A 57,671-nucleotide genomic window follows, 5' to 3' on the forward strand; every position below is an offset into this window, starting at 1 on the left:
GGGCCGATCCGGCCGGGGTGCTCGAAAGCCTGCGGCAGAAGCTGTCCCGCGCGATGGTGCCGATGGTGACCGTCGAGGCGGCCGGCCGCGCGGAGCTCACCGTTCGCGAGCGGCCGCGGAGCACCGATGACCTTTTCCGCCGTCAGGTGGCGGCCGGCGAGGCGTTTCCGGTGTTCCTCGGCTCGGCCGTGACCGGCGCCGGCGTGCCCGAGCTCGTGACCGCGATCGTGGACCTCCTGCCCACCGCGGTGCCGGGCGCCGGGCTCCGCGCGACCGTCTTCAAGATCGAACGCGGCCGCGGCGGCGACCGGATCGCCTACGCCCGCGTGCACGGCGGGACGCTGCGGGTGCGCGACCGGGTGGAGCTCTTCCGGCGGACCGGAGACGGCACGGTCGAGCGAAGCCGGCGCCGGATAACGGCGATGACCCTCGCCGGCGCCGAAGTCGCCCGTGCGGACGCGGGGGACCTGATCCGGCTGTCCGGCCTCGGCGACGTCCGGGTCGACGACCGGCTCGGTTCCCCGGACGGGGTGGCGGACGCCGGGTTGTTCCCGCCGCCCGGGCTCGTTTCGGTCGTCACCGCGCGGCCCGGCGAGGAAACCCGGCTGCACCGGGCGTTGCGGGAGCTGTGCGACCAGGACCCGCTGCTCGGCCTCCGGGTCGACCGCGGCGCCTTGTCGGTCCGGACCTACGGCGAAGTGCAGATCGAGGTGCTCCTCGAGCGGCTGCGCGAGGATTTCGGGCTGGTGGCCACCTTCGCGCCGCCGGCGCCGATCCACGTCGAAAAGCCCGTCGGGGTGGGCGAAGCGGTCCAGTTCCTGGACCGGCTCGGCCCGGCCGATCCGGTCGTCACGGTCGGGCTGCGGGTGGCTCCGGGCCGGACCGGCAGCGGCGTCCGGTACGAGCTGGGCGTCGAACGCGGCTCGCTCCCGCGGGCCTTCCACACCGCCATCGAGCAAACGGTGTACCGCGCGGCGGGGTGCGGCCCGCACGGGTGGGAGGTCACCGACTGCGTCGTCACCCTGACCCATTCGGGGTTCCAGCCGCCGCTCAGCACGGCCGGTGGTTTCCGCGAAGTCACCGCGCGGCTGCTCTCGCTGGCGTTCGCGCGGGCGCGGACCCGCGTCTACGAGCCGGTGGACCGGTTCGACCTCGAAGTGCCCGAGCACGTCGCCGGCGCGGCGGTGATCGCGCTGGCCAAGCTCGAGGCGGTGTGCGAGCCGCCGGTGGCCGAAGCCGGCGTCGCCCGGCTGCGCGGCTCGTTGCCGGCGGCCGCGACCGCGGCTTTCCGGCGCCGGTTGCCCGCCCTCGGCCAAGGGGAAGCCGTCTTCACGGCCGAACCCGGCGGCTACCGCCCGTGGCGGCCGTGGCGCCGGGGCACGGACTCCGGCCGGGGGAGGCGGCTGCGTGCGATGGGCGAACGCGCCGGACGCTGTTCGCCTGAATCGGCCGCTTTATCGACGGGGGAGATTGACAACCCGGGGCCGGGGAAGCAACGGTGTGACCGTGCTCTGGGAACGCTCCCAGAAGCTTCCGCCGCCAGTGTGCACAAGGGAGTGCCGATGTGGGGAAGAGCCGGAAAACGTCCTGCCGTGCTTGCGGTTGCCGGGCTCGCGGTCGCCGCCGGGGTGGTCGTGACGTCGACGACCGCGGTGTCGTCCGCGCGTGAGACGAGTGCCGCGTTCGCCTGCCGCGTCACCTACTCGGCCAACGACTGGGGAAGCGGTTTCAGCCTCACCGTCGGGATCGCCAACCTGGGCTCCGCGGCGGTCGACGGCTGGACGCTGACCTACTCCTACGCCGGGAACCAGACCCTCCAGCAGGGCTGGATGGGCACGTGGACGCAGTCCGGCAAGCGGGTCACCGTGACCAACGCGAGCTGGAACAGCGCCATCCCGGCCGGCGGTTCGGTCAACACCGGCGCGAACTTCTCCTACAGCGGCACCAACACCACGCCCACCGACTTCGCGGTCAACGGCGCCGCGTGCACCGGGACACCGCCGACCACGGCCACGACGCCCATTACGCTTCCGACGACGCCCACCACGACCACGACCACGACGCCACCGCCGGGCCCGGCGCCCGCGTTGCACGTTTCGGGCAACAAGCTGCTCACCGCCGCCGGCAAGACCTACCGGCTGCTCGGCGTCAACCGGTCCAGCGGCGAGTTCGCTTGCGTGCAGGGCAAGGGCATGTGGGACAGCGGCCCGGTCGACCAGGCGTCGGTCGACGCGATGAAGGCGTGGAACATCCACGCCGTGCGGATCCCGCTGAACGAGGACTGCTGGCTCGGCCTGTCCGGCTCGCCCAGCGGCGCCCCCTACCAGCAAGCCGTCAAGGACTACGCGAAACTGCTGGAGGCCAACGGGATCAACCCGATCCTGGACCTGCACTGGACGCACGGCCAGTACACCGGGAACTCCTCCGCCTGCACCGACGTCAACGCGACCTGCCAGAAGCCGATGCCCGACCGGCAGTACGCGCCGGCGTTCTGGACCCAGGTGGCCACCGCCTTCAAGGGCGACGACGCCGTGGTGTTCGACTTGTTCAACGAGCCCTACCCGGACGCGGCCGGCGGCTGGGCCGACGCGGCCGCCGAGTGGAAGTGCCTGCGTGACGGCGGCACCTGCACGGGGATCGGTTACCCGGTCGCCGGGATGCAGGAGCTGGTCGACGCGGTCCGCGCGACCGGCGCCAAGAACGTGGTGATGACCGCCGGCCTCACCTGGACCAACGACCTCACGCAGTGGCTGACCTACCGGCCCGCCGACCCGGCGGGCAACCTGATGGCGTCCTGGCACTCGTACAACTTCAACGCCTGCGTCACGGTGTCCTGCTGGGACAGCCAGATCGGGCCGGTCGCGGCCCAGGTCCCGGTGCAGGCCGGGGAAATCGGGCAGAACAGCTGCGGGCACGACTACGTCGACCAGGTGCTGGCCTGGCTGGACGCGCACAACCTCGGCTACACGGCCTGGACGTGGAACCCGTGGGGCTGCAGCGGTGGCAACGTGCTGATCGAGGACTACACCGGCACGCCGACCAAGACCTACGGCGAGGGCTTCCGGGCCCATCTCCTGACCGTCAACCCGTAGGGCCTACGCGCTGATCGGGGTCGGGGCCGCCGTGCCGGACAGCACGGCGGCCTCGACCGCTGCCGGGCGAGCCGAGCGGGGCGCGGGGCTCGCCGCGCCCCGTCGTCCGTGCGAGTCTTCGGGGCGGAACCACCCGCTCGCCTTCACCCGGGAGACTCCATGGGCAAGCTCCTGCTCGCCGCGCTGCTGGCGGTCTTCGCGCTGGCGCCGTCGCCGGCCGCCGGCAGGGGCGGTGGCGGTGGCCCGCGGGACGCCGACCCCTTCGGCCCGGACCTGCGGGCGCGGATCGCGCGGGCGCAGGCCTACGCCGACAGCCGGCCCGGGGTGACCGGGATCGTGCTCCGGGATCGCCGGACCGGCGCCGTCCACCGCAGCCCGGCCGCCGGCACGCTGATCTGGGCCTGCTCGACGCCGAAGCTGGCGATGGCCGTCGACCTGCTGCTGCGGGAGGACTCCGGCGCGATCAAGCTGACCGCCGGGGACCGCGACGCAATGCACCGGATGCTCCATTCCAGTGACGACGCCGCCGCCCACGCGCTGTGGACCCGTTTCGGCGGCGAAGCCGAGTTCGCGCGGCGATTTCCGGCATACGGAATGACCGAGATGCGGTTCAGTGATCGCCACCCGCACCACTGGGGCTGGATCCGCACCACGGCGGACGACCTGGACCGGCTGATCGAATACGTCCTGGCCCTGCCCCCGCGGCTCCGCGACCACCTCGTCGGGGAACTGCGCACCGTGGACGCCAACCAGCAGTGGGGCGTCTGGGGAGCCGGGCCCGCCGCCCGGCCCGGGAACAAGAACGGCTGGTCAGACGACAACGACGACGGTTCGTGGATCATGAACTCCGTCGGTTTCGCGGGGCCGGGCGAGCGGTACACCCTGGCTTTGATGAACGACACCCGGGTGATCTCCGGCGGCGACGAGGTCGGCCGGGAGACCACCACGAAGATCGCCGAAATCCTGTTCGGCGGGTATTTCGGCGCCTGAATTCGCGCCCCATTCAGGGGATTCTCGAAGTGAATGGTGTTTATGGGGGCACCGTGTGTAGCCCTCCGTGAGGTCTGTGTATGCTGCGATTCGCTTGACCGGGTGATCACTCACCCGAATCGGTGGCCGCCGTGGTCGGGGTTGGTGATCTCACGCGGCCCTAACGGCGTGGTTCGGGCTCGGATAGGAGATTTATGCAGGTCAGGTCAGCTTTCGCGCGTGGCGGGATCGCGGTGCTCACCGCGGCCGCCGCGGTCATGGTCAGCGCCCCCTCCGCCCTCGCGGACGACGGCGCCGCGCGCGGCCGGGTCGACGATGCCAAGAGCACGCAGGCCTACCAGGTCAACACCGACAAGGGGACTCCCTACGCCAAGCTGTTCGACTTCAAGCTGTCGGACGGCAAGTCGCTCAAGCTCTACTGCGTGGAGTTCGACACCCACGTCCGTTCCGACGTCGACATGCTCGAGACGCCCTGGAACAAGTACCCGAACGCCGGCTCGCCGTTCAACAAGAACAGCGCCAAGATCAACTGGGTGCTGCACCACGGCTACCCGGCTCTCGGGCTGGACGCGGTCGAAGCCGAGCTCGCCAAGCAGGGCGTCAAGGTCCACGACGGCCTCACCGAGTTCGAGGCGATCACCGGGACGCAGGCCGCGGCGTGGCACTTCAGCGATGGCGTGAACCTCAACCTGAAGCAGCCGCTGCTCCAGGACAACCCCGCCGAGGCCAACGCCGACGTCGCCGCGCTGTACAGCTACCTGATCGGCGACCAGAACACGGGCATCAGCGCCCAGCCGAAGCCGGCCCTGGACATCGCGGGGCCGAAGACCGAGGGCAAGGCCGGCACCAGGATCGGCCCGTTCCAGGTCGCCACGAACGGTGTCATCACGTCGCTGACCACCGAGCTGCCCGATGGCGTCAAGATCACCGACGCCGACGGCAAGGAGCTGAAGGCCGCCGACATCAAGGACGGCAGCAAGCTGTTCGTCGACGTTCCGGCCGGCGCCAAGCCGGGCAACGGCTCGTTCTCGCTCAAGTCCACCGGCGAGGTGGACACCGGCCGCCTGTTCGTCGCGGAGAACTACGCGAAGCACCCGGCGCAGTCGCTGATCGTCGCCGACTCGGAGAAGACCGAGGTGGCCGCGAAGGCGGCCGCGAGCTGGTCCGAGGCGCCCGCCGCCCCGGCCACCACCGTGCCGAGCACGCCCGGCGGGGCCCCCTCCGGTGGCGGCGAGCTGGCCAACACCGGTGTCGACGCCGCGGTTCCGTTCGGCATCGGCGGCCTGCTGCTCGGCGGCGGCGCGCTGATGCTGCTGCTCAACCGGCGCCGCAGCCGCGCGTGACGCGGTAACGCAGTACCACCGGGCGGGGCTGGTCCACTGTGGACCAGCCCCGTTCTGCTGTCCGGTACCCGACGATCGGATTGCGATCATCGGGGCAAAACCGGCGAATCGCGCGGGGACCGACTTAGACTTGCGGGCCATGCGCGGTACGACGGTTCCGCCCGGGACGCCCTGCCGGCCTCCGCGGCCGGGGGAGCTGCCGATGCACCGCCTCGAGGTCCCCGCCCCGCACACGCTCCCGTTCGCCGTCGGCACGTTCGACGCGATCGGGCCGCTGTCCCGCGCGGATTTCCCGCACCGGCACACGTTCCACGAGCTCGTCCACGTCACCGGCGGCACCGGCGCGCACGTCGTCGACACCGCGCGCTGGCCGCTGCGGCCACCGCACTTCGGCGTCATCGCGCCCGGGCAGGTGCACCAGTGGGCCGGCGTCCGCGGCCTCACCGGGCACGTCGTGGTGTTCACCGACGACTTCCTCCTCGACCACCCGGCCGATCGCGAACTCCTGCGGCGGCTGAGCGAACGGCCGTGGCTGCACCTGGACGAGCACGCCGACGCGCAGGTCACCCGGCTGGTCGCCGACCTCGAGGACGAGTACCGCCGCGGCGGTGCGGGCACGGAGTCGGTGCTGCGAGCGCTGGTCCACGTCCTGGTCGTGCGGGCGGGACGGCTACTGGGAACGCCGTCACCCGCACCCGCCGGCGCGGTGGCGGCGGAGTTCGTCCGGCTCGCCGGCCGCCCCGGACCGGGGCCGTGGTCGGTGCGCGCGCACGCCGAACGCCTCGGCGTCAGCCCCGGGCACCTCACCGAAGCGGTGAAGGCCGCGACCGGCCGCACCGCCGCGCAGCTGCTGCGGGAGGCCCGGACCCGGGAGGCGCAGCGGTTCCTGCTCCGGACGGACCTCACCGTCCGGCAGGTGGCGAGCCGCGTCGGGTTCGCCGACCCGGCCTACTTCTGCCGGTTCTTCCGCCGCGAGACCGGGTTGAGCCCCGGTGACTTCCGGCGCGGCGGGGAGAAGCACCACGACTGACCGATCCAGTCCATCGCCGCCCGCTCGTGCGCTGCCTACGTTCGAGGGATCCCCCGATCCCACGAGGAGCAGGCATGGACGAGGAGAACAAGCTCAGCCGCAAGACGGTGCTGAAGGCCGCGCTCGCCGCCGGTGTCGCCGCGCCGGTCGCGTTGCTCGGCGGCCCGGCGCTGGCCCGCGCGAACGCCGTCGGCGGCACGGCACCGGAGCTGACACCGGCGTGCCACGACGACGACGATCCGACGATCGAGCAGACCGAGGGGCCGTACTTCAAGCCGAATTCGCCGGAACGGACCAACCTCGTCACGCCCGGTACCCAGGGCACCCGGCTGACCGTGACCGGCTACGTCTTCGGCCGCGCCTGCTTGCCGGTCAACCGCGCGCTGCTGGACTTCTGGCAGGCCGACGTCAACGGCGCCTACGACAACACCGGCTACACCTTCCGCGGGCACCAGTACACCAACGCCCAGGGCGCGTTCACGCTGTCCACGATCGTGCCGGGCCTCTACCCGGGCCGGACCCGGCACATCCACGTGAAGGTGCAGGCACCCGGCCGGCCGGTCGTGACCACGCAGCTCTACTTCCCCGGCGAGCCGCGCAACAACACCGACACGATCTTCGACGCGCGGCTGCTGATGACCGTGCGCGACAACGGCTCCGCCAAGGAAGCGGCCTTCGACTTCGTGCTCGACGTCGCGCAGACACCGACGTCCACGCGGCCCACGCAGACGTCCTCCACGCCGACCACCTCCACCCCGCCCGGAGGCACCTCGTGGGCGGTGGGCACCGCGTACACGGCGGGCGCCCGGGTCACCTACGGCGGCCGCGGTTACGTCTGCCTGCAGGCGCACACCGCGCAGCCCGGCTGGGAACCCCCGGCCGTCCCGGCGCTGTGGCGGGCGGAGTGACGCTGCCCGGCTGATCGGGCACCCGGCAGGCTCCCGGCCGCATCCCGGGGGCCTGCCGCGCACGTCAGGGGTCGACGCCGGCCCGGCGGCCTGCCAGATTGGGGGCCATGACGATTTCCCTCGACGCCTCCGCGTGGGTCCGGCGCTTCCACCCGGCGCCGTCCGCGTCGGCGCGGCTCGTGTGCTTCCCGCACGCCGGAGGGGCGGCGAGCTACTTCCACCCCGTTTCGGCGGCGCTCGCGCCCGCGGTGGAGGTGCTGGCCGTGCAGTACCCCGGCCGGCAGGACCGGCACGCCGAAGCCCCGGTCGACGACCTGTTCGTGCTCGCCGACCGGCTGGCCGGCGTGCTCGCCCCGGAGACCACCGGGCCGGTGGCGTTCTTCGGCCACAGCATGGGCGCCAGCCTGGCCTTCGAAGTCGCGCGGCGGCTCGAAGCGCGGGGCACGAAGCTGCTCACCCTGTTCGTCTCCGGGCGGCGAGGGCCGTCGGCGCCCCGCGACGAGCGGATCCACGAGAAGGACGACGAAGCACTGCTGGCCGAGGTCAAGCGGCTCGGCGGCACCGACACGTCGGTGCTGGACGACGAAGACATCCGCAGCCTCGTGCTGCCCGCGCTGCGCAGCGACTACAAGGCCGCCGAGCTCTACCACTACCGGCCCGGCCCCGACGTCGGCTGCCCGATCGTGGCGCTGGTCGGCGCCCAGGACCCGAAGGTCACCGAGGCCGAAGCGCGGGAGTGGGCGGAGCGGACGTCGGCGGCCTTCGAGCTGAAGACGTACCCGGGCGGCCACTTCTACCTGAACGACCAAGCGGCGGCGGTCATCCGGCTGATCGCCGACCGGCTCGCCGGTTGAGCGGGCGGGCGGGGAGGTGGCCCCCGCCCGCCCGCCGGCTCAGCAGTACAGGTTGGCGCCGGGGTCGACGCCGAGGACCGACGCGATCTGGCGGTACTTCGAGACGCGGCTCTCGACCTGGGCGGGGTTGCCGCCGTTGCACTCGATGGAGCCGTTGATGCTGCGGATGGTTTCGCCGAAGCCGCGGCTGTTGACCATCGCGTTGTGCGGGGTCATGGAGCCGGGGCCGCTCTGGGTGTTCCAGTACCAGAGCCCGGTCTTCCAGGCGACGGCCGAGTTCTGCTCGACCTGCCAGGGGTTGCCCAGCAGGTCGATGCCGAGCGCATCACCGGCGGCCTTGTAGTTGAAGTTCCAGCTGAGCTGGATCGGGCCGCGGCCGTAGTAGGCGGACTGGCCGGCGGGGCAGCCGTAGGGCTGGTTCCAGTCGCAGTAGTGCGGGTAGTTGGCGGTGTTCTGCTCGACGATGTAGACGAGACCGCCGGTTTCGTGGTTGACGTTGGCGAGGAAGGCCGCGGCTTCCTGCTTCTTCACGGTGTCGCTGCCGGTGGTGGCGAAGCCGGGGTAGGCCGACAGCGCCGCGGTGAGGCCGCTGTAGCTGTAGAAGGAGTTCCGGCCCGGGAAGATCTGGTTGAACTGGGCTTCGCTCACGACGAAGGCGCCCGGGTTGCCGGGATCGGTGCCGCCGCCACAGCTGAACGGCTCCCAGTACCAGGTGCTGATGACGGGGTCGTAGCCCGGGTTGGCGTTCTTGGCGCGGTAGTAGCCGCCGTTGGTGTACCGCACGACGGCACCGACGTCGTACCACTGGCCCGCCACCCAGTTCGGCGCACTGCACGAGGCGGCGGCCGCCTGCGAAGCGTGCCCGGTGACGGCGGGCACGCCGAACACGAGCCCGGCAACGGCGGCAACAGCGGACAGGACCGCGACAAGGCGTCTTCTCAAGACTCACTCCTTCGGCCACGACGGAACCCGGGCGCGCAGGCGCCCGGTGTCGAGGGGTGGGGGTGCTCATCCGGCCGAGACGAACGTGACACCGTGACTAGAGCAGATTGGTCTAGTCCAGTCAAGGTTGCTCGGGTGCCGCGGGCAAGGGTTGTGCGCGAACGTCCCTGGTGACGTTTTGGAGAACGGGTGCGCCGCGGGGCGGGCGACGCGGCACCGAAGCCGCGTGGCCCGCCCGGCACGTCACCGCGCTTGGGGAATCCTCAGCTGCGCGACCGGGGCGACGTGCAGGATGCGCTGCAGTCTCGCCCGGCCCAGCCGGTGGAGCATCTCCCCGAGCTCCTCCGGCGCGATGCTCCCCTCGAGGTCGAGCCGCGTCGTCCGGACGACGCGGTCGATCTCCGATGCGGGGAGACGCCCCGCGAACTCCCCGGCCAGCCACACCCCGACCTCGTCCACGACGTCGTCCGCCCGGTGGCTCCGTACGGTCATCGCTCTCCTCTTTCGGATCGCCTTCTTGCCCAGGTCGAAGCCGGGAAATTCCGGTCCGACGCCAGTCCGACGAGCGAGCCGGGGACCCATGACGCCGAATCGGTGAAGTTGGGGGCACAAAAGCTTTCCGTGTTCGGACGGGTGAACTCCGTGACCATCGGTGTCACTCACATGGGCTGTTCGCCCCCTGAAGTTGTCGGCCGTTCGGGTAGAAAACCGGGGAACTTCGCCGATGGCGCGTCCCGCTCAGGACCCTGGAGACATCGGGACAGTGCGGGCGTTCTTCACAGGACGCGGAACGGAGACGCGATCCATGGGCCGGTACGACCGGACCGACCTCGGGGCGTACAGCCTGGGGCTGCTCGACGCCGCCGAGACGGCCCGGGTGGAGCGGCACCTTTCGGCGTGCCCGGACTGTCGCCAGGAGGTCCGGGAGTTCGAAGCCGTCCGCGGCATGCTGGACCACCTGGTCGACGTCAAGTCCACTTAGGACACCGCGGGGGCGCTGCCGGGGTGCCGTCTCCGGCGGAAACCATCCTGACCTGCGCCGAAGCACCATCGCCGGCGCCCCTCAGCGCGAGGCGGCCGCCTTGACGGTCCGCAGCACGGGCGCCGTCTCCAGGGTGCGGATGGCGTCCAGCGCCCCGAGCCGGTGCGTCAGGTAGTGGTGCAGCGCGGCCGCGTCCGGGCAAAGCGCCTGCGCGACCAGGTTCGCCGGGCCCGTCGTCGCGGCGACGAGCGCGAGCTCCGGGTGCGTCGCCAGCGTCCGGGCCACCCGGTCCAGCCGGGCCGGCGCCACCGCCATCCAGAGCAGCGCCTGCGTCGTCACGCCCAGCGGCTCCGGGGCGATCTCCAGGTCGAAGAACACCGTGCCGCCCGCCTGGAGGTCGGCCAGGCGGCGCGCGACGGTCGCCGCCGACCAGCCGGTCGCCGTGGCCAGCTCGGCCAGGCCCGCGCGGCCGTCGCGCTGCAGCGCCGCCATCAGGGCGTCGTCGTCGGCGGTCAGCGGCTTGCCGGGGCCCGCGTGCACCGGCGTGAGGGCCGCGATCTGGGCCGCGTCGAGGGCGTTCGCCCGCCCGAGCCACGCCGTCGGGCCACCGAAGTAGCGGTGCAGCAGCTGGTGCGCCGAGACCGCCGTGATGCTCGCGGTGCGCGGGATGTCGCGCAGCAGCAACGCGTGGTCGCTCGCGGCCGGCGTGTGCACGTTCACGCAGATCTCCGTGCCGCCCGACATCAGCTTGATCCACGCCGTGTCGGCGCGGCGGGCCAGCGCCTGGGCGAGGTCCTGCGCGGTGTGCGGGGTCGCCGTCAGCCGGACCATCCACTCGGCCTGCCCCGCCCGCTGCGGGTCCGGCAGGCCGACGACGCGCAGCGACGCCTCCGCGCGGAGACGCCGGTAGCGCCGCGCCACCGTCTGCGTCGAGACGCCGAGAACGTCGCCGATCTTCGTGAACGGCGCCCGGCCGTCGACGTGCAGCGCGTGGATCAGCGCGCGATCGACGGCATCCAGGGTGATCATATCCCTCATTGAACCGCATGAGACGGAAGAAATCTGCTAACTCAGGCCAGAAGATGGAACGTCGAGCGGCCGAGTTGTCAGGGTGGCGTCGAACGAAAGGAGCCACCCTTGCCCACCAACACGCGTGACCGGCGGCGCTGGGCCGCACTGGCCGTGCTGCTCGTCGCCGAGGCGATGAACCTGCTCGACGCCACGATCGTCCAGGTCGCCGGCCCGGCCATCCACGCCGACCTGGGCGGCCCGGCCGCCGGCATCCCCTGGTTCAGCGCGGCCTACACGCTGCCCTTCGCCGCCTTCCTCATCACCGGCGGCCGGCTCGGCGACATCTTCGGCCGGGCCCGGATCTTCCGCATCGGTGTGGCGGGCTTCGTGCTCGCGTCGCTGGCCTGCGCGGCCGCCCCGGCCGCCGGGCCGCTGATCGCGGCCCGCGGGGTGCAGGGCGCGGCGGCCGCGCTGATCATCCCGCAGACCATCGGCCTCATCCGGGCCCTCTTCGACGGCGGCGAACTCGCCAAGGCGCTGGGCACCATCGGGCCGGTCATGGGCCTGTCCGCGGTCACCGGGCCGCTGCTCGGGGGCCTGCTGACGCAGGCGGTGTCGTGGCGGGCGGTGTTCCTGGTGAACGTTCCGCTGGGGCTCGCGGTGCTCGTCGCCGCGCGGCTGCTGCGGGAGGACCGCGCCGCCACCCGGCCCCGGCTCGACGTCACCGGCACGCTGCTCGTCGTCGGCGGCGCCGGGCTGCTCGTCTACCCGCTGATCGATCCCGCGGGGACGGACTGGGGCCTGCTCGCGGCCGGAGCCGTGCTGCTGGTCGTGTTCGGCTTCCAGCAGCGCCGCGCGGCCGCGCCGCTGGTCGAGCCGAGCCTGTTCGCCCACCGCGGGTTCCCGGCGGCGCTCGCCGGGTCGCTGCTGTTCTTCGCGGTGATGACCGGCCTGATGCAGGTCGTGCCGATGCAGCTCCAGCTCGGGTCCGGCGCCGACGTCCGCACCGCGGGCCTGACGCTGCTGCCGCTCTCGGCGGGCCTCGCGGTGTCGTCGTACGTCGCCGGCGCCCGGCTGGTGCCGAAGTTCGGCTCGCGCGTGATGTTCGCCGGGCTGGCTCTGCTGGTCACGGGGGTCCTCGCCATGGAAGCCGGCGGCGTGGGCGCCTACCCGTGGGCGCTGGCGCTGTGCGGGCTCGGGATGGGGACGTTCACCGTGCCGTTCTTCACCGCGGCCCTGAGCCGGGTCCGGCCGCACGAGACCGGCTCGGCCGCCGGGCTGCTCAACGCGGTGCAGCAGCTCGGCGGCACCCTGGGCGTCGCCCTGCTCGGCGGCCTCTACCTCGGCACGGGCACGGCGGCCGCGGCGCTCGGCCTGGGTGCCGCGCTCGCCGTGGCCGCCGCGGTGGCGGTGGTTCCGCTCACCGCTCGCAAGGAGGGCAGCGCGCCGGAACTCAGTAGTCGTCGCGGCCGGTGAACTGCTGTTCCAGCAGTTCGGCCGCGCCGGCGACCAGCTCGAGCGGATCGGTGAACTCGTTGATGTCGAGGTTGATCAGCGGCAGCGAGTGCCGGAGCACGACGTGTTCGCCCATCACCGCGAGCCCGCCCACGACGATCGCCTCGCCGACCTCGGTCAGCACCTCCAGGAGGTCGACCTCGTCGTGGCGGGCGAACGGCGTGGCGATCTGCACCCAGTCCTCGCGCTGGTCGAGGATCTCGCGGGCGATCACCACGATCTGGGCGCGCTGTTCGGTGTCGGGATCGTCGCCGAAGACGAGGCGGATGCGCAGCTCGTCGGGCTCGTCGCGCACCACCCGGTACGACTCCCTGATGTAAGCGACCAGATCGCCCCACTCCGCCACGGCTTCTCCGTCCTCGTGCCTGTCCGAGCGCTCAGCGTAGCGATCAGGCGGCGCCGATCCGGTCCAGATCGGCGAGAACGTCGGCGGGCAGTTCGAGCTCGGCGGCGGCGAGGTTCTCCCGCAGGTGCCCGGGCGACGACGTCCCGGGGATCAGCAGCATCGACGGCGACCGCCGCAGCAGCCAGGCGAGCGCGACCTGCATCGGCGTGGCACCGACCCGCGCGGCGCAGTCGTCGAGCAGCCCGGACTGCAGCGGGCTGAACCCGCCGAGCGGGAAGTAGGGCACGAAGGCGATCCCCTCGGCGGCGCACTTGTCGACGAGGTCGTCGTTCTCGCGGTGGGCGAGGTTGTACTGGTTCTGCACGCAGACGACGGGCGCGATCGCCTTCGCTTCGTCGAGCTGCTCGGCGCTGACGTGGCTCACGCCGAGGTGCCGGATCAGCCCCTGCTCGCGCAGCTCGGCGAGCACCCCGAAGGGTTCGGCGAGCGACATCGGCACGGGGTAGTCGCCGGCGGCGTTGCTGAGCCTCAGGTTGACGACGTCGAGCGCGTCGACGCCGAGGTTGCGCAGGTTGTCGTGCACGGCCTCGGTGAGCTCCGCGGCCGACAGCGCGGGCGGCCAGCCCTTGTCCGCGCTCCGCCGCGCCCCCACCTTCGTCACGATGACGAGCGATTCGGGGTAGGGGTGCAGGGCTTCCTTGATCAGGGCGTTCACGGTGTGGGGGCCGTAGTAGTCACTGGTGTCGAGGTGGGTGACCCCGCGGTCGACGGCCTCCCGCAGCACGGCGACGGCGGTGTCGTGGTCCTTCGGCGGCCCCCACACGCCGGGCCCGGCCAGTTGCATGGCGCCGTAACCCATGCGGGTAACGGAAAGTTCGCCGCCGAGGGTGAAGGTGCCGCCGAGGTTCGCCATGCCGCTCCTTGCTCCGGGTGCCGTCGCGGGAAAGTCTAGCCGCGTCCGGCTTCCCGTTTTTGTCGGTGGCAACCGGTAGCGTTTAAATCGGGGGCTGCTCACGTCGCCACGCTGCGGTTTTCCTTGCGCCACAAGGGAAATCGCGACCGAAATCTCTTTCCGAGGTTCACCCGATTCAGCGGTGACGTTCGAACTCGTGTTCGGTAACGTCGTTGGTGTGACTACGACGATTCCTTCCACACAAACGAAAACGCCGGCCGAGAGCTCACCGCTCCGCCATCAGCCGGGCAAGACGATCCCAGGCCGGCGAAGACCCGCCGGGCAAGGACTCCGCGGCCAGCCGGGCCATGGCCGGATTGCCGGCCGCGGCGGGTTCCGGCCGCCCGGCGAACCAGTTCCGCGTGCGGTCCGCGAGCCCGGGCAAGCGGGGATCATCCGCCGCCCAGTCATAAGCGGCGTCGTGCTCGAGGAAAAGGGCCCGGAATTCGGCGTCCGCCAACAGATCCCGCTTCTCGGCGATCCACCGGGCGGCGTCTTCGGGCGAGGCCGTCCGCATGAGGATCCAGCCGTCGCGTTCCAGGCGCAGGTGGCGCTCGCTGACGCCGAGCTCGCGCAGGTCGTCCAGGTATTCGGCGACCTCCGGAGAAACGAAGAGCCGGTCGCCGCCGCGCAGCTGGGCGAGCTGGTCGCGGGTCCGCCGCAGTTGCGCGATGCGCTCCTCGAGGTCGTCGTCGATTTCGGCGATGGCGGTCGCGAGCGTGGCTTCGTCGGCGTCGAGGAGGTCCTTGATCCGGGCCAGCGGCACCCCCGCGGCGGCCAGCGTCCGGATCTTGACCAGGTCGATGGCGTGCTGCGCGGTGTAGCGCCGGTAGCCCGACGAGTCGCGGCCGGGCTCGGCGAGCAGGCCGCGCTCGTGGTAGTGCCGCACGGCTTTGACGGTCACCCCGGCGTAGTCCGCGAGCCGGCCGATCGTGATCATGCGCGCATCCTTCCAGGGCGCCGGTCAGGCTCGCCGGGTCAGGCGGCCGCCGCCGTTACGGAAGCGCGCCCGGCCGTCGCGCAGGTCGTGGTAGGAGACGAGCAGGAGGCGGAGGTAGCCGTCGAACGTCTCCGGCGGGTAGCCGGCGGGCGCGAAGAGCCCGGGGCGGATCGGCACGTAGTACCGCGGCGGCGCCGAGGTCGCCCCACCGGCGAACGCGGTGAAAATCCGCTCCTGCGCCTCGTCCGCCGGCTCGTACGTCATGCGCTCTTCAAGCCGGCCGTCCACGACGCTGACGTCGATGCGGAGCTGGTCGGAGCGGTAGGTGCCCGCGTAGGGCGCGAGGTCGACGTCCGGCTCGGGCTCGGTGAGCACGGCCGGCACCGGAACTCCGAGGTGCTCGCGCAGGAGCAGCTGCAGGATCCGGTCCTGGAGCACGATGGCGCCGGGAGTGTTGCCGAAGGCGGTGAAGACCAGGTCGTGCCCGGGCACCACGCACAGGATGGCCACGCCACCGGGCGAGGCACCCGACATGGCCAGCACGGTCGTGTCGCCGAAGGGGTACCGGACCCAGCCCAGGCCCATCGGCGGGACGTTCGGCGTGGCCATGTCGTGCGACACCCGCTGCATCAGCGCGACCGACTCGGCCGAGAGGAGGTGGGCGCCGGCGGGCGACACCCCGCCCGCGAGGTGGGTGCGCCCGAACGCGAGGAGGTCGGTGACGGTGCCGATCGGCGTGCCACCGGCCGGCCCCCAGGTGTCGGGCAGCATGAACATGTCCGTCGGCCGGGGCGTCATGGTGGCGGGATCCGGGAAGTGGCCGATCGCGGTCCCGCGCAGGATGGCCCGGGCGGCGGAGGCGCCGGAGTCCGTCATCCCGGCGGGGGCGTAGACGTCCCGCTCGAGCAGCTCCGGGAAGGGCAAGCCGGTGACCACCTCCAGCAGCCGGCCCGCGACGATCATGCCGCCGTTGGAGTAGCTGAGCTGATCACCGGGCTCGAAGAGGGTGCCGCAGCTACTCGCCAGGCCCGCCACGTACGCCTTCAGGGCGTCGCGGCCCGTTGCGTCGGGGAAGTAGAGGTCCGCGTCGATGCCGTTGGTGTGCGAGATGAGGTGCCGGACGAGGATCCGGTCCGCCGCGCCGGGCGTGCGCAGGGCGAATTCCGGGAGGTACTTCGTCACCGGTGCGTCCAGGTCCAGGAGCCCGCGTTCGACCTGCTGGAGGACCAGCGTGGTGGTCAGGACCTTGGTCACCGAGCCGAAGAGGAACCCGGTGTCCTCGCGCATCGGGGCCCCGGTGGCGGCGTTCGCGGTGCCGTGGGCCAAGACGATCTGTGCGCCCGCGTGGTGGATGCCGGCGACGAACCCGGGAATGCGGTCGGCCTCGCAGCGGGCGGCGATCTCTTCGCGGATCCGGGCTTCGATGGTGCGCAGTGCGTTCTCGGTCATGCGAACCATCGTCGAACCCTCCCCCTGGGGCGGGGTCAAGCCGGTCACCTGCACGAGAGCAGGCACTGTCTCGGGTTGATCATGTGATTGTCGAAGTCGCATGATCATGTGAGAGGTCCGTGGCTGCTGTTGTACGTTCCCCGATCGCTGCTGCGTTGGATCACGTAGGGCCGGTGAACCTTCAGCACAGTGCCGACCTGCGGGTCTGTTTCCAACGGGTCACCGACCCGCGTGATGCTCGGGGTGTGCGGCGTTCGCTGGGGTCGATGCTGGCCATGGCAGCGGTCTGGGAATGGGCCGCAGACGCCCCGCAATGGGCATTACGAGCGTTGGGTGCCCGGTGGGATCCCCGCCGCTATGGGCGTCGCGCCCAGGTGGAGGGACAGTTCATCGCGCTCCTCTGGACGGCAAATCCCTGCGTGGGACCTTCGCCCGCACCGGCGGCGCCGGGGTGCACCTGATGGCCGGGATCACCCATCACACGGGCATCGTGATCGGCCGGCGACCCGCGGACACCCTGCACACCACCCGCGACCACGGGCTACATCACCGGCCGCGGCGGACACTACGTGTTCTTTGCCAAGAAACAGCTACACCGCCTGCACGATCTGCTGCAGGGCCTGGACTAGACCGCGGCCGAGGCACACCAGCCACGACACCGGTTACGGCCGGACCGAGCACCGCACCCCGCACCATGGCCACCTTGCGCAACCTCGCCATCGGCGCCCTACGCCTGGCCGACACCACCAACATCGCCCAAGCCCTCCGCATCACAGCCCGCGACATCACCGGACCACTCACCCTGCTCGGAATCCCGACCCAACCAGCACCAACCCGACTTTGACGGAACCCTCCCCCCCCCGGGGGCGGGGTCAAGCCGGATGTCCCGGAACTTCAGCAGAGCCCCTTGCCCCGCAGCACCCGGGCGACCGACTCCTGCACCCGCGTCTTCGGCAGCTCGCCGGCTTGCACGGCCTTCTCCAGCCGGTCCAGCACCTCGTCCACCCGGCCCCCGGAGGACCACAAGGCCTCGTCCGCGCCGGCCTGCAGCGCCTTCAGCACCGCCTCCGGCAGCGAGTACTGCGCGGTGATCGCCTTCATCGCCCCGAGGTCGTCCGTCACGATCGGGCCGGTGAACGCGAACTCGCCACGCAGCAGCTGGTAGGCGGCCGGCGAGAGGGACGCCGGGAGGCCGTTGGTCAGGTCCGGCACGTCGAGGTGGCCGACCATCACGGCGACCGGGCCGTAGTCGGCCAGGCCCCGGTACGGCACCAGGTCGACCGCGCGCAGCTTGTCGAGCGGCGGCGTGACCACCGTGCCCTTGTGGGAGTCACCCGAGCCGTGGCCGTGGCCGGGGAAGTGCTTCAGCACCGGCTGGACACCCGCGTCGCGAAGGCCCTCCGCGAACGCTTTCGCGTACGTCTTCACCCGGGCCGGGTCCGGGCTGAACGACCGGTCGCCGATCACGTCGTCGTCCGGGGCGCCCGTGACGTCGGTGTCCGGGGCGAAGTCCACCGTCACCCCGCGGGTGCGCAGCTGGCGCCCCCGTTCGGCGGCCAGCGCGCGGACCTCGTCGGGCGACTTGGTCGCGGCCATCGTCCGGGCCGAGGGCAGCTCGCCGTCGAGGTCGTCGATGCGCTGGACGCGGCCGCCTTCCTCGTCGACCGACACCGCCACCGGCACCCGGGCCACGGCCTGGACCGCGGCCAGCGAGCGATCTTTCAACAACGCTGTTGCGTTACCCCCGACGAAGATCCCGCCCACCTGGTGGTCGCGCACCAGGGACACCGTGGCCGCCGGGTTGTCGCCGGAGACGCCCACGACGACCAGCTGCGCCACCTGGGCGCGGACGTCGAGCCCGCCGACCAGCGGCGCGCAGTCGTCCGGCCGCTCGAGACGTGAGGTGGGGGTGGATGGTGCGGGAGGAGGAGCCGCCGGCGGAGGAACCGGCCGATCGGAGGTCAGCGGCACCGCCAGCCCGGACACGATCCGCGGTTGCAGGCCCGAGACCAGCAGACACCCGGCCACGATGGAGAACGCCACCCCGAGGGCGGCAAGACTTCGGCGGTTCATCGGTCCCTTCACTCGTTGATGTGTCCCCTCGACCGTAGTCGACGACCAAACTTCACGGTGTGAAGAAGGGGCCCGCCGGCGTTAGAGAATTCGTGAAGGCGTCCTCAGCAGACTGGCCCGAGTCAGGTTTCGTCGTGGGCGGGGAGGGTTCGATGGACCAGGTGCGAGTGGCGGCGTGGGCGTCCGACCCGATCGCCCTGACCGGGCTGACCAACCACCTGAAGTCGCGCCCGGAGCTGCTGGTCCTGCCGCGCGCCCGCCGGGGTGAGGCGGCGGTGCTGGTGTTCGCTGTCGGGGAGGTCGACCGCGAGGCCGTCGCCGCGCTGCGGGCCGCGGCCGCCGAGTCGCCGGCCGCGATCGTGCTGGTCGCCGGGCACGTCGACCCCGAGCACGTCGGCGTGCTCGCCGACTGCCACGTCTCCGCCGTGCTGCCGCGGACCGCGCTCGACCGGCTGACCGCGAACGTGCTCGCCGCGGCGCGGGGCCGCTCGTCTTCGCTGCGCGAACAGGTGGAGGCCCTGGCCAACGAGGGCGGCGGGGCGGCACTCACGCCGCGCGAGGTGGATGTGCTTCGCCTGATGGCCGAAGGCTGGGACACTGCCGAGATCGCGGGCAAGCTCTGCTACTCGGAGCGGACCGTGAAGAACGTCATCTACGCCATGACCAACCGGCTCAACCTGCGCAACCGGCCGCACGCGGTCGCGTACGCCGTGCGGGCCGGTGTGATCTGAGGAAGCCTGTTGCGAACGATCGCCCGCCGGACCGCCATCGTGGTCGCCGCGTTGCTCCCGCTCGCCGCCTGCACTCCGGGTGACGCTGGTGACGCCGGGGGGAAGACGAAGCTGACCATCGCGACCTTCGGTGAGTTCGGCTACGCGCCCCTGATCGCCGAGTACGAGAAGCTGCACCCGGACATCACGGTGCAGAACCGCGTCACCGACTTCGACACCCACCACAAGGGGCTCGCCACGCAGCTCGCCACCGGGCGTGGCGCCGCCGACGTCGTCGCGATCGAAGAGCAGTACATGCCGCAGTACCGGAAGGCGAAGGACAAGTTCGCCGACCTCGCCGGCTTCGGCGCCCGCGAACTCGAAAAGCAGTGGGCGCCGTGGAAGTGGGCGCAGGGCACCGACGGCGCCTTCGTGCTGGGCCTCGGCACGGACATGGGCAGCCTCGCCCTCTGCTACCGGCGCGATCTGTTCCAGGCGGCCGGCCTGCCGGCCGATCGCGAAGAGGTCGCGAAGCTGATGCCCGACTGGGCCGCCTACGCCGCCACCGCCGAGCGGTTCACCGCCCAGACGCCGAACGTGAAGTTCGCCGACTCCGCCGGGACCGTCTACACGGCGATGCTCAACCAATCGCCGGAGAACTACTTCTCCCAGCGTGACGACTCCTTCATCGCCGACCGCAACCCGAGCGTGCGCACCGCCTTCTTCCTCTCCGGCGGCCTCGCCGCGAAGGGGCAGACAGCGGCGGCGACCACGTTCACCCAGGCGTGGAACGTGGCGATCAAACAGGGTTCCTTCGCCACCGTCGCCTGTCCGGCGTGGATGCTCAGCCAGATCAAGGAAGCCGGCGGGGACGCCAACCGCGGCAAGTGGGATGTCACCACCGTGCCCGGCAAGAGCGGCAACCAGGGCGGCTCGTTCCTCACCGTGCCGAAGCAGGGCGCACACCAGAAGGAGGCGTACGAGCTCGCCCGCTGGCTGACCGCTCCGGAGCAGCAGAAGAAGCTCTTCCTCTCCGACGGCATCCTGCCCAGCGAGCCCGCGGTGTACGAGGATCCGGAGGTCCTCGCGCACGCCGACCCGTACTTCGGCGATGCGCCGACCGGGCGGATCTTCGCCGCTTCGGCCGATCAGCTGCGCCCGAACTACCGTGGCCTGCGCGATGCCGACGTCCGGCCGGAGTTCGGCCGCGCCCTCGGGCGGATCGAGGAACGGACCGACACCGTCGACCAGGCCTGGACGAAAGCCGTCCAGCAAGCTCAAGCCGCCCTGAAGTAGCCGTTCGTGCAGCACCGGCTCGCCCGCTGGGACCGCAAGGTCACGCCGCTGCTGTTCGTCGCGCCCTTCTTCGTCCTGTTCGTCGTCTTCGGCGCCTTCCCGCTGCTGTACACGGCGTGGGTTTCGCTGCACGACTGGAACCTGCTCGAAGGCGACCGGGGCGCCTTCGGCGTCGCCAACTACGGCGACCTGCTCACCGATCCGCACTTCTACAACGCGCTCGCCAACACCGTCTCCATCTTCCTGCTGGCCGCGATCCCCGAGTTCCTGCTGGCCCTGGGCATCGCGGCGCTGCTCGACCGGCCGCTGCGGGCCGCGACCTGGTGGCGCACCGGGGTGCTGCTGCCGAACGTCGTGTCCGTCGTCGCCATCGGGCTGGTGTTCGGGCAGCTGTTCAGCCGCGATTACGGCGTCGTCAACGAGGTGCTCGGCTGGTTCGGTGTCGCGCCGGTCAACTGGCGGGCGACGACCTGGTCGTCGCACCTCGCCGTGGCGAGCATGGTGCTCTGGCGCTGGACCGGCTACAACGCCCTGATCTACCTGGCCGCGATGCAGGCCGTCCCCGGCGACCTGTACGAAGCCGCCGAGCTCGACGGCGCCTCGCGGTGGCGGACGTTCTGGTCGATCACCGTGCCGGGCATCCGGCCCGCGCTGGCCTTCACCGCCATCGCCGGCACGGTCAACGGCCTGCAGCTGTTCGCCGAGCCGCAGCTGTTCGACGCCGGCGGCTCGGCCGGGACCGGCGGCAACGACCGCCAGTTCCAGACGCTGGTCATGTACCTGTACGAAAAGGGCTTCACGCACCTCGACGCGGGCTACGCGGCCGCGCTGACCTGGGTGATGTTCGTGGTCTGCGCGGTGTTCGCGCTGGTCAACTACCGGCTGGTGCGCCGGTTCGTGAGGTCGGCGTGACCGCGCGGCGCCGGCCGGGCGGCTGGGTGTACGCCGCGCTGACGGGGGTGCTCGGGGCGTCGGTGTTCCCGCTGTACTGGTCGTTCGTCGTGGCCACGCGGGACAACGCGGCGATCGGGGAGACGTCGCCGCTGCTGCTGCCGGGCGGGAACCTGGCCGAGAACGTGCGCCGCGTCTTCGCCACCGTCGACTTCTGGGCGGCCATCGGGAACTCGCTGATCGTCTCGGGCACCGTCATGGTGGCCAACGTCGTGCTGGCGAGCCTCGCCGGGTTCGCGTTCGCGCGGCTCGAGTTCCGCGGCCGCAACACGCTGTTCCTGCTGGTCGTCGGTTCGGCGATGGTGCCGGCGCAGCTCGGCGTCATCCCGCTGTACCTCGTCGTCGGCGACCTCGGCTGGTACGGGCGGCTCGAAGCGGTGATCGTGCCCGCGCTGGTCAGCGCCTTCAGCGTGTTTTGGATGCGCCAGGCGTGCGAGAACGCGATCACCGCCGACCTCGTCGACGCCGCGACCGTCGACGGCTGCTCGATCCTGCGCACCTACTGGCACGTGGCCGTGCCCGCCCTGCGCGCGCCGGCCGCGGTGCTCGCGATGCTGACGTTCATGGCCACCTGGAACGACTACTTCTGGCCGCTGGTGGTCCTCGACCCCAACGAGACGCCGACCGTGCAGGTCGCGCTGTCGCAGCTGGCCAGCGGCTACTACACCGACTACGCGCTGATGCTCACCGGCGCGACCGTCGCCGTCGTGCCCGTCATCGCCTTGTTCCTGCTGCTGGGCCGCCACCTCGTGCGCGGCATCCTGAAAGGGGCACCGGTATGACCTTCCCGGCGGGTTTCCTGTGGGGCGCGGCGACCGCGTCCTACCAGGTCGAGGGCGCCGTCACCGAGGGCGGCCGCGGACCGTCCATCTGGGACACGTTCGCGGCGGCCGAAGGCAAGGTGGTCGGCGGCGCGACCGGCGCCGTCGCCTGCGACCACTACCACCGCTTCCCCGAGGACATCGGCCTGCTGGCCGACCTGGGGCTGAACGCCTACCGGTTCTCGGTCGCGTGGCCGCGGGTGATGCCGGACGGCCGGACGCCGTCGGCGGCCGGGCTCGCCTTCTACGACCGGCTGGTCGACGAACTGCTGCGCCGTGCCGTCGTGCCGGTGCTGACGCTCTACCACTGGGACCTGCCGCAGGCGCTCGAAGACGCGGGCGGCTGGCCGGAGCGGGACACGGCTTCGCGGTTCGCCGACTACGCCGCGGTCGTGCACACCGCGCTCGGCGACCGGGTGAACCAGTGGACGACGGTCAACGAGCCGTTCTGCGCGGCCTTCCTCGGCTACGGCAGCGGCGTGCACGCGCCCGGCGTCCAGGACTACGACACGGCGCTGGTCGCGGCCCACCACCTGCTGCTCGGACACGGCCTGGCGACGCGCGCCCTGACCGCGCAGGCCCGGCCGGGCCACGAGTTCTCGCTGGCGCTGAACTTCGCCCCGGCGATTCCGGACGGTTCCTCGCCGGCGCACGCCGAAGCGGCGCGGAAGTTCGACGGCATCCACAACCGGTTCTTCCTCGACCCGGTGCTGGGCCGGGGCTACCCGGAGGACGTCCTGGCCGACGTCGAGCACCACGGCGGCCGCTTCGCCGCGGCGGTCCGCGACGGCGACACCGACGTCATCGCCGCCCCGATCGACTGGCTGGGCGTGAACTACTACGCCCCGGCGCGCGTCACCCCGCTCGAAGACCCGCACGCGCCGAGCAACTGCCCGCTGCCCGCGTTGCGCGGCTTGGACGTCCTGCCCGCGCCGCCGCCGCTGACGGCGTTCGGCTGGGAACAGGCGCCGGCCGGCCTGACCGGCCTGCTGCGCTGGATCGACACCCGATCCGGCGGGCTCCCGCTGGTGGTGGCCGAGAACGGGGCGTCCTTTGTGGACCGGGTGGTCGACGGCCGGGTGTTCGACGCGGCGCGGGTCAACTACTTCATGGAGCACCTCGCCGCGGTCCACGACGCCCTCCGCGCCGGCGTCGACGTCCGCGGCTACTTCGCCTGGTCGCTGCTGGACAACTTCGAGTGGGCGATGGGCTACACGCAACGGTTCGGCCTGGTGCACGTCGACTTCGAGACGCAGCGGCGGACGGTCAAGGAATCGGGCCGCTTCCTCGGCCGGGTCGCGAAGGCCAACGGGCTAGGAACGCCGGCGGAAGGCGTCGGCGACCCCCGAGCGTGACGGCGTCTCCAGCTTGCCCAGCAGCCGCGCCACGTGCGCCTGGACCGTCCGGCGCGGCAGGGACAGCTCGGCCGCGATGTCCGGGTTGGACCGGCCCTCGGCGACCAGGCCGGCGATGCGGACCTCGATCGGCGTCAGCGACTCCCAGCCGTGGCCCGGCCGGATCGGGGAGAACAGCGCACCCCGGCGGACGCCGAGGCGGCGCAGCCGGGTTTCCGCGCGCCGCAAGTCCCAGCGCGCCGCCAGCGCCGTGTACAGCTCGGCCGCCTCTTCGAACGCCGCGTGCGCCGCGTCCAGCCGGCCCGCGCGGGCCAGCAGCACGGCCGCGTCTTCCAGCGCCGAGGCCAGCTCGGGGCGGCGGCCGACCGCGCGGAAGTGCTCGGCCGTGGCCAGCACCGGGGCCGGGTCCTCGTCGATCAGCCCGCGGCACCACGACGCCGCCGCGTGCGCCCGCGCCGGACGTCGCTCCTTCGCCGCTTCCTCTTCGCACACCGCCAGCGCCCGGCGGGCGCGGCCGACGTCGTCCTGCTCCATCGCGAGCCGCACGAACGCCGGCAGCCACTGGTGCCGCAGCATCATCGCCGCGTACGTCGGGTTCAGGATCGGCTCGAGGACGGTCAGCGCGCGGAGCCGGTCGCCGCGCTGCTCGGCCGCCAGTGCGTCGGCGACCAGCAGGAAGTCGAAGCTCTCGCGCTCGGCGCCGGTCGCCGGGGCGTACTCCTCCGCCGCGTCGAGGTGGGCCGCCGCCTGGGCCCGGTCGTCGCGGCGGCCCGCGATCAGCGCCGCGACGCCGTGCAGCAGCAGCGCCGCCGGGCCCGGCTCGCGCAGGCCGTAGAACGTGATCGCCGGGCCGTCCTCGATGACCGTGTCCAGCTCGACCAGGGCCTCGTCCCAGCGGCCTTCCCAGTACCGGTGCACCGCGGCGGACACCTGCAGCCCGACCGGCAGCGCGTGCCGCGCGGCGACTTCGCCCGCCGCACGCAGGGCGTCGCCCGCTTCGGCCAGGCGGTCGAGGTTCTGCAGCGTGAACACGCGGTTGTCGAGCAGGTCGAGGTGCAGGTCGGCCAGTTCGTGCTCGTCGCCGACGGCCTCGATCGCCGCGTCGATGTGGGCGAGTGCGCGGTCGTGCTCGCGGCGCACCGAATCGACCAGCCACAACGACTGCAGCGCGTGCGCGGTCAGGTAGGGGTCGCCGCCGGCGAGCGCTTTCGTCTCGTGCGCCGTCTGCTCGGCGGTGTCCAAATCGGACAGGCTGCCGCGCCGGAAGTTGGCCAGCAGCTGCCGGTGCTTGACCCGCCAGAGTTCCGGCACCGCCGGGTCGTCGACCCACGCGGCGAGCGTCGCGACGGCGCCTTCGGTGTCCCCGCGGCGGTGCCGCAGCGCCGCGAGCACGTGCCGCATCTCCTCGACGGCGTCCGGTTCGGTGGCGACGTCGAGGGCTTGCCGCGTCAGGGTTTCCGGGCCGCGTTCCAGCCGGAACAGCACCTTGACCAGGGCGACCAGCAGCGTCTCGCGGCGCGGATCGGTGGCGGAACACGCGGCCAGCGCGCGTTCCAGCAGCTCGACGGCGATCAGCGGGGCCCGGGTCGAGACGACCGCGTGGTGCGCGGCGAGCCAGTCCAGTACCCATTCGTCCACTGTGGCCGGTGCCGCCACCAGCTGCTCGGCGACGCGCTTCACCGGCGCGCCGATGCCGGCGAGTGCCTCGGCGGCCTGCCGGTGCAGCGCCGCCCGGGTTCCGGCCAGCAGCCGGTCGTACAGCGCCTGGCGCAGCAAGGGGTGCCGGAACGCCAGCTGCGTCCCGGTGTCGATCAGGACGTTCGCCGCGACGGCTTCTTCCAGGGGCGCCAGCAGGTCGGACGGCCGGGTGCCGAGCACCGCGGCGACGTCGCCGACGGCGAACTCCATGCCCAGCAGCGCACCCCAGCGCAGGACTTCCTGCGTCCGCGCGGTCAGGAAGTCCAGCCGCCGGTCGACCGCGGCGACCACCGAGCGCGGTGCTTCGAACTCCGCCGGGTCGTCGACGTCGGCCTGGCCGTCGCTCACCGCGACCGCGCCCGCCCGGCGCAGGACGTCGACCATTTCCTTGACGTACAACGGGTTTCCGGCACCACGGGCGGCCAGCTCGCGCAACCCCGGCCCGGGCGGCGCCCCGAGCTGGTCCTCGATCAGCCGGCCGACGTCTTCGCCGGTCAGCGGCCCGAGGTCGAGCACGACCCCGTCCCGGGCCTGGACGCCACGCCGCAGCTGGGCCAGTTCGGCGCGGTCCGGCGCCGGGCGAGTGGCGGCCACCAGCAGCAGCGGCAGCTGCCGGGTCGCGGCGCAGAGCCGGTGCCAGACCAGCACGGAAGCTTCGTCGGCCCACTGCAGGTCGTCGAGCACCAGTACCTGCGGCGACTCCGCGCAGAGCTCGTCGACCAGCGCCAGCAGCCGGTCGACGGCGCCGAGCACCGGGTCGGCCGGCCCCCAGCTGCGCCGCGCCGGGCCCTCGCCCGCGAGTTCTTTCGCTACCCGCGCGCGCCGCGGATCCGGCGAATGCGCGTCGATCGCCAGGCATTCCAGCACGACCTGCAGCGGGAACCGGGTGCTCAGCTCGTCGGCGGCCGCCCAGAGCCGCTGGAAGCCGGGGCCGTCCGGCAGTGAGGTGGTGAGCAGCTCGGACTTGCCGATCCCGGCCTCCCCTTCGATCCAGACGGCCCGGCCGCGCCCGGCCCGGACATCGGCGACGAGCTCGGCGAGCCGCGCGGTCTCGGTTTCCCGGCCGAACAGCCGGTGCCCGCTGACCACGACCGGCGCCGCGGGCGCGTCGAGGGCGGCGTCCTGGGCGAGGATCTGCCGCTGGAGCCGTTGCAGAGCGGGCCCGGGTTCGACGCCGAGTTCCGCGACGAGCGTGGCGCGGGCGTCGCGGAAGACGTCGAGGGCGTCGGCGGGCCGTCCGCTGCGGTAGAGGGCGAGCATGAGCGATTCCCGCAGCGACTCCCGCAGGGGGTGCTCGCCGGCCAGCACCGCCAGCTCCGGCGCGAGGTCGAGGTGCCCACCGAGGGCGAGCACGGCCTCGGCACGCCGCTCGAGCGTGTTCAGCCGGAGTTCGGCGAGGTATTCGCGGTGCCGCTCGGCGAACCCGCCGGGGACCCCGGAAAGGGCCTCGCCCTGCCAGAGCGCGAGAGCGTCGTCCAGTTCGGTGACCGCGGCCCGCGGGTCACCCCGCTCGAGGTGCCGCTGGGCGCGTTCGCGGTGCCGTTCGAACAGGGCCGCGTCGAGCGCGTCTTCGCCGAGGAGTAGGGAGTACCCGGCGGGATCGGAGACGAGGACGCTGGCCGCCGACCAGCGCGACCGGTCCGGTTCGAGGGCACGCCGGAGCCCGGAAACGTAGGTGTGGACGCTGCCTTCGACGCTCGCGGGCGCGGAATCGCCCCAGACGCCGGCGATCAGTTCGGCCCGCGGAACCGGCCGGCCGGAATTGACCGCGAGCACCGCGAAGATGGCACGCTGACGCGCGGGGCCGAGGCCGATTTCGGCCGCCCCGCGCCAGGCCCGCAGCGGGCCGAGCACGCCCACCCGCAGGCCGGGGTCCGCATCCCCTGGCATGTCGCTGCCGTCCCCTCTGGGGCGTGCGCCCCAGACCCCTTCCCCCAGGGACATCTCGGTACCGGCTACTCCGATGACCTTACCGACGTGGCAACCCCACCCGAGGTTGCGCGGCGCCGCCGAGATGGAGCGGACGGCGGGTCCGGCTGCGGCGAGCGGCCCGCGGCCGGGGTGAGCGGTCATCCGCCGGAGGGTGGTTCGGTGGGCGGGTGGCGCCGGCCGCTCGGTTCGGCGACGGCGAGCCGAGCCCGACCGCAGCGGCTCGAGGAGGGCCGCGCGCGGCTTCCATCCACGGCGGGGAGGCGGTCGGCTGCGGCGGGCAGGCGGTCAGCGCTGGGGACAGGCGTTGCATCCCCGGTGGGCAGGCGGCGCATCCGTCGCGGGGAGGCGATCAGCCCCGGTGGGCAGGCGGCGCATCCGTCGCGGGGAGGCGATCAGCCCCGGTGGGCAGGCGGCGCATCCGTCGCGGGGAGGCGATCAGTCCCGGTGGGCAGGCGGCGCACCCACCGCGGGCAGGCGATCAGCCCCGGTGGGCAGGCGGCGCATCCGTCGCGGGGAGGCGATCAGTCCCGGTGGGCAGGCGGCGCACCCACCGCGGGCAGACGATCAGCCCCTGAGCATCGCTGCCCGGTCGCCGCGTGCCCCGAAATCGCCGTTCCCGCTCACTCCCCGGCCACCGCCCGGGACCGCACCGCGGGTGCCCGCCGGATGCCGAACGGCCCCATCCGGGCCTCCGCGCGCCGCACGTCCCACACCGCGCCCATCTCCGTGTACGCCGTCAACGCGGCCCGGAACGCCGTGCGCGCCTCCGTCAGCTCGCCCGACTCCGCCAGCAGGATCGCCGCGTCCTCGGTGGCCTTCGCGTGCTTGAGCAGGCGGCCGGCCACCCGGTAGTGCCCGGCCGCCGTCAGGACCGGCCCGGGATCACCGGCCGCCAGACCTCGGCAGTGCGCGGCCGCCGCCGCGTGGGCCGGTGGGACCTCTCCCTCGGGCTCGAGCAGGCGCAACGCCTCCTGCACCCGCCGGTGATCGCCGAGGGACAAGGCGAGCCGGACCAAGTCGGGGAGCCATTGGTACCGCGCCGCCGGGGGGTGGTTGTCCTCCAGCAGGGGCAGCAACGCCGTCAGGGCCGCCTCCGGCCTGCCCTCCTGCTCCGCCAGCAGGGCCCGCGCCGCGAGGAGGAAGTCTCCGCCGTCCGGCTCCAGGCCCGGTGGCCACTGCCGGCGGTCGGCCGCGTCCAGGTGCGTTCTCGCCTGCCCCGGTTCGCCGCGGTGCCCGGCGATCAGCGCGCCGACGCCGTGCACCAGCAGGGCCGAGCCCGGGCTGCGCAGGACGTAGGACGCCGTCTCGGCGCCGTCGCGGATCACCGCGTCCAGCTCGGCCAGTGCCGCCGGCCAGCGGCCCAGCCAGTAGTAGTGCACCGCGCCGGCCAGGTGCATCTCGCCCGGCACCGCGCGGGTCGCGGCGATCCGGCGGGCGGCGTCGAGCGGCTCGGCGGCGTCGTCGAGGCTGTCGAGGTTCGGCACGGTCAGGGCCGCGTCGTCCAGCGGGTGCAGCCCGGCCGGTGCCAGCGCCGTCTCGTCGCCGAGCTTCTCCAGCGTGGCCAGCAGTGCCTCGTGCCGCCCGCGCCACATCTCCGGGACGTCGGTGTCGTCGAGGGTCCGCTTCAGCTCGGCGGTCGCCTCGGCGAAGTCGCCACGGCGGTAGTAGACGTAGGCCAGGATCCAGCGCATCTCGGCCGCGCGCCTGCTGTCGGACGTCCGCGCGACGACCGAGCGGGCCTCGGCTTCGGGCTCCCGGCCGAGCCAGAACAGCAGCCGGGCCAGCGTCGCGGTCAGCGTCTCCCGCGCGTCCGGCGGCAGCGTGCCCTGGGTGACGGCGTGGCGCAGCAGGTCGACCGCGACCCGCGGGGTCTCGGTGGCGACCGTCCCGATGTGCTCCAGCAGCCACCCGGTGACCCACGGGTCCACCTGTGCGGGCGCGGCGGCGAGCTGCTCGGCGACGCGTTCGGCGGGCGCGCCCGCGGCGGCGAAGGCCTCGGCCAGCTGCCGGTGCAGCGCGACCCGCATCGCGGCGGGCGTCTTTTCGTAGAGCACCCGGCGCACCAGCGGGTGCCGGAAGGCCAGCCGATCGCCCGATTCGACCAGCACCCCGGACGTGATCGCCTCGTCGACCGCGCCGACCAGCGCCGTCGGCGGCCGCTCGGTGGCGACGGCGATGTCCGCCAGCGAGAACTCGGGCCCCAGCAGCGCGGCCCAGCGCAGGGTGTCGCGGGTTCCGCTGGAGAGGAAGTTCAGGTACAGCGTGATCCGCGAGCCCAGCGGCGGCGGGATCGTCTGGCTCGCATTGCCGTCCAGGTGCGCGTGGACGCCGTCGAGCACGATCATCGACTGGGCGAGCAGCGTCTCGACGATTTCCCGGACGTAGCGCGGGTTTCCGGCCGCGTAGGAGACGAGCAGCTGCAGCCCGGGCCCGGGTGGCGCGCCGGCCAGCTCGGTGGCCAGCTCGCGGGTGGCGTCCTCGGTCAGCGGCGGCAGGACCAGGACGGTGGTGTCATCGTTGTCAAGCTCGGCTCGCAGGTCGTCGAGCGCGGCCGGTCGTGGCACCGGACGGCAGGCGCCGACGAGCAGCAGCGGCAGCTGCCGCGTCTCCCGGCTCAGGTAGCGCCACACGCGCAGCGTGGTGTCGTCGGCCCACTGCAGGTCGTCGACCACGAGCACGAGCGGCGCCTCCGCGCACAGCTCGCGGACCAGCCCGAGCACGTCGTCGACGGGATCCTCGCCGGACTGCCCGGTGAGCCGCGCGGCCAGCGCGGCCCGGCGCTCGTCGGTGGCGCGCGGGTGCACGCCCAGGGCGTCGAGCAGGGGCCGCAGGGAGAACCGCTGGTCCAGCGCGTCCGCGGCGGCGAAGGCCGGATGAAAGTCCTGCGCCGCGGCGAGGAGTTCGGCGAGCAGGGCGGTCCGGCCGCTGCCCGGCTCGCCGTCCAGCCACACCGAGCGCCCCACCCCGGCACCGAGGCCGACGACGGCTTCGTGCAGCCGGTCGAGTTCGGCCGCCCGGCCGGCGAAGATCTCCGCCCGCTCCGGCAGCGCCGCGGCCGGCATCCGCGCCGGTCGCGCCGGCGGAGGTTTCGGTTGCGGTGCCGCGGGCTTCTCCAGCAGTTCGTCGTGCAGCCGCCGCAGGGCCGGCCCGGGTTCGGTGCCCGACGACTCGACCAGCCTGTCGCGGACGTCGGCGTAGACCGCGATCGCCTCGGTCCGCCGGCCGGCCCGGACCAGGGCCCGCATGAGCAGTCCGCGCAACGTCTCGCGGAACGGGTGTTCGCGGGTCAGCGCGGTCAGTTCGGCGACGAGTTCGGTGTGCCCACCCGATTCCAGCACGACCTCGGCGCGCCGCTCGGTGGTCGCGAGCCGGACCTCGGTGAGCCGCGCGCGCTGGGCGGCGGCGAACGGCCCGGGCAGGCCGGACAGCGGAACGCCGTGCCAGAGCCCCAAAGCTTCGTCGAAGGCCTCGCGGGCACCGCGGAGATCGCCCGCCGCGTGCCGGCGTTGCGCCTGCTCGCGCAGGGCTTCGAACCGGTGGACGTCGATCGCGTCGGCGTCGAGGCACAGCGAATAGCCGGACCCGATCGACGCGAGCAGCTGCGGGCCCTCGCCCTTGACCCGGCCGGGTTCGAGCGCGCGGCGCAGCCCGGAGACGTAGGTGTAGATGGAGCCCTGGGCGCTCTGCGGCGGCGCCTCGCCCCAGACGGCGTCGATCAGCTCCTCACGCGAAACCGTGCGGTTCGGGTGCATCGCCAGTGCGGCGAGGACCGTACGGCGGTGCGCGGAGCCGAGGTCGAGCTCCGTATCGCCCTGCCAGGCCTTCATGGGGCCCAGCAGCTGGAGTCTCGGTGCGGAGCCGTCCGCGGCCGACATCGGTCTCCCTTCGTGCGTGAACGAATCGTCACGCGCCGGATGCCTGCCGTGAGCATACGCGGACGCCGTGAACCGGCAGGCAAGGATGGCGGACATTCGGGCAACCGCACCCGGCTGGGGTTCCGCGCCGCCACCGCGTGCGCCACGCTCGGGGAGCCGGAGAGGAGCGCGATGCCGACCGAAGACATGCAGCGGGCCGCCGCCTGTTTCGCCTCCGCCCTCGAAGGCGCCCGTTCCCGCCTTCGCGACGTCAACAGCGAGATGGCGATGGCGCAGGCGTCGTGGCGCGGTGAGGCATCGGTGCGGTTCGGCCAGGCGATGAACGACTGGGAGCAGGAGTTCGACGTGATCCTTTCGCGGCTGGCGGAGCTGCTGGAGACGACCGGCGGCCCGATGCCGCGGCCGCGCCTGCCGTGACCCGGCTCGACTTCAGGTTCGCCGATCTGGTGCTGGACCGGATGGGGGCGATCACCGGCGAGCTCGGCGAGCTGCTGGCCGACCTGGAAGCCCGGGTCGAGCCGGAGCTGGCGAGCTGGACCCCGGAGGCGCGGGAGGAGTACTGGCGCGCCAAGCGCGACTGGGCCCGCGCGGCCGGCCGGATGCCCGGGTGCCTGGAGCGGGCGCGGGCGGCGTTCGGGGAGCTGTCTTCACGCGCGTGAAGACGGAATAGGGAAGGCGTGAAGACACGCCGTCCACACTGCGCGCATGAAGCCCGTCGAAGTGAGCGTCCTCGCCTCGGACCCGATCACGCACGCCGGCGCGGTGAGCCTGCTGGACAACCATCCCGACGTCCGGCTGACCGACCTGCTGCCGGACGTGCTGCTGGTGATGGAGGACCACGTCACCGAGGCCGTCCTGGGCGAGATCCGGGCGGCCAAGGCGTCCCACGTCGTGCTGGTCGTCGAGCACTTCCGCGAAAGCGACCTGATGGCGGCGCTGGAGTGCGGCGTGGTGGCGATCCTGCCGCGCCGCGAGACGGGCGGCGCCGAGCTGCTGACGGCGGTGCTCGCCGCGGGCGACGGCACGGCTCACCTGCCGCCGCGGCTGCAGGGTGCGCTGCTCGCGCAGGTGCAGCGGATGCGCAAGGACGTCCTGGAGCCGAACGGGCTCACGCTTTCGGGGCTCGCGGCCCGGGAGTGCGACGTGCTGCGGCTGGTCGCCGAGGGGTTCGGCACCGAGGAGATCGCGGCGAAGCTGTGCTATTCGGAGCGGACCGTGAAGAACGTCCTGTACGGCTTGATGACGCGCTGCGGCCTGAACAACCGCGCCCACGCCGTCGCCTACGCCCTGCGAGCCGGCGCGATCTGAGACGTTTTCTTTTCCACTGTCACCTTTTCGTGGGCTAGGGTCCGATCATGGCGCTCACGGCAGTGGAGATCGCGGCCTCCGTCCGGGCCGGGCAGCTCGATCCGGTGCGGGTCACCGAAGAGGCCCTGGAGCGGATCGCCGCGGCGGACGGCGTCATCGGCGCCTTCCGCCGGGTGCGCGCCGAGGAGGCGCTGAAGGAAGCCGCGGAGGTCGCCGCGCGGCCCGATCTGGCGTCGCTGCCGCTGGCCGGGGTGCCGGTCGCCGTCAAGGACGTCACTGAGCTGGCCGGCGAATACGCGTCGCACGGTTCGCTGGCGGGATCGTCCGCACGGGCCGACGCGGACGGTGTGATCGTGACGCGGTTGCGCGCGGCGGGCGCGGTGATCGTGGGGCTGACGCGGGTGCCGGAGCTGTGCATCTGGCCGATGAGCGACACCCCGGACGGCATCGCCCGCAACCCCTGGGACCCGACGTACGCGGCGGGCGGATCGTCGGGCGGCAGCGCGGCGGCGGTGGCGGCCGGCCTGGTCCCGCTGGCCCACGGCACGGACGGCATGGGCTCGGTCCGCCTGCCGGCGGCGATGTGCGGCCTGGTGGGCTTGAAGCCGGGCGCGGACCTGCTGGCCGAGGGTGGCTGGTTCGGCATGTCGGTGCACGGCCCCCTGGCCACGACGGTCGCCGACACGGCCCTGCTGGTTTCGGTGCTGGCTTCCGCTCCGGAGCTGGCTTCGGTGGCTTCGCCGTCTCCGGTTCGCATCGGCCTGTCGACGACGGTGCCGTTGCTGCACACCCCCGTCCCGAAGGAGCTGGTGGCGGCGGTCTCGACGGCGGCGGGCCACCTGGCGGCGGCCGGTCACTCGATCGCCCCGGCGGCCCCGCGCTACCCGGCGACGATGGTCCTGGGCATGACGGCCCGCTGGCTCGCGGGTCCGGCGGCCCAGGCCCGTGCTTTCGACGTGTCGCGGTTGCAGCGCCGCACGCGGGCCCACATCCGCGCGGGACGGCTGGTCGAGCGGGCGGGATTGATCCGGGAGAGCACGCGCGACCGGTGGGTTTCCCGGGCGGAGGAATTCTTCGCGTCGCACGAGGTGCTGCTGACGCCGACGCTGTCGCACTGGCCGGTGAAGGCGGGCCGCTGGCACGAGAAGGGGTGGCCGGCGAACGTCCTGCCGTCGACGCGGCTGGCGGGCTTCACGGGCCAGTGGAACTTCGCGGGTTACCCGGCGATCACGGTCCCGGCGGGCCGGTCGGCGGTGTCCGGGCTGCCGACATCGGTGCAGCTGGTGGCGCGTCCGGGAGGGGAGTCACTGCTGCTGGGCTTGGCGGCCCAGCTGGAAGCGGCGAACCCCTGGCCCCGGACCGCACGCAACTGACAGCGTCCCAATGTGGCCTTCGGTGCGTTCAACGCAACCAAGGCCACATTGGGGGCGCTTGAGTGCGCGCGGCCGGCGAGCCGGAACTGTCGGTGGTCGCCGGTAGCGTGGAAAACGGGGGCTGCTCAGTTGCCCGGCTTGCTCCCGGTCGGCGAGAGCGGCTTCGCGCCATTGCCGTTCGAGCCGTTGCCGTTCGCCGGCTTGGTCGCCGGGCCGTTCGAGTTCGCCGGCTTGGCCGCCTGGGGCGCCGGCTTCGGGGCCGCGGCCGGCTTCGGGGCCGGCTTGGGCGCCGCCGCCTTGGGGGTGGTCGGCTGCACCACCGGAACGACCGGTGCCGCCGGCGTGGTCGCCGACTCCGAGTCGCCGCCGACCAGCCGGGAAGCCTGCGGGATCACGGCCTCCTCCGGCAGGGTCGCCAGCTGCGTCTCGCTCCGGTTGAGGATGTCCTCCGCCATCGCCAGGCTCTTGCGCGCCTGCTCGCGGATCTCCGCCAGCCGCTCGACCTTCCGGTTCGCCACCGTCGTCCGCTGGGCCGCCTGCGTGGTCGCCTCGTCGAGCCGCCGCTTGGCCTCGGCGGTCGCCTCGTCCAGGCGGCGCTTCGCCTCCGCCGTCGCCTCCGCGAGCCGGCGCTCCGCCTGGTTCTTGCTCGCCGTGCGCTGGTCGGCGACGTGCTTCTCCAGCGCCGCCTTCTGGGCCGCCTGGGACGCCTCGAACTCGCGCTCGAGCTTCCGGCGCTTCCGCTCGGCCTCGTTGTCCAGCAGCTCGCGCCGCTGGGCCGCCTCGACCGTCAGCCGCTGGACCTCGGCGCGCGTCTCCGCCAGCGCGCTCTCGTGCTCCGTGTGCAGCAGGTCGGCCTGCTTGTCCAGTTCCTCGACCAGCCTCGTGTACCGCTCACGCAGCTTCGTCGACGCCTCCGTCGAGGAGGCCCACGTCTTCTCCGCGGCCACCTCGGCGCGCTTGATGATCTCGTCGGCGCGGGCCTGCGCCAGCGTCACCGTGCGCTGCATCCGCTCGTCGAGGTCCTCGAGCCGCTCCGGCGGCTTCTTCAGCTCCTCGACGCGGGCTTCCAGCACCGCGACCTGCTGCCGGACGGACTCGGCCTCGCGGGTCGCGGCGGCGGCCTGCGCGGCGGCGGCGTCGCGTTCGCTGAGCACCCGGCGCAGCTGGGCCTCGATGTGGTCGAGGTACTGCCGGACCTCGTTGCGGTCGAAGCCGTGCCAGGCCTGGGTGTACTCACGACGAAGGGGGAGGAGGCCGTTGAGGGCGGTTGCGGCGGGGTCGCGCTCAGGAACCATGGGCCCGACCGTACCCGGGCACCCGCCGCCTCCGCCTTCCGGCTTGACGAATCACCAACACGTGTCGCCGTGTCGCCGGAACGGCCTCACCCCGGAAACGCAGCGTTACCAGTGGAACCCACGCGAAAGCCGGGCCAGGGCCATCGCCGCGCGCGAGAGGTGTTTCTCGCCACGTCCGATCTTGAGTTCGCCCGAACCGCCCGCGGCGGTCGAATCCGGGAAGATCCGGAAACCCTGGTACGCGATCGCGTCGGTGAGCCCCGGCGTGAGCGTGTACGCCAGCCCGATCGCCTGGCCCGCCGGGGTGCCGATGTGCTTAGGCCGCTCGACGAGCGCCGTCATCACCATGTCCGCGGCCTGCTCCGGCGACTTCGTCGGGAACGCGTCGTAGATCTTCGTCGGGCGGATCATCGGGGTGCGCACCAGCGGCATGTGGATGGTGGTGAACGTGATCCCGTCGCCGTGCGTCTCGGTCGCCGCGATCCGCGAGAAGTAGTCCAGCGCCGCCTTCGACGCCGCGTACGCCGAGAAGCGCGGCGCGATGCCCTGAACGCCGATCGACGACACGTTCACGATGTGCCCGAACTTCCGCTCCGACATGTGCGGCAGCACCGCGAGGATCAGCCGCACCGCACCGAAGTAGTTGATGGCCATCGCGCGCTCGTAGTCGTGCATCCGGTCGTAGGACAGCTTGATCGACCGGCGGATCGACCGGCCGGCGTTGTTCACCAGCATGTCGATCCGGCCGTGCTCGGCCAGCATCGCGTCGACGGCCTTGCGCACCGAGTCTTCGTCGGTCAGGTCGGCCGGGTACACCGACGCCGTGCCGCCGGCGGCGACGATCTCGTCGCGGACCTCTTCCAGCTCGTGCTGGCGGCGCGCGACGAGCAGCGGGACACCGCCCGCGGCCGCCACCTTCAGCGCCGTCGCGCGGCCGATGCCCGAGGACGCGCCGGTGATGATCACGCGGCGGCCGTCGAGTTCGCCGCGGGGGCCGTGCTTGCGCGCGCGGAAGGGGTCGAGGTGCTCACGCCAGTAGCGCCACAGCGTCGGCGCGTAGTCCTCCAGCCGGGGGACCTCCACGGTGCCGGCCAGTGCCTTGCGCGTCTCGGCCGAGGAGAACACCGACGGGAACGCCATCGTGTCCAGCAGCACCGGCGGGATGCCGAACCGCTCCATGACGGCGTCGCGCGCGATGGTGACGCCGGGGATGTGCTCGGTCAGCTTGACCAGCCCGACGATCCGCTTCGAGAGGCCTTCACCCAGCTGCACGGTGATCGTCGGCGCGCCCGCGGCCCGCGCGAAGGCGTTGTACACCGAAACGACCGGCTGCGGTTCGGGGTTGACCAGGTGGAAGGCGTGGCCGTCGAGACCGGGCTTGACCACCAGCTCCAGCAGCGCCTTGGCGACGTAGTCGACCGGCACGATGTTGGTGTCGCCCAGGTCGGGGCCGATGACCGGCAGCACGTCGGGCAGCCCGGAGAGCCGGTTGATGGCGGGGAAGAGGTAGTACGGACCGTCGATCTTGTCCATTTCGCCGGTCTCGGAGTGCCCGACGACGACGGCGGGCCGGTACACCCGCCACGGCACCTCGTCCTGCTCGCGGACGATCTTCTCGGCTTCGAACTTGGTCCGGTGGTACGGCGTGACCAGCCGCTGCCCGGCGTCGAACATCTCTTCGGTGAACACGCCTTCGTGGTCGCCGGCGACGGCGACCGACGACACGTGGTGCAGGCAGCCCGCGCGCAGGTCCGCGGCGAGGTCGACGACGGCCCGCGTGCCGTCCACATTGGCCTTGATGCTGGCTTCGTCGTCGGCGGTGAGGTCGTAGAGCGCGGCGAGGTGGACGATGTGGTCGACGCTCCCGCGCAGCTCCTCGCGGTCGGTCTCGGACACGCCCAGCAGCGGCTCGCCGAGGTCGCCGGTGATCAGCGTGACGCGGTCGGAGTGCGGCCACTGGTCGACCAGCGCGGCCAGCTTGGCCCGCGAGGACGCGCGCACGACGAGCGCGACGCGGTCGTCGTCGGGCCGGGAGAGCAGCAGCCGGGTGAAGTGACGCCCGATCAGTCCGGTCGCGCCGGTCACCAAGAACGTCGCCATTGTCTTCACACCTCTCGCCGCCACAGCCCTGACCCTGGGCATTCTGCTGCATGGCGACGGACACGACCACCGTTTCGAAACGTGATGTTACCCACGAGTAACTTAGACTGGGTCGGCGATGACGACGCGGTTCTCCTCGTAGCCGTCCGATCCGCCGACCCAGCGGCCGCCGCACGTCACCAGCACCACGCGGTGCGGGCCGGACGGGCCGAACAGGTAGTCGGCGCGCGCCGCCAGGTCGCTCTTGTGCACGGTGACCAGCTGCGAGATCCGGTACCGCCACGTCTTGCCCGCACTGTCCACAATGGTCACATCGGTGCCGATCCGTTCGGTCCACAGCTCGGCGAACGGCCCGGTCGCGCCCCGCCAGTTCACGTGGCCGGCGAACACGCTGGCGCCGCCGGCCGCGTCGAGTGACGCACCCCACCACGCCGCCTGCCCGAGGTTCGCGGGGACCGGCAGTTCGCCGCCCGGGCCGAGGTTCTGGCGCACCAGCGTCGCCGTCCCGCCGCCGGGCAGCCGCACGGTGCCCGGCCGCTGCGGCGGCGGGGACGGCGGTGCCCCCGGCGACGAGGGTGACGACGGCGTCTGCGCGGCCGGAGCGGCCGGGGTCGCGGAAGCGGTGGCCGTCGGGGACGGGGACGGCACCGGCGCCGCGGCTCCGGCCGCGCCCGAGGCGGGCAGGGCCGTGCCGGTCACGACGATCATGGGCGACGCGGCGACCACGTCCGGGCCGAACTGCACCGCGAGCACCGTCGCCGCGCCGAGGGCGAAGCCGGTGAGCAGCCGGCCCCGGCCGCGCTTGGGCGCGGGCGGATCCCACTGGCCGCCCGGTTGCTCGTCGTCGACGGCCGCCCAGCCGGTGCCGCGGTGCCATTCGTCGACGAACCAGTCGTCACCCCGCCAGTCGCCGCCGTGGTTCGCCACGCCGTTACCGCCGGGACGCCCGCCGCGCGGCGACGCCGATCAGCCCGGCCGCCAGCAGCACGAGCAGGCCGAGCCCGGCCAGGCCCGGCACGGAGTAGCTCGTCTCGACGACCCCGCGTGCCTGCGCGACCGGCTGGTCGCCGGCCGGGATCGCGCGCGGGACTTCGTTCGGCTTGTTCGTCAAGGTCAGCGCGAGCGTCTCGCCCGGCTGCACGGTGCCGCAGGCCGACGGCGGGTTCTGCGGGTCGTAGGCGTTCGTGTACCCCGGCGGCGGGCTCGCCTCGACGACGCAGATCTCCTGCGGGGTGCGGAGGTTCTCGACCGTGACGCCGCCGGTCTTGCCGTCGGTGGTGACGACCGCGGGCTTGCCGTCGGCCCCGGTGAGCGGCTTGCCGTCCTGGCCGAGCGCCGCGGACGTCTTGTCCTTGCCGGTGATCCGCAGGACCGCGCCGCCGACGCCGGCGCCGGTGTTCGCGTCCGTCTTGGTCACCTGGACCTTGCCGGGCTTGGCGACGTTGACGACGCCCTGGGCGGTCAGTTCCTTCTCGCCGCCGGTGGAGACGACGCGCTGCTTCCCGGTGTCGACCGGCAGCCGGACATAGGGTCGGTCGGCCGGAGCGGTCAGCGAGGCCACCAGCTTCGGCTGGTCGCCGGTCGGAGTCAGCTTCACGCGCACGGTGCCGTCGGCGTCCGTCTTGAGCGTGACGTCCTTCGCGGCGGCCTGCGGGCTCGCGTTGCCCGCGGCGCTGTCCGCCTTCCCGTCGTCGAGGGTGGCGTCGGTCGCCGTCAGCTTCACCGCGACGCCCGGGATGCCCTTGCCCTCGGCGTTCTTCACGGTCGCGGTCCACTCGGCAGCTTCGCCGAGGTGCTGGTCGCCCTTCGGCGTGATCACCGAAGCGGTCCACGGCCCGCGGTTGGCTTCGGCATCCGCCTTCAGCCGCTCGACGGCGTCGGCCGCGGCCTCCAGGTGGTTTTCGGGGTCTTGCATGTACTGGAGGTGCCCATCCGCGTCGTAGGCGATCTTGTCGGCGGGCAGGTCCACGTTCTTGTCGGCCGGGGTGCGCGGCGCCGCGGTCCACGAGTGCAGGAGGTGCGCGAGCGCGATCGCTTCGTTCTGGTCCTTGGTGTCGCCGTAGCGCAGCAGCAGGTACGAGATGTTCGCGGCGTCCTCGGCGGGCAGCTTCGTGCCCCACTTCGTGAGCAGCTCGTCGCCGGGCTTGTACTGCTCGTCGGTGTCCGGTGCCTTGAGCATGAAGCTCACGCAGAACACCTGCTGCCCGCCGACGACGTACGACCCCAGCCAGACCGTTTTTTCCGCGTGTTTGTCCTGGCCCCCGACGTGGGCCCCGAGGCCTTCCTGGACCGCGGCCGAGGCGGCAGGTGCGCCTGCCGTCACGGAAAGGGTGCCGAGCAGGGCCGCGGCGACGAGACCGGTGAGCGCGCGAATACCCGCGCGCGGGCGTGTTGACCACCCCATGGTGTCAATGCTCCTTCGGTTGACGCGCGGCAGCGCCCGGCGTCTCTGCAGGTCACACGACTGATCAAGTCCCCGACACGCGTTCGGTGAACATCCGAGCACGCGAGGTGAGCGTTGCGTCAAGCGGGGAAACTGTGTACCGCTCTTCGGGTGGCTGTCGCCGAACGGTCGTGTCGTCCCCTCGCTTACCGTGTCGTCCGCGGCCGGGGGACGGCCGTCGAGTAAAGTCGTCTTTACTCGGCGGGAACCGCTCGTCCCCGGCGGTCGTTGAACCCGATGCAGCGATGATCCACGAAGCAGCAGATCCAGGAGGATCAGGTGCGTTCCAGTAGCAACCCGGCGTTCCGCAACCTGCCCGGCGGCGGAACCCAGACTTACGGGCAGTACGGGCCCCCGGTGGGCTTCAACCAACCCCAGGGCGGCGTGCCCGGTTACGGCCCGGGCCGGGCCACCGCCGGCGAGGGCGACCGCCCGATGACCGTCGACGACGTCGTCGTCAAGACGGGCATGTCCCTCGGCGTCGCGCTGCTCGTCGGGGTGATCACGGGCATCTGGGCGCAGGTCCAGATCACCGAGACCGGCCGGATCTCCGGCGCGCTCCTCGGGGCGATGCTGGCCGGCCTGATCGTCGGGCTCGTCATCTCGCTGGTGATCATCTTCCGCCAGAAGCCCAGCGGCGCGCTGACGCTGACGTACTCGGCGGCCGAAGGGCTGTTCCTCGGGGCGCTGAGCGGCGTGTTCGAGGCGATCTACCCGGGCATCGCGCTGCAGGCGATCATCGGTACCGCGGGTGTCTTCATCGGCATGCTGGTGGTCTACAAGACCGGCGCGGTCAAGGTCACGCCCAAGCTGACCAAGTGGATCGTCGGTGCGGCCGTCGGCGTCGCGATCCTGATGCTGTTCAACCTGATCAGCGCGCTGGCCTTCGGCTTCAACCCGCTGCGTGACGGCGGTCCGCTCGCCATCGTGTTCAGCCTCGTCTGCATCGGCATCGCGGCCTTCAGCTTCCTGCTCGACTTCGACCAGGCCGACCGCATGATCCGCGAGGGCATGCCGTCGAAGTGGGCCTGGTACACCGCGTTCGGCCTGATGACGACGCTGGTCTGGCTGTACCTCGAGATCCTCCGGTTGCTCTCGTACTTCCGTGAGTAAGCTGGCTCACAGTTCCCCAGTGAAGGCGCTCCGTAATCGGCGGGGCGCCTTTTCTGTGGGTAATTCGTGCATTCGCGGACCCCGCTGCGGGCGGCGATCACCCTGCGTGTTTGATGAGCCGGTCGGTTCTCATTTCACATGTGTGAGGTTCACAGTGAGCGTTCCCCCTCCGGCCCCCGGGGGCCAGCAGCCGGTGGGTCAGCCCGATCCGTATGGACCGCCTCCGGGCGGCCAGCCGCAGCAGCCGCAGCAGCCGTACGGCCAGCCGGGCCAGTACGGGCCGCCGCAGGGCCAGCCGGGCCAGTACGGCCCGCCGCCCGGCCAGTTCCCGCCCGGTCAGCAGGGGTTTCCGCCCCCGCCGCCGGCCCCGCCCAAGCGTTCGAAGGCCCTCGGCCTGATCCTGGGCGGCATCGGCGCCGTCGTGGTGATCGCGCTGGTCATCTTCGGGATCGTCGCCTTCATGAAGTCGCCCGCCACCTCGAACGCCGGTGACTGCCTCACGATCACCGAGTTCACCCAGGGCGGTGACGACCCGGCGAAGGCCGACTGCAACGACCCGAAGGCGAACGTCAAGGTCGCCAAGAAGCTGGAGACCTCCTCCGAGAACTGCCCCGGCGGGTCCGACGCCGGCTACGACACCTACTCGGTCAGCGGCCGCAGCTCGTACAAGCTGTGCCTGATGATCAACGCGAAGCAGGGCGACTGCCTGGCGAACTTCACGTCGCAGACCAAGGGCTACCTGAAGGTCCCGTGCACCGACCCGACCAAGGACGGCGAGCTCGTCAAGGTCGTGACGGGCCAGGCCGACAAGAGCGTCTGCGAGGGCACCGACGCCACCCGCGTCGCGGTGTACCCGGAGCCGGCGACGACGATGTGCGTCAAGACGAACGAATAGCCGTGGTTTGAAGAAGGCCCCCTCGCTCGCCGGCGAGGGGGCCTTCTTCGCGTCGAGAGGTCAGGAAAGCCGCTCGATGATCAGCGCCATGCCCTGGCCGCCGCCGACGCACATCGTCTCGAGGCCGAACTGCTTGTCGTGGTGCTGCAGGGAATTGATCAGCGTCGAGGTGATCCGGGCGCCGGTCATGCCGAACGGGTGGCCGACCGCGATCGCGCCGCCGTTGACGTTCAGCCGGTCCAGGTCGATGCCGAGGTCCTGGTAGGACGGGATGACCTGCGCGGCGAACGCCTCGTTGATCTCGACCAGGTCGATGTCGCCGATCGACAGCCCCGCGCGCGAAAGCGCCTGCTTGGACGCCTCGACCGGGCCGTAGCCCATGATCTCCGGCGAAAGCCCGGTGACGCCGGTGGACACGATCCGCGCCAGCGGCGTCAGGCCCAGCTCACGCGCCTTCGTGTCGGACATGACGACCAGCGCCGCCGCGCCGTCGTTGAGCGCGCAGCAGTTGCCCGCCGTGACCCGGCCGTCGGGGCGGAACACCGGCTTCAGGCCGGAGACGCCTTCGACGGTGACGCCGGCGCGCGGGCCGTCGTCCTTCGAGACGACCGTGCCGTCCGGCAGCGTCACCGGGGTGATGTCCTTGGCCCAGAAGCCGTCCGCGATGGCCTTCTCGGCCAGGTTCTGCGAGCGGACGCCGAATTCGTCCATCTCCTCGCGCGTGACGCCCTTCAGCCGCGCCAGGTTCTCCGCGGTCTGGCCCATGGCGATGTAGACGTCCGGGACGTTCCCCTCGGTGCGCGGGTCGGTCCAGCTGTCGGCGCCGGACTCGGCGGTCGCCTGGGTGCGCGCCTCGGCGTCGGCGAACAGCGGGTTGTGCGTGTCGGGCCAGGAGTCCGAGCTGCCCTTCGAGAACCGGGAGACGGTCTCGACGCCGGCCGAGATGAAGACGTCGCCCTCGCCGGCCTTGATCGCGTGGAACGCCATCCGGGTGGTCTGCAGGCTGGAGGAGCAGTAGCGGGTGATCGTGCAGCCGGGCAGGTGGTCGTAGCCCAGTTCGACGGCGACCGCGCGGCCCATGTTGAACCCGGACTCGCCGCCCGGCAGGCCGCAGCCCAGCATCAGGTCGTCGATGTCGGCGGGGTCGAGCTGCGGCACCTTGGCCAGCGCCGCCCGGACCATCTGCACGGTCAGGTCGTCGGGCCGCATGCCGACGAGCGAGCCCTTGTTGGCCCGCCCGATGGGCGAGCGAGCGGTGGAGACGATGACGGCTTCAGGCATGACGTGACACATCCTCGTATCGCGAGCTAAGCGGTTGCTCACATACTGCCTCCTCCGCTCTCCCGGTCAAAGCCGAACGCGACCTCCGCCACTACTGGCACCATCGCTCGTCGTGCCGAACGAACTCGAACGGGTGCTGCGGACCAGGACGATCCTGCTGTGGGGCGCCGGGCTGCTGCTGGTGGCCGGGGTCGCCGCGGCGGTGCTGCTGACGCTGCTGGGCGGCGGCCGCCCGGAGGACTCGGCCCGGCTCGACGCGCTGAAGACCGCGGCCAACATCGTCGTCGGCGCCGGGGGCGCCGCCGCCCTGCTGCTCGCCGCGCGGCGGCAGCGGTCGGCCGAGCTGGAGCTGGTGCGGAAGGACCACGACGCCACCGAGCGCCGGATCACCGAGATGTACGGCAAGGCCGCCGACCAGCTCGGCAGCGACAAGGCGCCGGTCCGGCTGGCCGGGCTGTACGCACTGGAACGGCTCGCGGCCGGGCACCCGGAGCACCGGCAGACGATCGTCAACGTCTTCTGCGCCTACCTGCGGATGCCGTTCGACGCCGAACACGACAAAGAGGAGCTGCAGGTCCGCAAGGCCGCGCAGCGCATCCTCCTGCTGCACTTGCGTCGCGGACGCGCGGAGCAGCCGGGCGGGGACTTCTGGCCGGACACCGACCTCGACTTCTCCGGGGCCGAGCTGGTCGGGCTCACCCTCACGCACTGCACGATCCGGTCGATCACCTGCTACGGCGCGAAGTTTCTCGAACTGACGACCTTTCGCGGCACCGAATTCCGCACCAAGGCGGACTTCAACAAGGCGGAGTTCACCGATCGCGTCGATTTCCGCGGAACCGCTTTCGGCGGCGAACGCGAAGGTTTCAACGGCGCCGTTTTCTCAGGTCCGGCCGATTTCGGCACGAAGTCCACCGCCCGGCTCGCTGGTGCGGAAGCGAAGGAGGGGTTTCCCCGGACCTGGCCGGCGGAGTGGGAAGAACGGCCGATCGCCGACCGTCCAGGCTGGGCGGAATTGGCACGAAAGGACGAACCTGGGCAACCGGCGGCCCGATAGGATCGTCCCACTCGTGAAAGGCCGCCATTCCACGCGGGAGGTGAACTGGCGATGATGGTCCAAGCCGATTACTGGACGTGCCCGTCCTTCCGGACCGGCCGCACGGCCCTCGACGCCGGGCGGAACTTCCGGGACGGGATGACGGCTCAGCGTGCGGCGGCCCCCGGGCCGGTACCGGTGCGGACGAGCGGCTTGGTGGCCGCCTGAGGTCCCCGCCGGGCGGCCCGGCTCCGCGCTCGCTGCCCGGCATCACCGACGCGCACCCGGAGTTCGCCCGGGGTCAGGCCCCGCTGAGTGGACAGCGCCATGGGGCGGCGGGTTGCTGATCCGGCCAAAAGCAGGCCGCCCCCCCCCGCGGCAGGTGACCTGTGCGCCGAAGCCGTCCGGCCGTGACTGTGGTCGGACCAGCAACGATCGGCACAGTAGGCTGGCGGTCGTGGAGTACGCAGAGCACATCGCAGACCTCGTGGGCAACACCCCCCTGGTCAAGCTGAACTCGTTGACCAAGGGGCTCAAGCCGCTCGTGCTGGCCAAGGTCGAGTACCTGAACCCGGGTGGCTCGGTCAAGGACCGGATCGCGCTGCGCATGGTCGAGGCCGCCGAAGCTTCCGGTGAGCTGCGCCCGGGCGGCACGATCGTGGAGCCGACGTCCGGCAACACCGGCGTCGGCCTGGCCATGGTCGCCCAGCGCAAGGGCTACGAGTGCGTGTTCGTCTGCCCGGACAAGGTCAGCGAAGACAAGCGCAACGTGCTCAAGGCGTACGGCGCCCGGGTCGTGGTGTGCCCGACGGCGGTCGCGCCCGAGCATCCGGACTCCTACTACAACGTCTCCGACCGCCTGGTCCGCGAGATCGAGGGCGCCTGGAAGCCCAACCAGTACGCCAACCCGCAGAACCCGGAGAGCCACTACCGCTCGACCGGTCCGGAGCTGTGGACGCAGACCGAAGGCAAGATCACGCACTTCGTCGCGGGTGTCGGCACCGGCGGCACGATCTCCGGCACCGGCAAGTACCTCAAGGAGGTCAGCGACGGCGCCGTGCAGGTGGTCGGCGCCGACCCGGAGGGCTCGGTCTACTCCGGCGGCAGCGGGCGGCCGTACCTGGTCGAAGGCGTCGGCGAGGACTTCTGGCCGGACACCTACGACCGGAACGTCGCCGACGAGATCATCCCGGTCTCCGACGCCGACTCCTTCCAGGTCACCCGGCGCCTCGCGCTGGAGGAGGGCCTGCTGGTGGGCGGCTCCTGCGGGATGGCCGTCGCGGCCGCGCTGAAGCTCGCCGAGCGGCTCACCGAGGACGACGTCGTGGTCGTGCTGCTGCCCGACGGCGGCCGCGGCTACCTGACGAAGGTCTTCAACGACACCTGGATGTCCTCCTACGGCTTCCTGCCGCCGGACTCCTCGGGCGCGACGGTCGCCGACGTGCTGACGAAGAAGAGCGGCTCGCTGCCGGACCTGGTGCACTCCCACCCGAACGAGACCGTCGCCGAGGCCATCGCGATCCTCTCCGAGTTCGGCGTGAGCCAGATGCCGGTCGTCAGCGCGGAGCCGCCGGTGATGGCCGCCGAGGTCGTCGGCGCCGTCAACGAGCGCGACCTGCTCGACGCGTTGTTCACCGGCAAGGCGCAGCTGGCCGACCGGCTGGAGCAGCACATGTCCCCGCCGCTGCCGACGATCGGCGGCGGCGAGCAGGTGGGGGCGGCGATGACCGCGCTCGAGGGGGCCGACGGCGCGCTCGTGCTGGTCGACGGCAAGCCGGCCGGGGTCCTCACCCGGCACGACCTCCTCGGCTTCCTGGCCGGTCGCTGACCGGACCGCAGAAGAGTCTTGATCGGCGGACCCGGCAGGGGCGTTACGAGCGCCCTGCCGGGTGATCCGATAGCGTGGGCGCAAATAGAACAATTTCGCGTCCTCGTCAAGGGGGTTCAAGACCCACATGAGTGCACCGCAGCCACCGAACCAGCCGTGGGGTGGCGGCCAGCCACCTCAGGGCCCGCCGAGTGGCCCCCAGCCGCAGCAGGACAACCCGTTCGGCAGCCCGGAGCCGACCCAGGTGGTGCAGCCCGCGCAGCCCCACGGTGGTTCGCCGTTCGGGGAGACGCCGGAGCCGACCCAGGTCGTCCAGCCGGCCCAGCCGGGTGACGGCGGGGCGGGCGCGACCCAGGCGATGCCGCCGGTCGACGCGAACGCGACCCAGATGGTGAACCCGTTCGGCGGCGACGCCCCGGTCGGGGACTCGACGCAGCTGGTGCCCCCGGGCTCCCAGCCGCCGGCGATCCCGTACACCCCGCCGCCGAGCGCGGCCGACAACCCGGCCGCGGCCTTCGGTCAGCAGCCCGGTGGTTACGGCCAGCAGCCGGGCGGGTTCGGGCAGCAGCAGGGTGGCTTCGGGCAGCAGCCGGGCTTCGGTCAGCCGGGCCAGCCGCCGCAGGGTTTCGGCGGCCCCGGCTTCGGTGGCCCCCAGCAGCCCGGCTTCGGCGGGCCGCAGCAGCCCGGTTTCGGTGGTCCGGCCGCGGGCGGCAACGGCCTGTTCGGCTACATCGCCGGCGGCTTGGTCGCCCTGCTGGCGCTGGCCGCGCTGATCTACTCGTTCGGCTACATGAGCGACGCGAGCGACTATTCGGCCCTCCTGGACCGCGCTCCCAACCAGGCGGCGGTCCAGCAGCTGCTGGACTCGGCCGGGCTCGTCGGGCCGGGCACGGTCTGGTTCTACGTCATCATGATCCTGCTGGGCTCGCTGATCTCGCTGGCCGGCGGCGTCGGCCTGGCGCTGGTGGGCAAGCTGGGCGGGATCCGGAAGTTCGTCCCGATCGCGGTCGTCGCGGGTGGCGCGGTGCTCACGCTGTTCGCCCTGCTGCTCAAGATCGGCATGACGCCGAACGCCGAGACGCTCGCGCGGGCGTCCGCCACCGAGCGGGACACGTTCGGCCTCGGCCTGCCGCCGCTGATCTTCGGCGTCCTCATCCTGATCGTCGGCGTCGCCGGGCTCATCCCGGCGACCCGGCAGTTCGTCGGCCTCGGCGCCGGCGGTGCCGCGCCGGGCGGGCCGCAGGGCTTCGGCGGACCGCCCCCGGGCTTCGGCGGCCCGCAGCAGCCGGGCGGGTACGGGCAGCCGGGTCAGCCTGGTGGGTACGGCCAGCCCGGTGGGTACGGGCAGCCGGGCCAGCACGGCCAGCCTGGTCAGCACGGTCAGCCTGGTCAGCCGCAGGGCTACGGCCAGCCGGGTGGGTACGGCCAGCCGGGCGGGCCCAACCCGTCCAGTGGCGGCTTCCCGCAGCCGCCGAGCGGGGGCTTCCCGCAGCCGGGTCAGCCGGGCGGGTACGGCCAGCCGGGTCAGCCCGGTGGGTACGGGCAGCCAGGGCAGCCGGGACAGTACGGCCAGCCGGGACAGCCTGGTCAGCAGGGTCAGCCTGGTCAGCCGCCGCAGGGCTGGGGTCAGCCGCCGGGCCAGCAGGGTCCGCCGAGCGGTGGGTTCGGCCAGCCGGGCCAGCCCCCGCAGCAGCAGTGGTGAGCTGAAGCGAGCATTCGTGCCCCGGAGCCATTCGGCTCCGGGGCACGCCGCATTTTCCGGGTCCGCTGATTGTCCGAAGAGGACAATCAGCGAGTGACGCCACGGCCCGTAATCGCGTGAGAGCATTTCTGCCACTACCGCACAGAAATGATCTTGGGTTCCGCCGTCCGGCCGAATTCCGTTCTCATTCCGGACTGCTCCCGCCGATTCCCACTAGGGTGAACGCTGTTGTCCTGCGCTCGGCTGATGGGGGAGTTGTGACCGGTCCGCACCGTCATCCGGTGTCGTATTCGCATTCGTATTCATCGGCTCGGCCATCCGGAGTAACGGCGGTTCTCGCCGGCGTGCTCGGTTTTCCGGCCGCGGTCGCCGCGGGATACGTACCGGTCAAGACCTTCCTCGACATGCCGGCGGAATTCAGCCTCGGCGCGCTGCCGGGCTGGGTCCTGGTGGACTTCGCCGCCTACGTCGTCGCGGGCCTGGTCCTGCTCCTCGGTTCGGTGGCGACGCTCTTCCGCGCGACGGCGGGGGCGGTCCTGCTCGGCCTGGGCGCGTTGCTGGCCATCGGCGCCCTGCTCACCGAGCCGATGTCGGTGGGCGTCCCGCCGGCCCGGTTCGCCGACGCGATGTTCACCCACGGCGGGTTCGCGATGGCCGACCGCGTCGGGTTGGCGGCGCTGGCGGTGCTCGTGCTGGTGCTGGCGTTCCTGCCCCCGACGTTCCGCTACCTGCGTTACCGCACGTCCGTGGTCCCGGTGCTGTCCGGGCAGGGCGCGTACTCGTCCCGGAGCTGGTGAATGGCGGTCGCGGCCCCGCCGAAGCGGGGTACCGGACCGGCGGTCGCCGCGGGGGTGCTCGCCGTGCTCGGCGGCCTTTGGTTCCTGCTGGGCATCTTCTGGGCGAGCCTCGTCCTGGGGTTCGGCCAGCGGGACCTGATGGTCCCCGGCCAGCTCGCCGACGCCGTCATCGGCCTGCTGCTCCTGCTCGGCGGAGTCGCGTTGCTCGGGCGCGCGGAGGCGGGCCGGCTGCTGTGCCTGGTCGCCGCCGTCCTGGCGCTGGTCGCCCCGATCGTCGACATGGCGCTCCGCTACCAGCGCGTCCTCTTCCTCGTGGGCGGCCCCACGGGAATCGACTCCGGCCTGCCGCGCGGGATCGCCGTGGCGGTGCCGTTCGTGGCCCTGCTGGTCCTCGCGGCCCTGCCGGCCACGCGCCGTTGGACACGCCGCTGAGATCCATCCCACCTGACGGGAATGTCAGGGGCGGCCCGTACGCTGAACCAATGGTGGACGACTACTCCGTACTGGGCTTCGAGACACGCGCGATCCACGCCGGTCAGAAGCCCGATCCGCGCACCGGCGCGGTCATCGTGCCGATCTACCAGACCTCGACCTACGCGCAGGACGGCGTGGGCGGGACCCGCGAGGGCGACTACGAATACTCGCGCACCGCGAACCCGACCCGTTCGGCGCTGGAGGAGGCGCTGGCCTCGCTGGAAGGCGGCCGGCACGCGCTGGCCTTCGCGTCCGGCATGGCCGCCTCCGACGTGGTGCTGCGCAGCACCCTCCGCCCCGGTGACCACCTCGTGCTCGGCAACGACGCCTACGGTGGCACGTTCCGCCTGATCGACAAGGTGCTCAGCCTGTGGGGCGTCGAGCACACCGTCGCCGACCTCGCGAACCTCGACGAGGTGCGCGCCGCGATCCGGCCCGAGACCAAGCTGATCTGGTGCGAGTCGCCGACCAACCCGATGCTGGGCATCGCGGACATCGCGGCGCTGGCCGGGGTCGCGCACGACGCCGGTGCCCGCCTGGTGGTCGACAACACCTTCGCGACGCCGTACCTGCAGAACCCGCTGTCGCTGGGTGCGGACATCGTGCTGCACTCGACGACCAAGTACCTCGGTGGCCACTCCGACGTCGTCGGCGGCGCGATCATCACGAACGAGGACGAGCTGCGCGAGCAGTTCTTCTACCTGCGCAACGCCGCGGGCGCGGTGCCGGGGCCGTTCGACGCCTGGCTGACGCTGCGCGGCATCAAGACCCTCGCCCTCCGCATGGAGCGGCACAGCGACAACGCCGAGAAGGTCGTCCAGGCCCTGGTCAAGCACCCGAAGGTGGCGAAGGTCTACTACCCCGGGCTGCCGGAGCACCCGGGCCACGAGACGGCGGCGAAGCAGATGCGGCGCTTCGGCGGGATGGTGTCCTTCAGCCACGTGGACGGCGAGCAGGCCGCGCTGGAGGTGGCTTCGCGCACGAAGCTGTTCATCCTCGCCGAGTCGCTCGGCGGCATCGAGTCGCTGATCGAGCACCCGGGCAAGATGACCCACGCGAGCACCGCGGGTTCGACCCTCCAGGTCCCGGCCGACCTGCTGCGCCTTTCGGTCGGCATCGAGGACGGCCGCGACCTGGTCGACGACCTGCTGGCCGCGCTGGGCTGAGTCCGCCCCGGTCAACTTACGTCGAGGCCGCCGCCGTAGAGCCGCTCCACCCGGAGCCGGATGACCACGCGGCGGTCCTCGACCATGTTCCGCAGGAACGCGGCCTCGTCGCCGGGGTCGCCGAACGGCGCCTGCATCGCGAGCAGCTCCCGGCCGGTCTCGTCCCCGGGCACCGCACTGACCGGTGACACCTCGGCCAGCCCTTCGGCGACGGCGAAGGCCAGGTGGTCGTCGCTGCTGACGTGCAGCGAGGCGTGCGGGTCACGCGCGAGCTGGCGGACCTTCGCCCGCCCCGCCGTGGACCCGATCCGCACCACGCGCTCGTCCGGGTCCCAGGCGTAGGCGACCGTGGACAGGTGCGGGAAGCCGCCGCGGTTGACGGTCGCCAGTGCGCCCAGGCTGTGGGCGGCCAGCAGCCGGCTCGATGCTTCTTCGGTGGGCTTGGCGGGTCCGGGACCGCGGCCCGGCTCGTAAACGGTGGTCACCCGATGATCATCGGGGACCGGTGCACCCGGCGGAAGAAGGCACTTTCGTGTTCCCGGGGAACACGGAGGTAACCCGCCAGGTCAGGGGTTGTAGTTGCCGTGCACGACACCGCCGGGCGACGACGTGCCGGTGGCCGGCAGCTTCGCGCCGTCGACGCAGCCGCCGACCAGCTCGACGTGGCTGTCGTGGCGGATGTACTGGGCCGGGGAGCCGCACGAGGCGTTGTCCACGGTGATGTACGCGGCGCCCGTCAGCGCGGCGGCCGAGGCCAGCCCGATCACCAGCGGGAGCAAGCCGGCGGAGCGGGTGGCGCGAGCCCGTCGGGCCGTGTTCGCGTCGTTGCCCGATGCCATGGTTGCTCCTTGTTTACCGCCTGTTGACGCGACCCAGGGTACCCGGCTCACGGTCCGCTCAACCTGTGGAGTTCCTGAGTGGCATAGTCCGGCCCATGGAACTCGTCACCCTCGAGCGGATCCAGGCCGCCCGGGAGCTCCTCAAAGGAGTGACCCGGGTGACGCCGATGGAGCACGCGCGCGACCTGCGCCGGCTCCACGGCGGGCCAGTGCACCTGAAGTGCGAAAACCTGCAGCGGACCGGGTCGTTCAAGATCCGTGGCGCCTACACCCGCATCCACGGCCTGACCGAGGCCGAACGCGAGCGGGGCGTCGTCGCCGCCAGCGCCGGCAACCACGCGCAGGGCGTCGCGCTGGCGTCGTCGCTGCTCGGTGCCAAGTCGACCGTCTTCATGCCGCTGCGGGCCCCGCTGCCGAAGCTCGCCGCCACCCGCGGCTACGGCGCCGACGTCCACCTGCACGGCGCGCTCCTGGAAGAGACGCTCCGGGCCGCGATCGAGTTCGGCGAGCGGACCGGGGCGGTGTTCATCCACCCCTTCGACCACCCGGACGTCATCGCCGGCCAGGGCACGGTCGGCCTCGAGATCCTCGAGCAGGTACCGGGCGTGAAGACCATCCTGGTCGCCACCGGCGGCGGTGGGCTGGTCGGCGGGGTCGCGTCGGCGGTGAAGGCGCTGCGCCCGGACGTCCGCGTCGTCGGCGTCCAGGCCGAGGAAGCCGCGGCGTACCCGCCGTCGCTGGCCGCGGGCGCGCCGGTGCGGCTGAGCACGACCTCGACCATGGCCGACGGGATCGCGGTCGGCGAACCCGGCCTGGTCAGCTTCGCCCACGTCGAGTCGCTGGTCGACGACGTCGTGACGGTGTCCGAGCAGTTCCTCTCCCGCGCCGTGCTGCTGTGCCTGGAGCGGCGGAAGCTGGTGGTCGAGCCGGCCGGCGCGGCGACGGTCGCCGCGCTGCTGCAGCACCCCGGCGTGTTCGAGCCGCCGGTGGTGGCCATCCTCTCCGGCGGCAACGTCGACCCGGTGCTGCTGCTGCAGATCATCCAGCACGGCATGACGGCGGGCGGCCGCTACCTGCACCTGAGGCTGCGGGTCCCGGACCGCCCCGGCTCGCTGGTCGGCGTGCTGTCCTGCGTCAGCGAACTGGGCGCGAACGTCCTCGACGTCGAGCACTCGCGCATCTCCGGCAGCCTGGACCTCGGTGAGGCCGACGTCGCGCTTTCGCTGGAGACCCGCGGCCCCGAGCACTGCAAGGAAGTCGAGGTCGCGCTGACGAACGCGGGCTACACGGTCGTCTGATCTTCCCCGGTGATCGCCGCCAACGCGAGGTCCTTGGCGGGTTCGGGGACCTCCGAAGGCGCGGTGAACCGGCGGGCCCGGATGTGGGCGACCAGGTCCGGGTCCGGCGGCACGCCGTGCTCACGCAGGTAGTACGCCACCGCGCCGGGCCAGGCCCAGGCGCCGTCGGTGCGGAAGTTCATCGGCACCGCGTCCGGGCGGTCCGGCGCGAACGCGTCCGGGCCGTTGCTGCGCGAGGCCAGGATGACCGGCGCGGCGTCGAGGTACGCGAGCACCCGCTCGGCCTCCGCCGGGACGAGCGGCTGACGGCGCACGAGCGGCTTGCCCGAGGCGTCGAGGCCGTCGTAGATGCGCGGGGTCCGCACCGCACCCCCGGCCGCCGGCGGCGTCAGCCCGGCACGGTCTCGCAGCCAGCCGGGGATGTGTTCATCGGCTCGCGGAAAGAACCGCAGCTCGTCCTGGAACCCCAGCGGCGGCGGCTGCTGCCGGAACGGCGGTTCGAGGTCGGGGCGCACGAAATCGACGTGCGGGGATTCCAGCCCGGGCTCGAAGACCAGGATCGCGCCGAGCCAGGTGCCGGCGCCGGGCCGGTACATGCCCGACCGCAGCACGCCGAGCAGCCGCACCACCTCCGGCGGCGGCTGCAGCACGCGGGGCCGCCCGTCCGGGCCGGTCACCAGCAGGTCGGCCTCGACGTGGCGGCCCGCGGCGCGGTATTCGACCCGCAGCTGCCCCCACCCCGGCGGCAGCTGGGCGGCCAGCACCGCGCCGATCTGCCGGACGAGCTCCTGCTGCTGCTCCGGCCGCAGCGGTCCCGGTGGCTGCGTCATGGTCAGGCCCCTTCGGCGCCTTGGCGCAGCCAGTCCGGCGTGCGCCGCTCGGAGCGGGGATAGCGCCGCAGCTCCTCGGCGTACGCCTCGGCGGGCGGCGGCTGCTGGAAGCCCGGGTCTTCGGTCGTGTTGAACTGCGCCTTGACCGAATCGGGGAACTTGACCTCGTACTTCACGCTCACCCACGTGCCCCGGCCGTCGGACAGCGAGGCGGCGCGGTGGCGGCGCAGCAGGTCGAGCACCTGCTCCGGCGGCGTCCACGGGTACACCGTCCCGGTGAGCGTGTGCACGATCGCGCCGGATTCTTCGTAGTCGCCGACCGCACGGTATTGCAGCTGCAGGTAGTCCCAGCCCGGCGGCAGCGCGAACGCCAAGTGGTCGTTGAGGTCGCGCAGCAGGTCGTTCGGCTCGTCGGCGGCCTTCCGGCCGCCGCTCTCGCCCTTGCGCTCCCGGTACCAGGCGGGCAGCCACTCGTCGTCGCGGTGGAAGACCTCGAAGTCCTCGTCGAAGGCGTCGGTCTCGATCGGCGGGTCCCACATCGGGTCGAGGTCGTAGTTGTAGACGACCTGGTACGCCCCCGACGGTTCGACCGTCAACCGCAGGGAAAGCCAGGTCCCGCGCCCGCGCGAGTACTTCTTGTTCCGCAGCTCGTGCAGCAGCGGGCTGACGTCGGGGGGCGGTTCCATGTGCGCGGCGCTCCCGTCCGGCATGACGACCGCCAGCGAGATCTCCTCGACCGACGTGGTCAGCCGGACGGTCATGTCGATCCGCAGCCAGCCTTCCGGCGCGGCCTCCATCAGCCAGCCGGCGATCCAGCGGACCACCTGCTCCGGTTCCGCGTCCCGCAGGTCAGGTCCGGGTGGGGGGTACCACGGGGGCTGGGTTCGGGGCATTGCGGAAGCTCCTGTAGTTGTAGGTGCGGGTGCCGTCGGGGTGGATTCTCTCGGACATCACGTGCAGGCGGTCGGGGGTCTCCCCGACCGACGGCGCGTCCCCGTAGACCCGGACGAGCCCGTGGTCCCCGCCTCGGTTTTCGAACGTCTGGCGGTCGATCTCCATCCGCCGCCAGTTGTCCGGGTCGTTCTTCACGCTGTGGTTCTCGTAGTAGTCCTGCGGCACCATGCCGAGGCGGCCCTGGAGCCCGCCGGAGCGGTGGTCGGCCGTGTGCCCACCGCGGTTGACGCTGCTGCCGGGGTGGTCCGCCAGGCCGGTGTGCCCGAGTTCGCGCTGCACCCGTTCGTCGACCCGCCGCTGCGCCGGGCTGCTGTAGTCGGGCTCCCACGAAACGGCCGCGTTGCCGTGCGCGTCGGAGTGGTAGTGCATGTCGCCGATTTCGTACTTGACCCCGCGCACCGGCATGCCCTCGGGACGGCCCCCGTGCTGGTCGTGCCGGGTGTTCGCGTCACCCGTCTCCGGGTTGATCATGCCGCGTTCGTTGTCGTGCCAGGTCTTGACGTGCGTGAACTCCGGCGGGTTCTCCCCGTTGGTGTAGAAGGTGCCGTGCCACTGGTCGGTGCCGTCGGGCGCCCTCGAGTAGATCTCGTACCGGCTGTTGGGCCGGAGGTCCTCCGGCGGCGTGGCCCCGAAGGGACCGTCGCCGTCGTGGCTCGGGTCGTACCCGGTGATCCGGCGTTCGGTGATCGGCCGCTCCGGCGTGTCGAGGGGCGGGTCGAAGTGGTCGAGGTCGAGCTCCGGCTGGCCGTGCGCGTCCGTCCGGAACTCGAAGTGCCCTTCGCCGGTGTTGACCCGGTACTGGACGTCGCCGAGCAGGTGCGAGCAGTCGGGGTTGCCGACCTGCAGCTTCGGGTCCAGATCGGGGCCGACGCGGGTGTTCGGCACGTCGGCGTCGACGTGCGTGATCCGCGGCGGCACCTCGTCGTTGGTGTAGACGCGGGTGAAGCGGCCGTTGGGGTCGGTGATCTCGTACCGCGTGTTCGGTTCGAGGTGCCGCGGGTGCGCCGGGTCGAAGAACCGCTCACCCGGCTGGAGGACGAGCGGCTTGTCGTGCTTGAACTCCGGTTCCTGCCAGCCGCCGTCGATGTCGTGCATGTCGGGGTGGTCCTTGCCCCGGCTGAGCGCGCTGTCGGCGTCGACGTCGTGCGCGTCCCCGTGGTGGGTGTCCGGCGCGAAGCCGTCGTCCCCGGCCCGGTGCACGGAGCCGTCCGGGCGGTGGGTGTTCCACTCGCCGTCCGGCGGGATCCGCGGCCGCATGCGCCCGTCGGGGCCGATCTCGTAGTCGGAGGAGAAGACACGGCCGTGCGAGTCGGTCCAGGCGGGCCTGGTGGGGGCGAGCACTTCGGTGTCGAGCTCGCGCGACAGCCGGTGCGCGAAGTCGTTCGAGCTCGCGTCGCACCCGATCAGCCGGACCGGGCGGCCGTCGTAGTCGGCGTTGCGGCGCAGGATGTCCGCGAATTCCTCGGGCGTGTACAGCCGGTCGCCGATCCGGGCGTGGCCATCGGGCGTGACGTGCACGTCGACGGTGTAGCGCCCATCCGGGTCGGGGTGCACGCGGTGCGGCAGGTCGCCCATCTCCGGGTCGCCCGCGTGGTACGAGCTGCCCGACGGCGTGCTCTCGGAGTGCCGCGCGTTCACCTCGTCCGGGGTGAGCGGCCCGGAGTCACCGGCGTGCGGGCCGCCGTCGGGGTCGTGGGGGCCGTTCTCGTGCGGGCCCCCTTCGTGGGGACCGTGGCCGGGAGGGCCGCCGTCGGGACCGTGCGGGCCGCCGGGGCCGTGCGTGCCGGGACCGCCGGGCCGTGCGCCCGGCGGCGGAGTGCCGGGGCCGTGTGTGCCGGGGCCGAAGCCGCGGGCGGCCGGTGCGGGAGCTTGGGGGCTGTGCGTGCCGGGGCCGCCGGACCGGGCGGCCGGAGCGGGAGCGTCGGGCGTGCGGGGCGCGGGGCGTCCGCCGGGCAGGTCGCCGCCGGTGCGGGGCCGGGCGGGGGCGTCGACGTGGGCACCGGGGCTGCCGGGCGTGCCCGTCCAGCCCGGGCCGCCGCCGGTGCGCGGCGACCCGCCGCCGGGACCACCGCCGCCGGGAGTACCACCGGGTGCGCCGCCGGGTGGCATGCCGCCGCTCGGCATCGGCTGGCCGCCCGGCGCGGGCGTGCCGTCGCCACCTCGGGGCGACGGCACCTGCGTGCCCGGGTCACCGGTCCGAGGCGCGACGGGAGCGGTCCCGCTGGCCGAGGTGCCATCGGCTCGCGGCGGCGCGGCACTGCTCGGGGTGTCGGCGCCGGAGTGCGTCCCGGGCGCATCCGACCGGGCGGCGGGCGAAGAGCCGGAGTGCGCGGGACCGCTCCCGTCGGCGTGGTTCGGCGAGCCGGAGTGCGTGGGCGCCGGGCTGGTGTCGCCCGCGCGGGTCGGCGCGGGAGCACTGTCCGCGCCACGAGCCGGGGAGGGGCCGGAATCTCCGGTGTGTGAGGGGGTGCCGTTGCCGCTGTGGGTGGGTGGCGGGGTGGTGTCTGCGCCGCGGGCCGGCGAGGGGCTGGAGTCTCCGGTGCGGGAGGGGGTGCCGTCGCTTCCGCGGGTGGGCGAGGGGCTGGAGTCTCCGGTGTGGGAGGGCGTGCTGTCGCTTCCGCGGGCCGGGGACGGGCTGGAGTCTCCGGTGTGCGAGGGCGGGCCGTCGGTGCCGCGGGTGGGCGAGGGGCCCGATTCTCCGGTGTGCGAGGGCGGGCCATCGCTTCCGCGGGTGGGCGAGGAACCGGAGTCTCCGGTGTGCGAGGGGGTGTCGTCGCTTCCGCGGGTGGGCGACGGGCTCGAGTCGCCTGGGTGCGAAGAAGTCCCGTCGCCCGTGTCCCCGGTGCGGGACGAGTCACCCGACCGGGCGGAGGGATTGCTCTCACCGGAGCGAGCCGCCGACGGGCTGCCGTCCGGGGTGCTGTCGCCGCCGTGTGCCGTGCCGTCTCCGTCGGCCCCGGAGGACCGTGAACCGTCTCCGTCGGCTCCACGCGACGAGGAACCGTCCGGCGAATCCGGGTCCGCGTGACCGTCACCGCCGTCGGGCGAGTCGCCGTGTGCGCGGGCGTGGACTCCGCCCCCCTCGCCCTTGGGGATCTTGTGGACGAAGCCGCCTTCCTTGACCTTCAGCCCGTCCAGGCCGCTGACCTTGCCCAGTACCTTGCCGAAGACCTTCGCGATCTTCTCGAAGATGTCCACGAGCTTCGAAAGCAGCGGCGAAACTTTCCGGATCGTGTCGGTCAGCTTCTTGAGCAGCTCGCCGATCTTCTTGCCCCACTTGGCAATCGCGGCCGACGCCTGGGCGACGACGACCGGCGTGCCGAAGCCGAGGGAGAAGACTTCCTCCATCACCCACGCGATGAGCTTGCCGACCAGGTCGGCGATCAGCTGCCGCACCGTCTCGCGCACGAACGAGACGACCTGGCCCATGATCATCGTGACCGTGCTGATCGCGCCGGCCACCGTCGCCGCGCCGGACAGGGCTTCGCTGTGCTCGGCCGCGAACTTGCGGTACGCGTCCGCGCCCGCGCCGGTCCAGCCCGTCGTGCCGTTCTTGACCGCGTTGTCGAAGTCGGTCTTCCGCTCGCCGAGCGCCTTCGAGACGTTGCCCCAGGTGTCCGCATAGGACTGGATCACCGGCGGGTTGCCCGCGACGGAGTCCAGCATGTCCTTCAACGGCTGCACGTGCTCCATCAGGAACGACGCCACCGACGACATCAGGTACCCGAACGGGTCGATCGCCGCCCCGGCGATCTCGCCGGCCAGCGACAGCATGCCGAGGCCGCCGGAAACCCAGTCGCCGTCCTTGATCCCGTTGAACGCGTCCATCGACGACTCGGCGATGCCGATGCCGCCGGCCCAGCCGTAGTCGCCG

The 57,671-nt window shown here is 72.4% G+C and carries 48 protein-coding genes (2 of these 48 running past the window's edge); 28 read left to right on the forward strand and 20 right to left on the reverse strand.

Translation table 11 applies throughout. From position 1 onward, the window contains the following. The 6 genes from AB0M30_RS31550 to AB0M30_RS31575 all read left to right on the forward strand — a co-directional run. On the forward strand, positions 1-3,092 hold the 3' portion of the coding sequence (locus AB0M30_RS31550; RefSeq protein ID WP_364591131.1) for a GTP-binding protein. 406 nt of this gene lie to the left of the window's left edge; only the last 3,092 of its 3,498 coding nucleotides appear in the window; its start codon lies off the left edge, out of view; it ends in the stop codon at positions 3,090-3,092. A 159-nt stretch (positions 3,093-3,251) separates the two neighbouring features. Next, positions 3,252-4,082 carry a serine hydrolase gene (locus tag AB0M30_RS31555; protein WP_364591134.1) on the forward strand — a complete coding sequence of 277 codons (831 nt, stop codon included), beginning with the start codon at positions 3,252-3,254 and terminating at the stop codon, positions 4,080-4,082. 194 nt (positions 4,083-4,276) lie between these two features. Further along, positions 4,277-5,425: a thioester domain-containing protein gene (locus AB0M30_RS31560; protein ID WP_364591137.1), complete on the forward strand. Its 1,149-nt coding sequence runs from the start codon at positions 4,277-4,279 to the stop codon at positions 5,423-5,425. A gap of 202 nt (positions 5,426-5,627) precedes the next feature. Beyond that, complete coding sequence (locus tag AB0M30_RS31565) at positions 5,628-6,455, forward strand: AraC family transcriptional regulator (RefSeq protein ID WP_364591140.1); 828 nt, start codon at positions 5,628-5,630, stop codon at positions 6,453-6,455. Positions 6,456-6,529: 74 nt separating this feature from the next. Further along, positions 6,530-7,363 (forward strand): carbohydrate-binding protein, encoded by an 834-nt coding sequence (locus tag AB0M30_RS31570; RefSeq protein ID WP_364591143.1) that lies wholly within the window; start codon positions 6,530-6,532, stop codon positions 7,361-7,363. 107 nt (positions 7,364-7,470) lie between these two features. Beyond that, positions 7,471-8,217, forward strand: a complete 747-nt coding sequence (locus AB0M30_RS31575; RefSeq protein ID WP_364591145.1) for an alpha/beta fold hydrolase — start codon at positions 7,471-7,473, stop codon at positions 8,215-8,217. A gap of 39 nt (positions 8,218-8,256) precedes the next feature. Here AB0M30_RS31575 and AB0M30_RS31580 read toward each other — a convergent pair whose 3' ends face one another. Both AB0M30_RS31580 and AB0M30_RS31585 read right to left on the reverse strand, forming a co-directional pair. Further along, complete coding sequence (locus AB0M30_RS31580) at positions 8,257-9,105, reverse strand: glycoside hydrolase family 19 protein (RefSeq protein ID WP_364591324.1); 849 nt, start codon at positions 9,103-9,105, stop codon at positions 8,257-8,259. Between the two features lie 297 nt (positions 9,106-9,402). After that, a complete protein-coding gene (locus tag AB0M30_RS31585) occupies positions 9,403-9,651 on the reverse strand; it encodes a hypothetical protein (RefSeq protein WP_103336983.1) in 249 nt (82 codons plus the stop codon). A gap of 313 nt (positions 9,652-9,964) precedes the next feature. Between AB0M30_RS31585 and AB0M30_RS31590 the strand changes: the two genes are divergently transcribed. Further along, positions 9,965-10,141 (forward strand): zf-HC2 domain-containing protein, encoded by a 177-nt coding sequence (locus AB0M30_RS31590; RefSeq protein ID WP_103336984.1) that lies wholly within the window; start codon positions 9,965-9,967, stop codon positions 10,139-10,141. An 81-nt stretch (positions 10,142-10,222) separates the two neighbouring features. Here AB0M30_RS31590 and AB0M30_RS31595 read toward each other — a convergent pair whose 3' ends face one another. Further along, the gene (locus AB0M30_RS31595) at positions 10,223-11,170 is read right to left on the reverse strand and encodes an AsnC family transcriptional regulator (RefSeq protein ID WP_364591149.1); all 948 of its coding nucleotides are present in this window, start codon (positions 11,168-11,170) and stop codon (positions 10,223-10,225) included. A 108-nt stretch (positions 11,171-11,278) separates the two neighbouring features. Here AB0M30_RS31595 and AB0M30_RS31600 point away from each other — a divergent pair, with 108 nt between their 5' ends. Next, positions 11,279-12,628, forward strand: a complete 1,350-nt coding sequence (locus tag AB0M30_RS31600; protein WP_364591152.1) for an MFS transporter — start codon at positions 11,279-11,281, stop codon at positions 12,626-12,628. Here AB0M30_RS31600 and AB0M30_RS31605 read toward each other — a convergent pair. From AB0M30_RS31605 to AB0M30_RS31620, 4 genes are all read right to left on the reverse strand, one after another. After that, the gene (locus AB0M30_RS31605; protein WP_103336986.1) at positions 12,606-13,013 is read right to left on the reverse strand and encodes a hypothetical protein; all 408 of its coding nucleotides are present in this window, start codon (positions 13,011-13,013) and stop codon (positions 12,606-12,608) included. The genes AB0M30_RS31600 and AB0M30_RS31605 overlap by 23 nt on opposite strands. Positions 13,014-13,056: 43 nt before the next feature. Beyond that, positions 13,057-13,926 (reverse strand): oxidoreductase, encoded by an 870-nt coding sequence (locus AB0M30_RS31610; protein ID WP_364591155.1) that lies wholly within the window; start codon positions 13,924-13,926, stop codon positions 13,057-13,059. 265 nt (positions 13,927-14,191) lie between these two features. Then, positions 14,192-14,905, reverse strand: a complete 714-nt coding sequence (locus AB0M30_RS31615; protein WP_364591158.1) for a MerR family transcriptional regulator — start codon at positions 14,903-14,905, stop codon at positions 14,192-14,194. 24 nt (positions 14,906-14,929) lie between these two features. Then, the gene (locus AB0M30_RS31620; protein WP_364591161.1) at positions 14,930-16,354 is read right to left on the reverse strand and encodes a serine hydrolase domain-containing protein; all 1,425 of its coding nucleotides are present in this window, start codon (positions 16,352-16,354) and stop codon (positions 14,930-14,932) included. Between the two features lie 703 nt (positions 16,355-17,057). On the opposite strand from AB0M30_RS31620, the gene AB0M30_RS31625 reads away from it, so the two are divergent. Then, complete coding sequence (locus tag AB0M30_RS31625) at positions 17,058-17,198, forward strand: hypothetical protein (RefSeq protein WP_364591164.1); 141 nt, start codon at positions 17,058-17,060, stop codon at positions 17,196-17,198. A gap of 50 nt (positions 17,199-17,248) precedes the next feature. On the opposite strand, the gene AB0M30_RS31630 is transcribed toward AB0M30_RS31625, so the two are convergent. Further along, positions 17,249-18,397 (reverse strand): glycoside hydrolase family 3 N-terminal domain-containing protein, encoded by a 1,149-nt coding sequence (locus AB0M30_RS31630; RefSeq protein WP_364591327.1) that lies wholly within the window; start codon positions 18,395-18,397, stop codon positions 17,249-17,251. Between the two features lie 182 nt (positions 18,398-18,579). On the opposite strand from AB0M30_RS31630, the gene AB0M30_RS31635 reads away from it, so the two are divergent. Genes AB0M30_RS31635 through AB0M30_RS31655 form a run of 5 tightly spaced genes read left to right on the forward strand, consistent with a single transcriptional unit; the run spans position 18,580 to position 23,560 of the window. Next, positions 18,580-19,158 carry a LuxR C-terminal-related transcriptional regulator gene (locus tag AB0M30_RS31635; protein ID WP_364591166.1) on the forward strand — a complete coding sequence of 193 codons (579 nt, stop codon included), beginning with the start codon at positions 18,580-18,582 and terminating at the stop codon, positions 19,156-19,158. Positions 19,159-19,167: 9 nt separating this feature from the next. Beyond that, entirely contained in the window at positions 19,168-20,433 is a 1,266-nt protein-coding gene (locus tag AB0M30_RS31640) for an ABC transporter substrate-binding protein (protein ID WP_364591169.1), read from the forward strand. A 6-nt stretch (positions 20,434-20,439) separates the two neighbouring features. Continuing rightward, complete coding sequence (locus tag AB0M30_RS31645; protein ID WP_364591172.1) at positions 20,440-21,345, forward strand: sugar ABC transporter permease; 906 nt, start codon at positions 20,440-20,442, stop codon at positions 21,343-21,345. Beyond that, positions 21,342-22,166 (forward strand): carbohydrate ABC transporter permease, encoded by an 825-nt coding sequence (locus tag AB0M30_RS31650; protein WP_364591175.1) that lies wholly within the window; start codon positions 21,342-21,344, stop codon positions 22,164-22,166. Before AB0M30_RS31645 ends, AB0M30_RS31650 begins: the two co-directional genes overlap by 4 nt. Next, positions 22,163-23,560 (forward strand): GH1 family beta-glucosidase, encoded by a 1,398-nt coding sequence (locus AB0M30_RS31655; RefSeq protein WP_364591178.1) that lies wholly within the window; start codon positions 22,163-22,165, stop codon positions 23,558-23,560. The genes AB0M30_RS31650 and AB0M30_RS31655 overlap by 4 nt, the downstream gene beginning before the upstream one ends. On the opposite strand, the gene AB0M30_RS31660 is transcribed toward AB0M30_RS31655, so the two are convergent. Then, positions 23,519-27,148, reverse strand: coding sequence for a BTAD domain-containing putative transcriptional regulator (locus AB0M30_RS31660; RefSeq protein WP_364591180.1), 3,630 nt, complete (start codon positions 27,146-27,148; stop codon positions 23,519-23,521). The two genes, AB0M30_RS31655 and AB0M30_RS31660, sit on opposite strands and share 42 nt — an antisense overlap. 662 nt (positions 27,149-27,810) lie before the next feature. Further along, positions 27,811-31,065, reverse strand: coding sequence for a BTAD domain-containing putative transcriptional regulator (locus AB0M30_RS31665; protein ID WP_364591183.1), 3,255 nt, complete (start codon positions 31,063-31,065; stop codon positions 27,811-27,813). A gap of 171 nt (positions 31,066-31,236) precedes the next feature. On the opposite strand from AB0M30_RS31665, the gene AB0M30_RS31670 reads away from it, so the two are divergent. The 4 genes from AB0M30_RS31670 to AB0M30_RS31685 are packed head-to-tail and all read left to right on the forward strand — an operon-like array spanning position 31,237 to position 33,746. Beyond that, the gene (locus AB0M30_RS31670) at positions 31,237-31,482 is read left to right on the forward strand and encodes a WXG100 family type VII secretion target (protein ID WP_103336998.1); all 246 of its coding nucleotides are present in this window, start codon (positions 31,237-31,239) and stop codon (positions 31,480-31,482) included. Then, the gene (locus AB0M30_RS31675; protein ID WP_364591187.1) at positions 31,479-31,724 is read left to right on the forward strand and encodes a hypothetical protein; all 246 of its coding nucleotides are present in this window, start codon (positions 31,479-31,481) and stop codon (positions 31,722-31,724) included. Before AB0M30_RS31670 ends, AB0M30_RS31675 begins: the two co-directional genes overlap by 4 nt. Before the next feature lie 46 nt (positions 31,725-31,770). Then, the gene (locus tag AB0M30_RS31680; RefSeq protein ID WP_364591190.1) at positions 31,771-32,373 is read left to right on the forward strand and encodes a response regulator transcription factor; all 603 of its coding nucleotides are present in this window, start codon (positions 31,771-31,773) and stop codon (positions 32,371-32,373) included. 47 nt (positions 32,374-32,420) lie between these two features. Further along, positions 32,421-33,746 carry an amidase family protein gene (locus AB0M30_RS31685; RefSeq protein WP_364591193.1) on the forward strand — a complete coding sequence of 442 codons (1,326 nt, stop codon included), beginning with the start codon at positions 32,421-32,423 and terminating at the stop codon, positions 33,744-33,746. A 125-nt stretch (positions 33,747-33,871) separates the two neighbouring features. Here the strand turns inward: AB0M30_RS31685 and AB0M30_RS31690 are convergent, their stop codons facing one another. The 4 genes from AB0M30_RS31690 to AB0M30_RS31705 form a co-directional block, all read right to left on the reverse strand. Further along, positions 33,872-35,041 carry a cell division protein DivIVA gene (locus tag AB0M30_RS31690; RefSeq protein ID WP_364591196.1) on the reverse strand — a complete coding sequence of 390 codons (1,170 nt, stop codon included), beginning with the start codon at positions 35,039-35,041 and terminating at the stop codon, positions 33,872-33,874. 105 nt (positions 35,042-35,146) lie between these two features. Further along, positions 35,147-37,141 carry an SDR family oxidoreductase gene (locus tag AB0M30_RS31695; RefSeq protein ID WP_364591199.1) on the reverse strand — a complete coding sequence of 665 codons (1,995 nt, stop codon included), beginning with the start codon at positions 37,139-37,141 and terminating at the stop codon, positions 35,147-35,149. 102 nt (positions 37,142-37,243) lie between these two features. Further along, entirely contained in the window at positions 37,244-38,068 is an 825-nt protein-coding gene (locus tag AB0M30_RS31700) for a class F sortase (RefSeq protein WP_364591202.1), read from the reverse strand. 4 nt (positions 38,069-38,072) lie between these two features. Beyond that, positions 38,073-39,545, reverse strand: a complete 1,473-nt coding sequence (locus AB0M30_RS31705) for a hypothetical protein (protein ID WP_364591205.1) — start codon at positions 39,543-39,545, stop codon at positions 38,073-38,075. 318 nt (positions 39,546-39,863) lie between these two features. On the opposite strand from AB0M30_RS31705, the gene AB0M30_RS31710 reads away from it, so the two are divergent. Both AB0M30_RS31710 and AB0M30_RS31715 read left to right on the forward strand, forming a co-directional pair. Then, positions 39,864-40,697, forward strand: a complete 834-nt coding sequence (locus tag AB0M30_RS31710; protein WP_103337006.1) for a Bax inhibitor-1/YccA family protein — start codon at positions 39,864-39,866, stop codon at positions 40,695-40,697. Positions 40,698-40,851: 154 nt separating this feature from the next. Continuing rightward, positions 40,852-41,592 carry a hypothetical protein gene (locus AB0M30_RS31715; protein WP_364591207.1) on the forward strand — a complete coding sequence of 247 codons (741 nt, stop codon included), beginning with the start codon at positions 40,852-40,854 and terminating at the stop codon, positions 41,590-41,592. A gap of 60 nt (positions 41,593-41,652) precedes the next feature. Here the strand turns inward: AB0M30_RS31715 and AB0M30_RS31720 are convergent, their stop codons facing one another. After that, complete coding sequence (locus AB0M30_RS31720; RefSeq protein WP_364591210.1) at positions 41,653-42,873, reverse strand: acetyl-CoA C-acetyltransferase; 1,221 nt, start codon at positions 42,871-42,873, stop codon at positions 41,653-41,655. A gap of 112 nt (positions 42,874-42,985) precedes the next feature. On the opposite strand from AB0M30_RS31720, the gene AB0M30_RS31725 reads away from it, so the two are divergent. From AB0M30_RS31725 to AB0M30_RS31755, 7 genes are all read left to right on the forward strand, one after another. Further along, positions 42,986-43,930 (forward strand): pentapeptide repeat-containing protein, encoded by a 945-nt coding sequence (locus AB0M30_RS31725; RefSeq protein ID WP_364591213.1) that lies wholly within the window; start codon positions 42,986-42,988, stop codon positions 43,928-43,930. 51 nt (positions 43,931-43,981) lie between these two features. After that, positions 43,982-44,137 (forward strand): hypothetical protein, encoded by a 156-nt coding sequence (locus AB0M30_RS31730; RefSeq protein WP_364591216.1) that lies wholly within the window; start codon positions 43,982-43,984, stop codon positions 44,135-44,137. Between the two features lie 229 nt (positions 44,138-44,366). Then, positions 44,367-45,737, forward strand: a complete 1,371-nt coding sequence (locus AB0M30_RS31735; protein ID WP_364591219.1) for a cystathionine beta-synthase — start codon at positions 44,367-44,369, stop codon at positions 45,735-45,737. A gap of 127 nt (positions 45,738-45,864) precedes the next feature. Then, positions 45,865-47,439, forward strand: a complete 1,575-nt coding sequence (locus tag AB0M30_RS31740; RefSeq protein WP_364591222.1) for a hypothetical protein — start codon at positions 45,865-45,867, stop codon at positions 47,437-47,439. A gap of 344 nt (positions 47,440-47,783) precedes the next feature. After that, entirely contained in the window at positions 47,784-48,236 is a 453-nt protein-coding gene (locus AB0M30_RS31745) for a hypothetical protein (RefSeq protein ID WP_364591225.1), read from the forward strand. Continuing rightward, the gene (locus AB0M30_RS31750) at positions 48,237-48,668 is read left to right on the forward strand and encodes a hypothetical protein (protein WP_364591228.1); all 432 of its coding nucleotides are present in this window, start codon (positions 48,237-48,239) and stop codon (positions 48,666-48,668) included. It abuts the gene before it with no gap. A 50-nt stretch (positions 48,669-48,718) separates the two neighbouring features. Next, positions 48,719-49,876: a cystathionine gamma-synthase gene (locus AB0M30_RS31755; RefSeq protein ID WP_103337014.1), complete on the forward strand. Its 1,158-nt coding sequence runs from the start codon at positions 48,719-48,721 to the stop codon at positions 49,874-49,876. Between the two features lie 11 nt (positions 49,877-49,887). Here AB0M30_RS31755 and AB0M30_RS31760 read toward each other — a convergent pair whose 3' ends face one another. After that, positions 49,888-50,361, reverse strand: a complete 474-nt coding sequence (locus AB0M30_RS31760) for a TIGR03618 family F420-dependent PPOX class oxidoreductase (RefSeq protein WP_364591231.1) — start codon at positions 50,359-50,361, stop codon at positions 49,888-49,890. An 81-nt stretch (positions 50,362-50,442) separates the two neighbouring features. Next, the gene (locus AB0M30_RS31765) at positions 50,443-50,715 is read right to left on the reverse strand and encodes a hypothetical protein (RefSeq protein ID WP_103337016.1); all 273 of its coding nucleotides are present in this window, start codon (positions 50,713-50,715) and stop codon (positions 50,443-50,445) included. Positions 50,716-50,810: 95 nt separating this feature from the next. On the opposite strand from AB0M30_RS31765, the gene ilvA reads away from it, so the two are divergent. Then, on the forward strand, positions 50,811-52,013 hold the full coding sequence (gene ilvA / locus AB0M30_RS31770; protein WP_364591234.1) for a threonine ammonia-lyase: 1,203 nt from the start codon (positions 50,811-50,813) through the stop codon (positions 52,011-52,013). Here the strand turns inward: ilvA and AB0M30_RS31775 are convergent. The 3 genes in view from AB0M30_RS31775 to AB0M30_RS31785 are tightly spaced (at most 2 nt apart) and all read right to left on the reverse strand, a layout consistent with a single transcriptional unit that may run on beyond the window. Beyond that, entirely contained in the window at positions 51,998-52,843 is an 846-nt protein-coding gene (locus AB0M30_RS31775) for a ferredoxin (protein ID WP_364591237.1), read from the reverse strand. The two genes, ilvA and AB0M30_RS31775, sit on opposite strands and share 16 nt — an antisense overlap. 2 nt (positions 52,844-52,845) lie before the next feature. After that, positions 52,846-53,736: a hypothetical protein gene (locus AB0M30_RS31780; protein WP_364591240.1), complete on the reverse strand. Its 891-nt coding sequence runs from the start codon at positions 53,734-53,736 to the stop codon at positions 52,846-52,848. Next, positions 53,693-57,671 carry the 3' portion of a hypothetical protein gene (locus tag AB0M30_RS31785; protein ID WP_364591243.1) on the reverse strand. 74 nt of this gene lie beyond the right edge of the window, so the window shows 3,979 of its 4,053 coding nt (coding positions 75-4,053); its start codon lies beyond the right edge, outside the window; the stop codon is at positions 53,693-53,695. Before AB0M30_RS31785 ends, AB0M30_RS31780 begins: the two co-directional genes overlap by 44 nt.

It is taken from the genome of Amycolatopsis sp. NPDC051716 (assembly GCF_040681595.1).
Classification (GTDB): Bacteria; Actinomycetota; Actinomycetes; order Mycobacteriales; family Pseudonocardiaceae; genus Amycolatopsis.

Coding starts and splice junctions, on each gene's coding strand:
- AB0M30_RS31595 (WP_364591149.1), bottom strand. CDS start 11,170: ATGATCACCCTGGATGCCGTCGATCGCGCGCTGATCCACGCGCTGCAC.
- AB0M30_RS31670 (WP_103336998.1), top strand. CDS start 31,237: ATGCCGACCGAAGACATGCAGCGGGCCGCCGCCTGTTTCGCCTCCGCC.
- AB0M30_RS31555 (WP_364591134.1), top strand. CDS start 3,252: ATGGGCAAGCTCCTGCTCGCCGCGCTGCTGGCGGTCTTCGCGCTGGCG.
- AB0M30_RS31780 (WP_364591240.1), bottom strand. CDS start 53,736: ATGCCCCGAACCCAGCCCCCGTGGTACCCCCCACCCGGACCTGACCTG.
- AB0M30_RS31620 (WP_364591161.1), bottom strand. CDS start 16,354: ATGACCGAGAACGCACTGCGCACCATCGAAGCCCGGATCCGCGAAGAG.
- AB0M30_RS31755 (WP_103337014.1), top strand. CDS start 48,719: ATGGTGGACGACTACTCCGTACTGGGCTTCGAGACACGCGCGATCCAC.
- AB0M30_RS31570 (WP_364591143.1), top strand. CDS start 6,530: ATGGACGAGGAGAACAAGCTCAGCCGCAAGACGGTGCTGAAGGCCGCG.
- AB0M30_RS31565 (WP_364591140.1), top strand. CDS start 5,628: ATGCACCGCCTCGAGGTCCCCGCCCCGCACACGCTCCCGTTCGCCGTC.
- AB0M30_RS31750 (WP_364591228.1), top strand. CDS start 48,237: ATGGCGGTCGCGGCCCCGCCGAAGCGGGGTACCGGACCGGCGGTCGCC.
- ilvA (WP_364591234.1), top strand. CDS start 50,811: ATGGAACTCGTCACCCTCGAGCGGATCCAGGCCGCCCGGGAGCTCCTC.
- AB0M30_RS31705 (WP_364591205.1), bottom strand. CDS start 39,545: ATGGGGTGGTCAACACGCCCGCGCGCGGGTATTCGCGCGCTCACCGGT.
- AB0M30_RS31590 (WP_103336984.1), top strand. CDS start 9,965: ATGGGCCGGTACGACCGGACCGACCTCGGGGCGTACAGCCTGGGGCTG.
- AB0M30_RS31585 (WP_103336983.1), bottom strand. CDS start 9,651: ATGACCGTACGGAGCCACCGGGCGGACGACGTCGTGGACGAGGTCGGG.
- AB0M30_RS31720 (WP_364591210.1), bottom strand. CDS start 42,873: ATGCCTGAAGCCGTCATCGTCTCCACCGCTCGCTCGCCCATCGGGCGG.
- AB0M30_RS31635 (WP_364591166.1), top strand. CDS start 18,580: ATGGACCAGGTGCGAGTGGCGGCGTGGGCGTCCGACCCGATCGCCCTG.
- AB0M30_RS31695 (WP_364591199.1), bottom strand. CDS start 37,141: ATGGCGACGTTCTTGGTGACCGGCGCGACCGGACTGATCGGGCGTCAC.
- AB0M30_RS31685 (WP_364591193.1), top strand. CDS start 32,421: ATGGCGCTCACGGCAGTGGAGATCGCGGCCTCCGTCCGGGCCGGGCAG.
- AB0M30_RS31575 (WP_364591145.1), top strand. CDS start 7,471: ATGACGATTTCCCTCGACGCCTCCGCGTGGGTCCGGCGCTTCCACCCG.
- AB0M30_RS31615 (WP_364591158.1), bottom strand. CDS start 14,905: ATGATCACGATCGGCCGGCTCGCGGACTACGCCGGGGTGACCGTCAAA.
- AB0M30_RS31690 (WP_364591196.1), bottom strand. CDS start 35,041: ATGGTTCCTGAGCGCGACCCCGCCGCAACCGCCCTCAACGGCCTCCTC.
- AB0M30_RS31680 (WP_364591190.1), top strand. CDS start 31,771: ATGAAGCCCGTCGAAGTGAGCGTCCTCGCCTCGGACCCGATCACGCAC.
- AB0M30_RS31610 (WP_364591155.1), bottom strand. CDS start 13,926: ATGGCGAACCTCGGCGGCACCTTCACCCTCGGCGGCGAACTTTCCGTT.
- AB0M30_RS31730 (WP_364591216.1), top strand. CDS start 43,982: ATGATGGTCCAAGCCGATTACTGGACGTGCCCGTCCTTCCGGACCGGC.
- AB0M30_RS31775 (WP_364591237.1), bottom strand. CDS start 52,843: ATGACGCAGCCACCGGGACCGCTGCGGCCGGAGCAGCAGCAGGAGCTC.
- AB0M30_RS31665 (WP_364591183.1), bottom strand. CDS start 31,065: ATGTCGGCCGCGGACGGCTCCGCACCGAGACTCCAGCTGCTGGGCCCC.
- AB0M30_RS31560 (WP_364591137.1), top strand. CDS start 4,277: ATGCAGGTCAGGTCAGCTTTCGCGCGTGGCGGGATCGCGGTGCTCACC.
- AB0M30_RS31740 (WP_364591222.1), top strand. CDS start 45,865: ATGAGTGCACCGCAGCCACCGAACCAGCCGTGGGGTGGCGGCCAGCCA.
- AB0M30_RS31655 (WP_364591178.1), top strand. CDS start 22,163: ATGACCTTCCCGGCGGGTTTCCTGTGGGGCGCGGCGACCGCGTCCTAC.
- AB0M30_RS31660 (WP_364591180.1), bottom strand. CDS start 27,148: ATGCCAGGGGATGCGGACCCCGGCCTGCGGGTGGGCGTGCTCGGCCCG.
- AB0M30_RS31765 (WP_103337016.1), bottom strand. CDS start 50,715: ATGGCATCGGGCAACGACGCGAACACGGCCCGACGGGCTCGCGCCACC.